The sequence below is a fragment of the Serratia quinivorans genome (genome assembly GCF_946227985.1).
Taxonomy (GTDB): Bacteria; Pseudomonadota; Gammaproteobacteria; order Enterobacterales; family Enterobacteriaceae; genus Serratia; species Serratia quinivorans_A.
In genome coordinates, this window is record NZ_CAMKGL010000001.1 from 1,719,924 (window position 1) to 1,776,055 (window position 56,132).

Here is a 56,132-nt window from a genome sequence, read left to right on the forward strand (position 1 = left end):
GATCGCCAGCGCCACCAGCCCGTACATCAGCAGCCCCTGCCCGGCGATCATATGCAGCTGCGCCAGCATAATGACAATCGCCAAGCCATTCACAAAGCCGTGGATCGCCGGTAGCGGCACCAAACGAATAAATTTACCCAGCCGGAAAACACCGATCAGGATTTGGATAACCCCGGCGAAAATCGTCGCCCATAACACATAGGCCATCCCGTGCTGCGCCGCCAGGCTCATCAGCACCACCACTATCGAACCGGCCGCGCCCGATACCATGCCCGGTTTGCCGCCAAACAGGGCGGTCACCAGACCGATAATAAAAGCCGTGTGCAGTCCAACGATCGGGGAAAGTCCGGCGACCAAAGAAAAGCCGACCGCTTCGGGGATCATGGAAACCGCCACTACAAAACCCGCCAGCACCTCGTTCTTGACGGTCGACAGCCTGAAATTGTTCAGGTTAAACATGGATTATTCACTTCTGACAGATAAAAAAACATTCCCGCAGGACGGGAAACAGAGCCGCATGGCGCGGTAAACCTCAGAAGGGGGGCAACTCAGGGTGGACTGGGCAAGAAGTGCATCCGGCGCGTTTCCCATAGGTTAATCAGAAGTGTCAGTATGTGTAAATGTGATCCAAATCTCAATCAAAAACCGGCTTCGTGCCTGCATTTGCCCGCAGCACACAGCCAGATCGAGAAAAACGGCCATTACGTGTATAATGGCGCCATTATTTCGTCCTTTATGCAGTGGGTTAAACCTAACCGGCTGATAGTTAAGATATTTAAGGTGATAACAACATGGGATTCAAATGCGGTATCGTCGGCCTGCCTAACGTAGGCAAATCCACCCTGTTCAACGCGTTGACCAAAGCGGGTATCGAAGCAGCCAACTTCCCGTTCTGCACCATTGAACCTAATACCGGTGTGGTGCCGATGCCCGATTCGCGTCTGGACCAGTTGGCCGAGATCGTCAAACCCCAACGCATCCTACCAACCACCATGGAATTCGTCGACATCGCCGGCCTGGTGAAAGGCGCGTCCAAAGGCGAAGGCCTGGGCAACCAGTTCCTGACCAACATCCGTGAAACCGAAGCTATCGGCCACGTGGTGCGCTGCTTCGAGAACGACAACATCATCCACGTGAACAACAAGGTTGACCCGGCTGACGACATCGAAGTGATCAACACCGAGCTGGCTCTGTCCGATCTGGACACCTGCGAACGTGCCATCCACCGCGTGCAGAAGAAAGCCAAAGGCGGCGACAAAGACGCAAAAGCCGAACTGGCCGCACTGGAAAAATGCCTGCCGCAGCTGGAAAATGCCGGCATGCTGCGTGCATTGGATCTGTCCGATGAAGACCGTGCAGCCATCCGCTACCTGAGCTTCCTGACGCTGAAGCCAACCATGTATATCGCCAACGTCAACGAGGACGGTTTCGAGAACAATCCATACCTGGATAAAGTGCGCGAAATTGCTGCGGGCGAAGGCTCGGTAGTGGTTGCCGTGTGTGCCGCGGTAGAATCCGACATCGCCGAGCTGGAAGACGAAGACCGCGCCGAGTTTATGGCCGAGCTGGGTCTGGAAGAGCCGGGCCTGAACCGTGTGATCCGTGCCGGTTACGAGTTGCTGAACCTGCAGACCTACTTCACCGCTGGCGTAAAAGAAGTTCGCGCCTGGACCATCCCGGTTGGCGCGACCGCACCGCAGGCCGCCGGCAAGATCCACACCGACTTCGAGAAAGGCTTTATCCGCGCACAAACCATCGCCTTTGACGACTTCATCACCTACAAGGGTGAGCAAGGCGCTAAAGAAGCCGGCAAAATGCGTTCAGAAGGTAAGGACTACATCGTCAAAGACGGCGACGTGATGAACTTCTTGTTCAACGTCTAAACCTCGGTTTCTGCACCGGACTCAAAAATCCACGCCAAGGCGTGGATTTTTTGTTTTAACGCGTGTTGTTGATTTTGCTCCACCCCAGGACAATAATTTACAGCGTATAAATAAGGAGCCTTCAATGGTCACGACACACGTTTTTATCGCTACCAGTCTGGATGGTTATATCGCGCGGCAAGATGGCGACATCGAGTGGCTTTTGCAACGCGATGACCCGAGCGAAGACCATGGTTTCGACGCCTTTATCGCTGATAAAGACATGATCGTGATGGGCCGAGGGACTTTTGAAAAAGTTCTCAGCTTTGACTCCTGGCCTTATGACCTTCCCGTCGTGGTGCTGTCCAAACAACTGGCCAATGAGCCGGTTCCCCGGCTCCTGGAAGGCAAAGTACGCTTCTCCAAGCTCGCGCCAAAGCATCTGATTGAGCAATTAGATGAACAAAAAGTTCATCGGGTCTATCTCGATGGCGGGCAATTGATACAGTCTTTTTTGCGTGAAAACCTGGTCACCGATATGGTGATCACCACGGTGCCCGTGCTACTGGGATCAGGAAAACCCTTGTTCGGTGCTATGCCCCAAGATGCAGATTTCAAATTACTGTCCAGCCGAAGCTTCCCTTCAGGCCTGGTACAATCCCACTATCTGTTGGCCCAATAACCCACCGTCGCTGACGTCCGGCTCACAACACGAGATGAGATCTCTAACGCTACGCTGAGCCTGTCGGATAACATGACGATACATTGTCACCGTCCCCGCAGCACCTTATCCACCAGCCCCCATTCCACCGCTTGGTCGGCGCTCATAAAGCGGTCGCGATCGAGCGCACGCTCAACCTCTTCATAGCTGCGTCCACAATGTTTGGCATATAGCGTGATGACGCTGTGCTTGGTGCGTTTCATCTCTTCGGCGTGGATCAGAATATCCGACGCCTGGCCCTGAAAACCGCCCAGCGGCTGATGCACATGCAAACTGGCATTGGGCAGCGCCATGCGATGCCCCGCCTCCCCGGCCATCAACAGGAAGGAACCCATCGAACGCGCGGTGCCCATACACAGGGTATGCACCGGCGCATTGATGTAATTCATGGTGTCATAGATGGCGAAACCGCTGGTGATCACCCCGCCCGGCGAGTTGATATACAGGTGGATTGGTTTCTCCGGGTTTTCGGCCTCCAGAAACAGCAACTGGGCGCACAGCACTTCGGCAACCTGATCGTTGACCTCTCCGTTCAGGAAAACGATGCGGTCACGCAGCAATCTCGAATAAATGTCGAAAGAACGTTCGCCCTGGCTGGTCTGTTCAACCACCATAGGGACGAGCAGCATCGATTCACGCATGGGTGAACTCCTGTTTTCAGATGTGGAATGGGAAAGGCTGGCCGTCAGGCGGCGCGCATCAGGTGCAATCCGCTGTCGTTCGCCGCCGTCAGCCGGGCATCGTCCAGCCGGTGGATAACGCGTAACAGGCTGCCGCCAGCGGCGGTGGGCAAAATTTGCAAGGTCACGGTGCTTTCAAGGAACGGCGGCTGATCATCACGCATCCGGTAACTGATCTCTGCGCCCGGCGTCACCGCAACCGGTTCGGCATCGGCCAATACGCGGGTTGGCAACCATTGTTCACGCAATGCCAGGATGCCAATCGCCCGCCAGACTTTTGCGGGCGGCGCATCGAGTGAATACTCCAGCACTAGCGGCTGCGGGGTAGCATCGGTCTGGTTCATTGATCCATGTCCTTTAGCAAAATATTCAGTTTATCGATGCGCTCTGGCCAGAAGGCACGGTACTTGTCCAGCCATTGAGCAATCAATGCCAGGCCCTGCGGGTCCACCTGATAATTAACGAAACGCCCTTGTCGTGCCTCACACACCAGGCCCGCCTGCCGCAACACCGCCAGATGCTGGGACATGGCCGATTGGCTAATCGGCATACCTTCACGCAGCGCACTGGCATTCATGCCGCCAGCAGCCAGTTTCTCGAAGATGGTGCGGCGGGTGGGATCCGCCAGCGCCTTGAAGATGTCATTTTCATTCATGACTAAACATTAGTCGTCACTTATCTAATGCGCAAGGTTATCGGGGAAGATTGTCAGCCAAGAGCAGGTGTGAGGATCATGGGAGTGGCACTTATCCGATTAAGCCGCCGTTTAAAATTCCTCCGCGAACGCCCAGAGCGCTTTTTACCCAGGCATACACCCCGGCTTCGCCGTTTTTGTTGAACGAAATGAACTCGGCAATGATCAGGCCTTTTTCAACCACGCCGACGCGCTGCTCACCGACGGGCCAATCCGCGAAAACTATAATCCACTGACCGCTATGCAACAGGGTGCACCGAATTCCTCCAGGAGCGCAGCTCACCTTTATATGCTGTATAACGATTTTTCCACCCGCTAATCTCGCCGTTACCCTGCCAGACCGCCCAACTGGCAGGGGTTTCGCTCGGGCTAGGATTTAATCGGGATCACCAGTACGTCAACGTTCAACTGGTTGATCGCATGCTGAGTAGAGGAAAACAGCTTGTTCCACAGATCGTGGTGGTGGCCGAAGATCACCAGATCGATGCTTTTATCCACCACCGCATTTTGCAATTGCTCGGTGAAATCACCGCGTCCAATAATCACTTCGTTGATCGGGTAATTCACGTTTTGGGTCAACGGCTCCAGCTCTTTTTTGATCTTCTCTTCAAAAGACCCACCGTCGTAACTCTTCTCCGAGAAACCAATTGCGGCGTGATAGGTATCGTAATAAATATCCACGTAAATCAGGGAAAGTTTGGCCTGCAACGCAGCGGCCAAGCGCGCGCCTTTTTCCACCAGCCGTTTGCCGTCATCACTCAGGTCGGTGGCGATAACAATATGTTGATAACACATAGCGCCTCCTGTCATTGATTCAGTAGAGACCCCAGCGTCTGCGCTAACTTCAGAGTTATAGCATTATGATTAATTTTAGTTCAGAAATGCGGCGATCGGGCGGGGATATCAGGTGAAAATAGCCCGTTGCCCTATACGGCCGTATCACGCTGACCGAATGAGGGCAAAACAGGCTAATCCAGAACGTGGTGATCAACGCACGCGTTGCACTTCAAACCAAACGTTGCACACCGACAGGATCAGCGTGTTGGCGTCTTTTTGCAGCACATTGTCTCCCGGCACGCCGTCGGTGCCCTGATCGGTAATGCCTTTGATCTGCGTATCGGCATGCTGGATCATCACCCGTTCTACCGCCGGCGTGCTGATGCCCAGCATCGGGAAGTCGATATAAGAACTGCTGCCGGAATTGTCTTCGACAAACTCCTGCGCCTCGACCGTGCTGAGGGTGGCGCCTTCATTTTTCAACTCAATGCCATTCCAGCTGAAACCGTCGGCCTTGTAGCTGATTTTTCCGCCGATCAGGCTTTTGGCCTGTTGTTCGTCCCAGCAACCGACGGTTTGCGTCGGCAAGATCTTGCTGACATGCCAGTTACCCAGCAGCGTTTTAGGGATAGGTTCCACCACCGCATCCGCCGCCCGCACTTGAGTCGCTGATACACAAGTCAAAACCACCAATGGCAGCAGCGCCTTGCGCCAGATGTTAAATTGCATTTTATTTTCCTTTGACTATTCGCGCCCCTGTCGGGCTTGCCGTCATCATAATAAGCGGGCGGAACCTGCGTCAAAACAAACTGAATGCCAGGGCACATATCGCCTGAACGACCGCCCTCCTTATACCGGTTTCTGTCATCGCCGCGCAGCCTGATGTTACTCATAGCAAATCGCTATTAATCATAGTGAATCAGTATTTTATTTTAGTCAGAGGGTTATCTACAGTCACTGCCACTATTCAGCCTGCTATAACCAGCAGGCTATTTTGACAAGGACTCTGGGAAATGACATTGAAAAAACTCGCCGCCGCGCTGGCAGTGACCGGCACCCTATTGTTGAGCGCCTGTGGGCCGACCGCGCAAGACAGCCACCACATCAAAGTCGGTATCAGTGCCGGTATCGACCAGTCTTTGTGGGCGGTAGTGCAAAAAGTTGCCAAACAAAAATACGATTTGGATGTGGAAGTGGTGACATTCACTGATTACGTACTGCCCAACGAAGCGCTGAATAACGGCGATCTGGATATCAATGCCTTCCAGCATAAGCCTTATCTGGAAAAACAGATCCAGGAGCGTGGCTACAAACTGGTGGCGGTGGGCAATACCTTCGTTTACCCGATTGCCGGTTACTCGAAAAAGATCTCTTCCCTCAGCCAACTGCCCGATGGTGCACAGGTTGCGGTGCCGAATGACCCCACCAACCTTGGCCGTTCACTGCTGTTGTTGCAAAAACAGGGGCTGATCGGGCTGAAGGACGGCGTCGGGTTGCTGCCTACTTCTTTGGATATTGTCAGCAACCCGAAGAAGTTGAAAATTGTTGAGATTGAAGCGCCACAGTTGCCGCGCGCGCTGGACGACAAACAAATCGCACTGGCAATTATCAACACCAACTACTCCAGTCAGATTGGGCTGACACCGGCCAAAGACGGGCTGTTTGTCGAGGACAAGAACTCGCCGTACGTCAATATATTCGCCAGTCGGGTGGATAACCAAAACAACGAAAACGTGAAAAACCTGGTCAAGGCCTACCAGACCGATGAGGTTGCCGCCAGCGCCGCCGAAATCTACAAGGGCGACGCGGTTAAAGGCTGGTAATTCGCACTTCACCCCGTGGCGACCGTCACGGGGTTTCGCCCTCCACTCCTCATGCCCTCGATATTTTCGCTCGTTTTTCACCCACCCAGATCACAAATCGAACACTGCCCGCTAGGTGAAAAAAGCTGCAATGTTGTATACAAGTTTGTGTAAATGTTTTCTATTTGTTTCAAAAACCTTTGGTGAAAATAATGAAAAATAGAAAAATCAAACTGTTACTGATTGCGGGGGCGATGGCCGCCGTCGCTGCACTGGCAGTAGCCGGCAAGGTGGAAAATGCCGACAAGACCTTCCTCTCTGTTGCCACCGCCTCCACCGGCGGAACCTATTACCCGATGGGCGTTGGGCTGGCCAACGTCTGGAGCAACCGCCTAAAGCAAAACGGCATCCAGGTCAGCGGGCAGTCCTCTGCCGGATCGATCGAGAATATCGACCTGCTGCAAAAGAATGAGGCGCAGCTGGCTATCCTGCAAAGCCTGATCGCCGTCGAAGCCTATGAAGGTGTACGTAATTTTGAAGGCCGTGCCTACAGCCACCTGCGTTCAATCTCCATGCTGTGGCCGAACGTGGAACACTTTGTGATGCTGGAAAATAAAGTGAAGGACGGCACGCTGAACGATATCGCCGGGACCCGTTTCTCGGTGGGGCCGCAGGCCAGCGGCACCGAACAGTCGACGCTGATCATTTTGCAGGGGGTTAACCTGAGCAAGAAATCGCTGACGGCGGAGTATCTGGGCTACGGCGATACCGTTTCGGCCATGCGCGACGGCAGGCTAGACGGGGGCGCATTGCCCGCCGGGGTCCCGGCGGCGGCGGTAACCGACATGTATGCCAGCGGCGTGCCTTCACGCATTCTCGACGTCACCGACGAACAACTGGCCAGCATCAATGCCATCGCCAATTCCTGGTTCCGCTTTGATATCAAAGCCGATACCTATCCGCGTCAAGCCAAAGCGGTGGCCACCATCGCCCAGCCCAATATTCTGGTGGCCCTCAATGGCCTTGATGAAAAGCTGGTGTATGACCTGACCAAAACCCTGTTTGAAAACCTGCCGGAGGTGCATCAGGTGCACAGCGCCGCCAAATACATTTCGCTGGAGAACGCGCTGAAAGGGATCTCGGTCCCGCTGCACGTCGGCGCCTACAAGTACTATCTGGAGGCCGGGGTCAGCGTGCCCGACTATCTGATCCCACCGGAAGCGGCGACGCTGACCGCCAATCGATAAGGAGGCCGTATGAGCACTAACAACCTGACACCGCAAGAAGCCGTCGATCTGGATAAGGAAGCCGGAGCCGGTAGTCGGCCACTGAGCGGTATCTATTTGCAGCTGGCCACCCTGTTGGCAATCGCGATTTCCGTCTATGCCATTTACGCCAACGCGCTGTCGAATACCCAGGAGTTTTACCGCAATACCACCTTCCTTAGCGGCATCCTGATCCTGGGTTTTATTTTATTCCCGGTTTCACCCCGCTACGCCACCCGTAAATTCAACCGTTGGGACTACCTGTTTATCATACTGACACTGGTCAGTTACGGGTATTTCTACGCCAGCTACCTGGACCTGCACGTGGTGCGCAAAAGCATCCCCAATACCACCGACTACGTGATGGCGGTGATCGGCATCGGCGTCTTGTTTGAAGCTGCGCGCCGCACCACCGGCTATTTCATTCCCGGACTGGCGACCTTCGCTATCATTTACGCGCTGTTCGGCCAGTACTTTATGGGCATCTTTGGCCACGGCGGCTTCTCGTTCGAGCGCTTGTTGTACCGACTGTTCATGACCAGCGAAGGGATCTTCGGCATCACTCTGTCCACGGCTTCCACCGCCATCGTGGTGTTTATTCTGTTTGGCGCTTTTCTCAGCGTCAGCGGTGCTACCGCGTTGTTTAACGATCTGGCACTGGCGATTGCTGGCCGCCGTCGCGGTGGCCCGGCGCAGGTTGCGGTAATCTCTTCGGCGCTGACCGGTTCCCTGAGCGGCAGCGCGGTGGCCAACGTCGCCACCACCGGCACCTTCACCATTCCGCTGATGAAAAGTATCGGCCTGTCGGCACGCTTTGCCGGCGCGGTCGAAGCCACCGCGTCCACCGGCGGGATGATCATGCCGCCGATTATGGGGGCGGCGGCCTTTATCATGGCCGGTTTCCTCGGTATTTCTTACACCACCATCGTGATGGCCGCCATCATCCCCGCGCTGCTGTATTACGCGGCGTTGATTATCGCCATCGACCTGGAGGCCAAAAAGCAGGGCCTGAAAGGCATCAGCAAAGAGAACATCCCTAAAGTGAAGGCGGTACTGAAAGCGCGTGGGTTGCTGTTACTGCCGCTGATCATCGTTATCGGCACCCTGCTACTGGGCAAAACGCCAATCTACGCCGGGTTCCTCGGCATTATTTCGATCATCGTCGCCAGTTGGTTAGCCCCTGATACTTCAGTACGCATGACACCGAAAAAAATCGCCACCGCGCTGAACGAAGCGGCGCGCGGCTCCATTCAGGTGACGGTGGCCTGCGCCGCCATCGGGGTGATTATCTGCGTGGTAACCATGACCGGTATCGGTTCGACGCTGGCATTCAACATTGTCGCCATGACCAACAATACCCTGTGGATGATCCTGCTGGTGGTGATGTTGGTGTGTATCGTGTTGAGCATGGGCCTGCCCTCGACCGCCCTGTACATCGTGGTGGCCGTCACCGTTTCCCCAATCCTGATCAAGGCCGGTGTGATGCCGCTGGCGGCGCACTTCTTTGTGTTCTGGTTTGGCGCCCTGTCCAACATCACCCCGCCAGTGGCACTGGCCAGTTACACCGCCGCCAGCATCGCCCGCGCCGACCCAATGCAAACCTCCTGGGATGCGGTGCGGCTTGCGCTGCCGGGCTTTATCATCCCGTTTATTCTGGTCTACAACCCGATGCTGCTGATGCAAGGTGAGGATCTCAACGCGCTGTCGGTGATCCATATGGTGATCAGCGCACTGGTAGGGATTTATGCACTGTCGATCGCCAGCGCTAATTTCTGGATGATGAAAACCCACTGGCTGGAGCGGGTACTGTTCTCCGTCGCGGCAATCCTGTTGATTAAACCGGGTCTGCTAACCGATCTGGGTGGCGCGGCGCTGATCATCACCGCCGCGTCGGTACATCTGCTGCGTTTCAGGCGGAGCACTGCGCAGGGGGCGCTGAATGGTCAATAAAGTCACGCGACAGAAGGCTTCACATCAGGTACTGGCGCAGTTGAAAGCGGGCATCAGCGACGGCACCTTCCCAGTCGGAGAAAAACTGCCGTCGGAAAACACGCTGGCGGAGGCATTTGGCGTCAGCCGGGTACCGGTGCGAGAAGCGCTCGGCATACTGGAAGTCAGCGGCATTATCTCTTCACGTCAGGGGGGCGGCCACCGGGTTGAACAACACTCGTTGCTGAGCAAGTACCCGCCGCTGGTGATGGAAATTGCCGATCCGAACGAGGTGGAAGCCCTGCTGGAAATGCGAGAGGTCATTGAGCAACAGGCAGCCCGCATGGCCGCCGAACGCCATACCATCGCAGATTTACAGGCGATTGAGCAGGCGTTTAATGATTTTAAACGCTGCACCCTCGACGACGGCTTGATTGGTCATCGGCAGGATTACCTGTTTCACCGCGCCATTATGCAGGCCTCGCACAACCCGTTTTTCGTTCAGATCCTGGATAACATGCATGAGCTGTATCTGGGCGTGCTGGTGTATTCGCTGAGCAAAAATCTGGGGCGGCAGGCCGAACGTCAGCGCGTGATCGACGAGCACCAGCGAGTGCTTCTGGCCATTAAGGCCCGTGACCCGGTGGCAGCCACTGCCGCCATGCAGAATCATCTCAGTAACGTACGCGGCAAATTGCGCCGCCTGGATAATGAGGAGTTAGGGTAACCATGCATGACGTGATCATTATCGGTGCAGGTCTGGTTGGGCTGGGCGTCGCCAATGCGCTGCAGGAGGCCAATCCGTCGCTGCGCATTCTGATACTGGAAAAAGAGAGCGGCCCGGCGGCGCACCAAAGCGGCCATAACAGCAATGTGGTGCATTCCGGCATCTACTATGCCCCCGGCAGCCTCAAGGCGCGGCTGGCCAAGCTGGGTAACCAAAGCATGTTCGCCTTCTGCCGCGAGCACAACCTCTATCACGACCAGTGCGGCAAGGTGATTGTGGCGACCCAGTTGAAGGAACTCGATTTACTGGAAAACATCTATCAGCGCGGTTTGCAAAATGGGTTGGCGGTTAGCCGGCTGTCGCAGGCACAGCTCAGGGAGCGCGAACCGCACGTCAACGGACTGGAAGCGCTGCTGGTACCGGACGCCGGTATCGTCAATTACAGCCAAGTGGCGGCAAAGCTGGCGGAAATTATTCAGCAACGCGGTGGCGAGATCCACTATGGCCAGCAGGTCGAGGGCATCAACGAAAGCAGTGGCGACGTCACCGTTCGCACGCCGCGCGCACAGTATCAGGCTAAATGGCTGGTTAACTGCGCCGGTCTGTTCAGTGACCGCATCGCTGCCCTGGCCGGTTACCAGACGGGCATGAAGATCGTGCCATTCCGTGGGGAGTATTACGTGCTGAACGACGAGAAAAACTATCTGGTGAATCACCTAATCTACCCGGTGCCCAACCCGGACTTTCCGTTCCTCGGCGTGCATTTCACCCGCATGTATAACGGCAAGCGTGACGTTGGCCCCAATGCGGTACTGGCATTCAAACGTGAAGGTTATCGCAAATGTGACTTTAGCCTGCGGGATCTGAGCGAAGTCCTCAGCTATCGGGGGTTCTGGAAAATTGCCGGTAACTATTTGGGGGAAGGATTGGCAGAAGTCCGGCGTTCCCTGTCACGACAGCGCTTTACCGAAAATGCGCGTCGGTTAATACCCGAACTGCAACCGGAAGACATTCAGCCCGGCCCGGCCGGCGTTCGTGCTCAGGCGCTGACCGCCGACGGCAAACTGGTGGACGACTTTCATTTTGTGAAGGGCCGCCGCTCGCTGCATGTTTGCAATGCGCCCTCCCCGGCGGCAACAGCCTCGCTGGAGATCGGCCGTGAGATCGTGCGACAGCATCTTGCTTCACTTTAAGTCCAAAGGCCCGTCGTAACGGGCCATTGGTGGCTATTTCGCCGCGTACTTTTGCATATTGGCCGGGGTTACCAGTTCAAACGGGATCCAGTAGTAAGGATCCAGCTTCTCGCCTTTGATCATGCGCTGCGCCACGTCAACCGAGGCTTTGCCCTGACCGACGGCATCCTGAAATACCGTCACCTGCATCTTGCCTGAAGCTAGCGCCTTCAGGCCGTCCGGCGTGGCGTCGATACCACCAACCAGCACCTTGCTGCCCTGCTTGCCGCCCTGCTGCAATGCCATGATCGCACCAATCGCCATCTCATCGTTATTGGCTGCGACGATATCGATAGACTCGCCGTTGGTGATCCAGTTCAACATCAGATCCATCCCTTCGCTGCGCGAATAGTTGGCGCTCTGCTTTTGCACCACCTTCATTTTCGGGTACTTCGCCACCACCTGCTCAACATCCTTGGTGCGTTGCAGTGCACCGGCGTCGGTCAGGTTGCCGATCATCACCGCCACGTTGCCCTGATAGTTGGCCAACCGCGCCAGTTCTTCCATCTGCAAGGTGCCGGACTGCTTCTCGTCTGAGCCGACAAACACCACGCCGGAAGGCAGTTTGCTGTCGCCCGGCGTGCGGTTCACATACACCAGAGGAATGCCCGCTTTGGTCACCATTTTGGTGATGGCAGGCGTCCCCGCCGAATTGACCGGATCGACAATAATCGCGTCCACTCCGGCGCTGATAAAGTTCTGCACCTGATCGGTCTGGCGACCTACGTCGCCGCGCGCGTCTTCAAACTGCACGCTGATACCGCGCGCCTTGGCTTCTTTGTCGATTGAATGACGAATGATGGTCAGGAAGTTCTGGTCAAAGTAGGCCATCGACACACCGATGGTTTCCGCCAGCACCGAGGTGGAACAGCCGAGCGCTGCCACCAGCACGATTCTTTTTAAATATTTCATGATGATTCCCCAGGGTAAAAAAAACCGCCGGGCAAAATGCACCGGCGGAAATTCACGGCAATCAGTGTTTTTTACGGTTGCGGTGCATGTCGATAGACACCGCGGCGACGATAATCACGCCTTTGATAATGTCCTGAATGTAGGAGTCCACACCGATAAAGGTGAAGCCGCTTTTGATAAGCCCGAGTATCACTGCGCCAATCAGCGTACCGGTAATGCGCCCAACGCCGCCCATCAGGCTGCTGCCGCCGATCACCGCCGCGGCGATGGCATCCAGTTCGTAAGACATGCCCATGCTCGACTGGCCGCTGCTGACACGCGCCGCCAATACCACACCGGCCAGCCCTGCCAGTCCCCCGGCAATGGTATAGACCGTCACCAGGTATTTATTGACGTTGATGCCGGAAACTCTGGCCGACGTCATGTTGCCGCCGATGGCGTAGATGTATTTCCCGTAGCGGGTGTGTTTCAACGCGACATGGAAGATCACCGCAATCACCAGGAAAATGATCACTGGCATCGCACCCTGGCCGATAGAGGTAAAGCCGTCAGACAGGAAGCTGACCGGGTTGCCCTGGGTGTAATACTGCGCCAGGCCACGTGCCGATACCATCATGCCCAAGGTCGCGATAAAGGGCGGGATACCGGTGCGGGTAATCAGAAAGCCGTTGATGAAACCGCAGATAATGCCCACGCCAATCCCCGCGCCGATAGGGATCGCCGCCGGCAGGTCGAGCAACGCCGGGTACATCGGCGAAATACTGTCCGAGGTTTGCGCCAGGCTGGCCGCCACCACCGCGGTTAAGGCAATCAGCGAGCCGGAGGAAAGGTCGATACCGGTGGTGATGATAACCTGGGTCACACCCACCGCGATGATGCCGATAATCGCCACCTGCAGCACAATCAGCAGCAGGCGGTTCGGGTTCATCAGGAAGGACTGATCGCGGATGTACCAGCCAAGAATTTCAAACACCAGTGCAATGCCGATCATCACGATAAAGATGCCGGTGTCTTTCGGCATTTTTCCACTCAGGCCAGCGAACAGTGGCGCTTTGCCCGCAAGCGGCTTCTCTATTTTTACATTACTCATGGGAATTCACCTTTGCGTTATTCAGAGGCCAGCGCCAGGATCTTTTCCTGATTCGCTTCTTCTTTATCCAAAATGCCGGTAATACGACCGCCGTGCATCACCATCACCCGGTCGCTCATGCCGAGGATCTCCGGTAATTCCGATGACACTAAAATAATGGCGACGCCACGGTTCGCCAGTTCGCTGATCAGGCGATAGATTTCCGCCTTCGCCCCCACATCAATGCCGCGCGTGGGCTCATCGAGGATCAGTATCTTCGGCTGGGCCAGCAGCCAGCGGGCTATAAGTACCTTTTGCTGGTTGCCGCCGCTCAGGTTATTGATGATTTGGTCCATGGTCGGGGTTTTGATATTGAGCTTTTTGATCTGCTCCATGCAGTCCTTGGCCATTTGCACGTGGCTGACGAAACCATTCTTGCCGATGTACTCCGACAGGTTGACGATGCTCATGTTCTCGACCACCGACAGCACCAAAAACAACCCGGATTTTTTGCGGTCTTCGGTCAGGAACGCCAGCCCGAGTTCAATCGCTCGAGAGGGGGAATCAACTTTGGCCGCCAGGCCCTCGATGAAGATGTTGCCGTCGTCCGCCGGGTGCATGCCGAACAGACTTTCCATCACCTCGCTGCGACCGGCCCCCACCAGCCCGGCGACGCCGAGGATCTCGCCGCGCTTAACGCTGAACGAGACATCATGAAACCAGTCGGCACGGCGTAGCCCTTCGACACGCAGCACTTCCTCGCCGATATTGTTGTTGAACTTGGGAAACATTTGGGTCAGCTCACGTCCCACCATCATGGTGATCAGTGACTGTTTGGTCAGGTTTTCGGTCTTGTCGCAGGCGATAAAGGTGCCGTCGCGGAAAATACTTACTTCATCGGTGATGGCAAAAATCTCATCCATCTTGTGGCTGATATAAATGATGCCTTTGCCCTGTTCGCGCAGTTCGCGAATGATGGCGAACAGGTGTACAACTTCACCTTCGGTCAGCGCCGAAGTGGGTTCATCCATGATCAGCACGTCCGCGTTATAGGAAACCGCCTTGGCAATCTCTACCATTTGCTGACTGGCGATGCTCAGTTCACCCACCAACGTCTCAGGTTTGAGTTTAATGTTCAGCCGTGTCAGCAATTCGCGGGTCTGTTTGTTCAGTTGCTCATGATTCACAAAGCCCAGCTTTGCCGGCTCACGCCCCAGCCAGATGTTTTCCGCCACCGTCATATAAGGCACCAGGTTAAGTTCCTGGTGAATCATGGAAATCCCCGAATGCAGCGCCTGCAGCGTGTCGCTGAAGGTCACCGGTTGGCCTTTTATTTTAATGGTGCCTTCATCGGGGTGATAAATACCGATTAAACATTTCATCAGCGTGGATTTTCCCGCGCCGTTTTCTCCCATTAACGCGTGTACGCTGCCTGGTTTGATTTTAATTGAGACTTTATCCAGCGCCTTCACGCCGGGAAACTGCTTACTGATGCCTTCAGCCTCAAGAACATAAGGATACATACCGATAACCTCCGCCGTTCGTTAATGCATCCCTGCCGGGTAAATGCGGCAGGGATATAACCGCGCTGCCTTAACGCTTATTTTCTGTTCTTGTCGGCAAATTCCTGATAGTTGGCCTTGGTGATCAGCTGATACGGGATCAGTACGTTACTTTCCACCTTCTCGCCTTTCACCAGTTGAATAGCGGTTTGCACCGCGCCCTCACCCTGCCCCTTGGCATCCTGGAACACGCTCAGCGCCAGATCGCCCTTCTTGATGTATTCCAGTGCATCCGGGGTACCGTCAACGCCGGCCACCAACACACCGCTTTTCTTCGCCTGTTTCAGTGCCAGGATCGCACCAATCGCCATTTCGTCATTGTTGGAGGCAATAGCATCAATCTGCTGGCCGGTCAGCACCCAGTCAGTGGTAACGTCAATGGCCTCTTTACGGGCAAACTTGGCGGTTTGCTTATCGAGGATTTTGATGCCGGGATACTTGGCTGCCACCTCTTCTACGCCGCGGGTACGATCGCGGGTCGCCTCACTGGATAACTCCCCCATCAGGATCATCACATTGCCCTTGCCATTCATCAGCTTGGCCAACTCCTCCATCTGCAGCTTGCCGGCCAGTTTGGAGTCAGACCCCACATAGGCCATGCCTGCGGGCAGCGTGACTTCCGGGCGACGGTTAACGAACACCAGTGGGATCTTGGCGTTTTCCGCCAGTTTGATCATCGGCTTCACGCCTTGGGTATCGACCGGATTGAGGATGATGGCGTCGACGCCCTGGCTGACAAAGTTCTCAACCTGTTGGATCTGCTGGGCAATATCCCCTTTTGCATCTTCAAACTGACCACTGACGTTGCCGTCCTGTTTCATTTTGTTCTGCATTGACTGGCGTAAGATGGTGAGAAAATTGTCATCGAAATAAGCCATGGAAACGCCGATTTTAATGTCTTTTGCCAACACGCTGGCCGGCAACATGCACATCAATACCGAGGTGACGATCAGTTTCTTCAGCTTCATGTTCTGTACCCTTTAATCGTTAGAGTGAAGAGGCCTGTTGATTTGACAGCTAATGAAAAATATTTTTTACATTCAAACAACAATCCGGTTGGTGTTATCCCTTTGATACGGCAGATTTATCGCTTTTATTCCGTATTCAGATGGTGTGTAAAACTTTGATCGATATCTCAAAAAACAACAAAAACAACACCTTGAAATAAACTCTCTGCCAGCTGATGTAGGTTGCCAGGTCATTATCAAATGTTTATTTCATAATTGAGATTATTGAAACTTTTTAACTCAAACAAGCGAAACATGCGTTTTGGAATAACCAAGTAACAAAAACATGACACGGATCTAACAAATGACGCAAAAGCCAGCATCGCGTTCGTGGCATAAGTGCGTTCGGCAAACAAAGTGCTCCCGCAACGATGAAAAATGACGCTGCACATTCTCAGCAAATGTGCGAGCGAGCACGCAGTTTGCGGATCCGCTGTTTCATCCACGGCGTTACTCGACAATACTGAATGGACGTGTATTTTCAGGAGGATCAGACATGCAGCTCAGCAGTAAGGTACGGATGAACCGGCTGTTTAATAATGGCAAATGCCTCGATGTGGCGATTGATCACGGCATCGCCAATGAGCCGGATTTTTTAATCGGCCTGGAAGACATCGAACAGGTCATTGACAGCCTGATCGTTGCCCGTCCCGATGCCATTCAGGTCAATTATGGCCAGGCGGATTTATTGCAACGCGCAACACAACGCGATAAACCGGCGCTGGTGATGCGCACCGACGTCGGTAATGCTTATAACGCCGCACGCCACCGTGAGATGTGGGCGGTGCTGCATAATCCAGAAGCACCGATCCTTGCCGCACTGCAGATGGATGCAGCGGCGGTGGTGGTTAACCTGTATCTGATCCCCGATGAACCGGGTATTTTCCGCCAGTGTGTCGAGAATATTGGTCGCCTGCGTCATGCCTGCGATCGCTACGCCATGCCGCTGATGATCGAACCGCTGGTGATGGCGCCGGCCGGCCAGGGCGCGGCCTACGGTTCGCTCGGCGACGTAGAAAAAATGGTGCCGTTAGTCCGGTTGGCGCGTGAACTGGGCGCCGACATCATCAAGGCCGACCCGACAGAACAAGTGGAAGACTTCCACCGCATTGTGGAGGCGGCACGCTGCCCAACGCTGGTTCGCGGCGGCGGCAAAGGCGAACTGGGCGCAGTACTGGAAAAATCTGCCGCCCTGATGGCACAGGGTGCATCCGGTATGGTGTATGGCCGCAATGTCTATCAACACAGCAACCCATCGAAAGTGGTCAGCGCATTAATGGCCATCATTCATCAGGGTGCCAGCGGTCAGCAAGGGCTGGAAATCTACCATCAGCCTTGATCCCCGCTTTTGTAATTAAAATAATCCCTCCCCCGGCGGCAGCATGTTATAACCTGCTGCCGGTCGCTGCCCCGCGCTCCAATCCCCGCTATTATCCTGACAGGCCCATTCGGAGAACCGCCATGCCAAAACAACGGATACCGCTGAAACTCAGCACCACGCTCACGCTGATGGTGTCTGCCATCATCGCTTCGGTGCTATTGGTGGTATATGCGCTGTTTTTTGTGCAGATGAATCACCAGGGACAAGATCAGCAACGCCAAAAAGCGATGGCGATTGCCGAAACGCTGGCGCTCTCCGGTAATGTCATTGATGGCCTGCTGCATGAAGATCACAGTGGCGCGGTCCAGCACTTTGCCGAGCAGGTACGCCAGCGGAATGAATTACTGTTTGTGGTGGTGGTAGACATGAAAGGCATCCGTTACTCGCACCCCAAGCCCTGGCTGATCGGTCAGCATTTTATCGGGGACGATTTGGAACCGGCGCTACGCGGCGAAACCAACAGCGCCATTAATCGCGGCGCATTAGCCCCTTCACTGCGGGTTTTTGCCCCGGTTTACGACAGCGAACGGCGGCAGATTGGCGTGGTGGCGCTGGGTATTGCACTCGACACCGTTCAGCGCGTGGTGGGCGAAAGCCGCTGGATCATCTACTGGACGCTGGCCTTCGCCGCGCTGGTCGGCACGCTCGGCATCTTCTTCCTGGTGAAGGCCCTGAAACGCATCATGCTCGGTTTTGAACCTTACGAAATCTCCAATCTGTTCGAGCAGCGCAACGCCATGCTGCAATCGATTAAAGAAGGCGTGATTGCGGTCGATAACCAGTCACGCATCACCATAGTTAATGATGAGGCCAAACGCCTGTTGCGCCAAAATGGGCCTTTCGAAAACCTGCTGTTGGAATCCGCCAGCAAATACTGGCCGACACAGTTGCATCTGGCAGAGGTACTGGAAAGCGGTCAACCGCTGCGTGACCAGCAGATTAGCTTTAACGGCAGCGAACTGCTGACCAATACCGTGCCGGTGATCGTTAAGGGCCAGGTGATTGGTGCTATCGCCACCTTCCGCGATAAAACCGAAATCAGCCAGTTGGTACAGCGTCTGAGCGGTATGGCGCACTACGCCGACGCGTTGCGCGTCCAGTCGCATGAGTTTATGAACAAGCTGCATGTGATCCTCGGCATGCTGCACATGAAGGCCTACCAACAGCTGGAAAACTACATCATCAACACCGCCAGCACCTATCAGGAAGAGATCGGTGCGCTGCTGAGGAAAATCCAGTCGCCGGAGGTGGCGGGCTTCTTTATCGGCAAGATCAATCGCGCCCATGAAGCCGGCATTGAGCTGACCATCGATGAAGCCAGCCTGCTACCAGAAACCGACGATGTGGAAACCACCCACGTGCTGATCAGCGTGCTGGGCAATTTGATTGAAAATGCCATTGACGCGATCGATGGCGTCGAAGGACACGAGATCAACCTGAGCTTTCATCACAATGAGAATCACTTACACTGTATAGTCAGTGACGACGGTCCCGGTATCGATCCGGCTCTCGGCGCACGTATCTTTGAACAGGGTGTTTCAACCAAAGGGCCGGGGCGCGGTATCGGGCTGGCGTTGATCCGCAGCAGTCTGGAAAAACTGGGCGGCAGCGTTGATTTCGAATCTGAACCGGGTGAGTTAACCCAATTTTTTGTACATATTCCCTATCAGGCCAAGGGCTGAACCATGATTAACGTATTGATTATCGACGACGATCCGATGGTGGCGGAGTTAAACAAATACTACCTGAGCCAGGTGAGCGGCTTTCACTGCCTGGCAACGGTCGCCACCCTGGCCCAGGCTCGCGCACTGCTGGCCGACGCCGAAGTCAGTATCGATCTGGTGCTGCTGGATATCTATATGCAGCAGGAAAACGGGCTGGACCTGCTGCCCGGCCTGCGCGAATTGGGTGAAAAAACCGACGTCATCATCATCTCTTCTGCCAGCGACGTGGATACGGTGCAACGCGCCCTGCACTACGGCGTGGTGGATTACCTGATCAAACCTTTCCAATTTGGGCGCTTCAAAGAGGCGTTGAATAACTATCAGCAGCAGTCACAAATTCTGGCGCAGCGCGAATTCTCTCAGGGGGATGTGGACAGCCTGTTACGCCGCCAACCCACCAGCACCGAAGGGAAAAAGTTGCCGAAGGGGCTGACCAGCATCACGCTGAGTACGGTGTGCGAATGGATTGAACAACAGCACGATGGGGAATTTTCGACCGATAATCTGGCTAATGCCATTGGCATTTCCCGCGTTTCCTGCCGAAAATATCTGATCTATTTGGCGGAAAGCGGCATTCTCGGCACCCGTATTCTGTATGGCACCACCGGCAGGCCGGTTTATCTTTACCAGTTAAAGCCGGACGCCATTGCCATGCTGAAAGCGTATTGCCGCTAATCAATGTCCCCGGCACATGTCCGGGGACATCGGGCCATTATTCCGTTTTTTGGATCAGGCCAAAATCACGTAGCGCCACATAGGGATCCCAATATTCGCGGGCGCTCGCTATCTGGCCATGGCTGATTGTCACAATGGCGATAAACTGCTGATTATAATCACCACCGCTTTGTTTGATTTTTCCGCTGCTGGTGTACTCAAACACAAACACACCTGGCTCTGCCGTCACGACTTTCTTCCACCCTTTCCAATCGGCGTATTTCAGCTCGCCGAGATACTCACTCATGTCGGTAAAGTAGCGAGTAATATTTTCACGCCCCTTCGAAGCCTTGGAAAAGAAGCTGAAGTCCTCTACCGGTGCATAAGGCAGTTCAAACACCCCCTGCGGCGTAAAGTATTTGGCGACGTTGGCCGGGGTTTCTGACCAACCATTCAGGCTGCGCCAGTAAAACTCCGCGACGTCGTTAACACCGTATCCCGGCAGCAGGTAATACAACCCCTGCTTTTCGATAATATGGTCATTGGCCTGTGCAGACGCAGCCGCACCCATCAGCCCCAGCAGGGCCGCTGAAAAGAGTCGTTTCATGTTATTTACCTTATGAGGGATTACATACGAATAACGGCTTTAATGGTTTCACCGGATTGTGAATCCACCATCGCCTGGTTGATATCATTCATGGCATAAAAACGGATCAGGCGATCGATAGGGAAACGCCCCTGTTGGAAGAGTTGTGCCAGCATGGGGATAAATACCGTCGGTGCCGCATCGCCCATAATGGAACCTTGCACCGCCCGGCCGCGAATCAAATGCATAATGTCGAGTGGCAAGGATTCGCCCTGCGGTACCACGCCGGTAAGCACGCATTTGCCATTTTCCGACAGCACCTTTACTGCATCGGCCATTACGCCCGCGTGCCCAGCGGCTTCAACACTGTAGTCCACGCCATACCCGTCTGTCAGTTGATGAAGCACTTCCGCGACATTTGCCGTTTTCGGATTGATCGCCACCGTGGCTCCCAGCTCTTTGGCCAGCGTCAGACGGTTCTCCTTGATATCCACGGCGACAATTTGGCCACACCCCACCACGCGGGCCGCCATCACGGCGGCCAACCCCACGGCCCCCAGACCGAAAACCACCAGTGTTGAACCCGCCGGTGCTCGCAAGGTGTTAATGACGGCACCCGCGCCTGTCATCAATCCGCAAGCTAACGGCCCGAGGTATTCCAGAGGGATTTCCCTATCGATAGGCACAACACTGCTGGCGTTAACCACCGCATATTGTGCAAAGGAGGACTGACCGAAAAAATGGCTGTGTACATCGCCACTCTCATCACGCAGGCTGACCGAACCATCTGCACGCTGAGCTTGCCAATTCAGCGGGACATGTTGGCGACAATAGGTCGGCATGCCGATACTGCACTTGTCACAGGTGCCACAGGAGGCTAACGACAACACGACATGATCTCCGGGCGCCACCTTATTGACCGCAGCCCCCACTCGCACCACCACCCCAGCACCTTCGTGGCCGAGCACCACCGGCCCAGGCATAGGTATAACGCCTTTGTGTGCCGCAATGTCGGTGTGACACAGGCCGGTGGCCACCAGTTTCACCAACACCTCATCAGCGCGAGGTTCTCCAAGCTGTAACTGCTTGAGGGTAAATCCTCTCGCCGCGTTCTCACTGACTGCTGCTGTAATTTCCATGTCATCTCCCACTGAGTCTGATGCTATTGCGTCGATGTGGGGCAGTATAAGATGCACTATTGGGCGTAAAAAGATGCCATACTCTGATTCACTGTTCTAGAATCAAGGACAATATGTGATGCAGAAAGGCATATTGAAGGATCTGAATGACCTCTATTATTTTGCGCAGGTTGCCCAGTACGGCGGATTTTCCGCCGCAAGCCGTGCGCTAGACATTCCAAAGTCAAAACTGAGCGCCCGCGTGCTGGCGCTGGAAGAGCGCCTCGGTGTGTTGCTATTCCAACGCACGACCCGGCGAGTCAAGTTAACGGAAACCGGCTCGCTGTTGTTGAAACATGCACAGATAGCAATCAGCGAGGCAGAGATAGCCCAAGAGCTGATCGACCAAAGTCGGGCAGAACCTTCTGGGCTAGTGCGCGTCAGTTGTCCCAAATTGGCGACGGATGTACTTCTTTCGCCATGCCTGCCGGCCTTTATGGCCGCCAATCCCGGTATTCAGATACAGCTGCTGGCAACTGACAGCCGCTTTGATCCTGTGGCCGACAAAATTGATGTGGCGCTGCGTCTACGACAACGTAAAGACATGAGTGAAGGCATGATTGCCCGTGAGCTGGGCCAAAGCGTGCGTGTTCTGGTTGCCACACCGCAGTATCTGGCGCAACACCCACAATTGACCGACCCACAACAGTTGAGTGAGCATGACCTGTTAACCTTGATCGACGTGGGTGAAGAGCAGACCTGGGACCTGGAAGGCCCCGGTGAGGAAAAACGTGCAGTCCGCGTTCGCCCGCGATTAATGTGCAGCGAATGGGGCATCGTGCGCAGTGCGCTTTATCAACACCAGGGCATCGCCCTACTGCCGGATATCACCTGCCATCAGGCACTGGAGCAAGGTGAACTGGTGCGCGTGTTGCCACAATGGGCCTGTGCGCCGCTGATCATGCATGCGGTATTTCCGACCCGTCGCGGTATGCTGCCTTCGGTACGCGCACTGGTAGATTTCCTGGTAATACAGGTACCGCCGCTGCTGCTAAAAGGCGCAGTTAAATAGCGCTTCGACGGCAGTTCTGATCTTGGCTACCCGCTTCAGCGATAGCGCTTAAAAGTGGGGAAATCAACCGCCCCACCCGAAGGGTAACAAGGCTTGCCATGCTGTTGTTTGTTTTTACCGCAGCGATATTCGCCATACTGGGCATTGTAGCGTTTTCGGTTTGCCCGGTCGGCGGCCACACGCTGTTGTTCCTGCGCTATTGCCGCATCATTAGCCTGTGCCAGAGCTTCAGCGCTCCATATCTTATGTTTCAGCACGCTGCGTTTCTGCTGATAGCTATCAGCGACTTTATTATCCAGCGGTGGTTCGGCGTGGTACTGAAAATCAAACGATGCCAGGGCGCTGAGGCAGTAGCACTGCGCCACACAGGCGAGAAAGATCCTTTTCATCGATACACTCCCAAAATTCAGTTACCCCGTGGATCCAATGACGTGCCCACCGCCCGTTGATCGACAGACGATGACGCTGTGGCCACCTCGCATTCCCGCTGGCGAATAGCCGACTCCAGTGCTTTGCGCTGAGCGCGTAAAGTGGCAAGTTGCGCCTGTTCCGCGCGTATTTGCTCTACATACCAGATATGTTGCAACATTCCATTTAGCCGCTGCCGATAGTCAACGGCGGCGTTATCCTTATCCACGGGGGCATGAGACGGAGTCTTGTCGACAAACGCACAGCAACAGGAAGACGCCAGCAAAGTTAGCGCTGTCGTCATTACAGAAGACAATTTCAAAAGCCTAAACTCCATTAAAGCCCATACGGCGGCTCATTCTCATTATATTAACGAGAACTCCCTTGATGATTTAATCAACGACGCGCGGGTAACAAACAGATTAATTGATAAAAACTAAACACCAATGAAAGAGAAAGCACTGAGGTTAATAATTGGTAGAAATAATATATTTAGTCAGTTAACGATCTAATGCCCTTGATTAGCCTATTGTTTCGCCGTTGTATATTCGCTTTTAAAATAAACTTAACCATTAATGGCAGTAAATAAAAAATTACTTTTTTTAGTTTATTAATTCGAATTCTACCGCAGAGCGTACCGAGAAAAACTGCATTATGTTTCAAAAAGGTGGGAAATAATTCAACTAAAAATAAACCGGATGATAGAACTAAAAAAGGCCGGGATTTCTCCCGGCCTTCTTTCTCTGCCCGACGGGTTTAGACTAACTCAACCACATCAAACTTAACTTCACCGCTGAGGTCGGCTTCGTAATCAACACCTTGCAGACCAAAACCAAACAGGCGCAGGAACTCGGCCTTATAGCCCAGGTAATCGGTCAACTCATTGATGTTGTTATCGTTGATCTGTGCCCAGATTTCACGGCAGGTGTTCTGCACGTCGTCGCGCAGTTCCCAGTCGTCCAGACGCAGACGGTGCTTCTCATCGGTATCCGGTGCCGTGCCACTGTACAGTTTGGTGGCGAACAGACGCTGGATTTGCTCGATGCAACCTTCGTGGATCCCCTGAGCCTTCATGATTTTGAAGACGATAGAGATATACAGCGGCATTACCGGAATAGCAGAAGAAGCCTGAGTCACCACCGACTTCAGCACGGCAACGTAAGCCGCGCCGCCTTTGGCCTTCAGTTTCTGATCGATGGCCAGAGCCGCGCGATCCAGATCTTCTTTTGCCTTGCCCAGCGTACCGTGCCAGTAGATTGGCCAGGTCAGATCGGTACCGATGTAGGAGTAAGCCACTGCCTGCACGTTGTCCGCCAGCACGCCGGCCTCTTCCAGTGCGTCCATCCACAGCTGCCAGTCCTGGCCGCCCATCACTTTGACGGTATCAGCAATTTCTTGCTCGTTGGCCGGTTCAACCACGGCTTCAACCAGCACGTCTTTGTTGGTATCGAGCGCCACGGATTTGTACGGTTCGCCGATAGGTTTCAGCGCGGAGCGCACTACTTCACCGGTTTCCGGCATTTTACGCACCGGCGAAGCCAGCGAGTAAACCACCATGTCGATCTGGCCCAGATCCTGTTTAATCAGGTCGATAACCGTTTGGCGGCATTCGTTGGAGAACGCGTCGCCGTTAACGCTTTTCGCGTACAGGCCTTCTTCTTTAGCTGCCTTGTCAAAACCAGCAGAGTTGTACCAGCCGGCAGAACCGGTTTTGGCTTCGCTGCCCGGCTTTTCAAAAAATACGCCGATGGTGGCTGCACCGCTGCCGAATGCGGCATTGATACGTGACGCCAGGCCGTAACCGGTGGAAGCACCGATCACCAGCACTTTTTTCGGGCCGTTTTTCAGTTCGCCACGTGACTTAACGTAGGCAATTTGCTCACGGACATTGGCTTCACAACCTGCCGGATGAGCGGTAGTGCAGATAAAACCACGAATTTTAGGTTTGATAATCATAGTAATTTTTTCTTGGTAGCTAAAAACCGAAGGACAATATACCTGATTTTCACAATATACTTAAGCTGGGTGCGTGGCAGAATCGCAACAAGTGCAGTGAACAGACCAGTTGTGCTGGTTATATCCCCCCTTAAAGGAAGACCGCAACATGAGTTTTATCGCCAAATTACACGCCGACGAAGTGGATATTGATCTCAACCTGGTGACTTCCATGCTCGCCAGCCAGTTTCCGCAGTGGGCGGCTTTGGCGATAACGCCGGTCGCTATTGCCGGCACCGATAACGTGATGCTGCGGCTGGGCGATGAGCTCTATATTCGTCTGCCGCGCACGCCGTCAGCGGCGGCTGCGCTTGAACGGGAAAACCGTTACCCGCCGTTGCTATCCCGTTATCTGCCGGTCCCAGTTCCCGTTCCGCTAGAACAGGGGCGGCCCCAATCAGGCTACCCTTTCAACTGGTGCGTAGGCCGTTGGATCCATGGGACAATGCCGGTTTGCGGCGAAGGCAGCCACGGGCTGGCGCAACAGTTAGGGGAATTTGTCCACGCGTTGCATGCCATCCCTGTTGCCGATCCTGAGTTGCAAAAGAGCCTGACCTCCTATCGCGGCGGCCCGCTTAGCGACAGAGACGCCCTCACGCGCAGCGCGATAGCGCAATGCGGTGACTATCTCGATACGGATATTCTTCTGTACGTGTGGGAAACCGTTAGCCAGAGACAGGAGAACAGCGCTGGCCCATGCTGGATCCACACCGATATCCAACCGGGCAACCTGCTGATCAACGAAGGTAAGTTGGCGGCGGTGATCGACTGGGGCGGTATGGCGATTGGCGATCCGGCGGTAGATTTGATTGTCGCGTGGAATTTATTGAGCCAGGACAACCGCGAGGATTTTAAACGCGCCGTGGATACCGATAAAGCCACCTGGCTGCGTGGCCGCGCTTGGGCATTATCGATTGGCGTGATTGCGTATGCGTATTACGTTGAAAAAGATCCTGCGTTGGCGCGGACTTCGCGCTATCAGATTGAGCAGGTTGCGGCAGAGATGGGGTTAACGCTTTGAGATTATCAGGCCAGGACATACATTCCTGGCCTATCAAACGGCTATCAGGCTTTGTTCTTTTCCAACTGCTCTATCAGCGTATAACGCAGTGAAGAAGCGTCGGCCGGCGGGTTTTCCACCTCCGTCACCTGCACTTTCAGGCGGTAGTTGTAGCCCGGTTCAAAAGTAAAACCTTCAATCCCGGTATAGAACAATCCCCACGGCTCTTGCGCGGAATGACGCACCTGCATGCACTTCATGGGGGCAACGCCCGTACAATTTACCAGCGCGCTGTTCACCAGCAACACTTCCGTATGGTTTCCGTCTTTATTCACCGGTTGACTCACTGTCGCTCCCTCTTGGCTGCAGCCGGCCAGACCGGCCAGGACAACAAATAATAACGCTTTGATTTTCAATGTAATGCACCATTAAGCCTTTAGGTGCGGTGATAGTAACAAAGCTACGGCTGTCGGGGCCAGCGGCGTGTTCCGAAATTTTAATAGCGCGAGTACAGCCGCCATTTGCCAACCACAACTTCTGAGTCTAACTTTATGAAATCAATAATCCTAAAGGGGTTTTCCATGCGTTCACTTCCTTATATTTTCATCGCGAGTTCGATGGCTTTTTTGTCAGGCTGTGCCAGCCAGCCGCAGGTGACCAGTGATTATGATCACAGCGCCAACTTCACCCAGTATCACACCTACGGCTTTGCCACAGAAACTGCTGGGCAATACCAGACGCTGACGGGCAAGTACATTCAATCGGCGATTAAACAACAGTTGGAACAACGTGGTTATAAAGCCAGCGCGACACCAGATCTGTTGGTGTACAGCAGCGCGATGAAACAAGACAAGGTGCAGGTGAATGACGCTCCGGTGCCGGTCGGCCGCAGAGGTTATGCCGGCTGGGGTGGTTATAATCAAACCGTTTGGAGCTATACCGAAGGTACCCTGACGGTCGACCTGGTGGACAGCAAGAAGAAACAGCTGGTCTGGCGTGGAACCGCCAGTAATACGCTGAACTCAGAGGGTACACCGGCCAGCCAGGCCCAGATCCAACAGGCGGTGACCGCGCTGTTTGCCACTTATACCTTTAAAGCTGGCCCGGCAAGCAACTGATTTTTAATTGGTAATTAAGAGTACCCAAGTGTCGGGTGCTCTTAATACCGCCTCGTATCCCGTCAAGGGGTTTTCGCCCTCCCTCAAAAGCCAACGTTTACACCGCCGGGCATAACTATTTTTCTCTCGAAGCAAAGCGGCAGTCTCCCGCAAGACACCTCAGAATGAAAACCAGGCAATTTTCCCAAATCAGCATCCTGTATAGAAACCTTCGCTCCAGTTGATATATTGGGCGGCAACTAAATGGACAAGTAAAAGTTATGGATACGGTTGAGGAATTGGGTGGGACGTATTTCTATGCTGGAAGGTATAGCCTGAGTGCCAGTGAACTATTTTTCATGATCTTCTGCGAAGAAACGGCCACTCAGTTAGGTATTGAGGATATAGCCGCCGTAGTGTTTATCCATGCGGGAAGAAATATTTCACCAACACGAGGGAAATTTAGAACGGCGATACCTGATACTTCCTTGGCTTCCCGACAAGCTAGAAAGGTGTTTGGAAATAGAATGTTTCCACTCGGGTTGAAAATGCCGTCGGTAATCGGAGGCTATCCTCCTTCAACCCTAAGACTGCGCATGGTAAGGAAGATGGGTACATTTGTAGGCCGTGCGGTCCCTGTTCTTGGGTGGGTCATCCTTGCAAAAGACATAACAGAGATTTCATTCAGATCTACGGTTAAGTACAACAGAATAGCGCGAGGTGCCGACAAGTTATGGTAGATAAAATTGAAGCGCGCATTTTTGAACTGGTGGAACCTTATAACGGACGCTCCTGGCTAACGTTTAAGAAGCAGATTCTTACTGGTGATAGTTCGTTGAATCACACCATGGGAATGGATGAGCAGGAAGCCATGGAACTTTTGGATGAAATTTTCACAGAATTTCACCTTGAGCATGATGCCTTGGACTTCACTACCTACTTTCCCGGCAGTAAGACACAATCAAAACCTCTCACTATCAATATGCTGATTGCATCCGCCAAGGCTGGCTGCTGGCTGTATTAGGCCGGCACTCGCCGGCCATCTTCATCAATATGCCTTCCACGCAGAGAACACCAGTGGATCACCAAAAGCGTAACGCCGGTGTTCAACCGTCGAGTTATACGGCATATACACCTGGCGACAAGCGCCAGCATCCGACCCAGTTCTATACACCTTCAGCGCCCCCGCCACTGCCTCAGGATAATTCAGCGCCAACGTGGCATTGCTGGTCACGTTCTGGAAGTATTCACCGGGCTCGGTAATGGCGTTCAAATCCGTATTGGCAGGCAGTGTCTTATCGGCAACAGGCACAGCACCGGTATCTTCCGCCGTGAGAGTGTCTTGGGTGGCCAACACCCCTAACCCCAGATTTTTCTGCGATTCGGCTTGTGCTATTTCGCCTGCTTTGGCGATCTCGGAAAGATTCTTTTTGATGGACAGAAAATCAGATACCACAGGAGCGGCGGTAACTTTTACAACTCTACTGGCACTTTACCCCGAAATATCCCCGGTAACACTGATTGTCGCCGTTCCTTCGCCAGCTGAGATAAGCTGGTCATCCGCAGTCACACACGCTAACCCCGTTACACCCACGCGTGCCCAAAGTGGTGGTTAAGCGTGAGCGGCTGGAGTTAGTGCAATACACCTCCATACGAGAAACTGCAAATGCGATGCCACCGTGGTTTTCTTTGGCGATGGATCTACGAGGGGGAAAGAGTACGTGATGCTGTAAAAGTCCGAATATCAAAATCCGTGGAAATTTCGTGTATTTTCGTGGAGATTGACATTTTTATGTTGTAAATCAACAGCATAAAAAAAGACCGAATACGATTCCTTTAATGGCAAATACAGTATTTTTTCATTTAAAATCAGAGTGATATCTTTGAATTAGATTAAAAATCACCTTGTTTTAACTTCTTTATCTAGCCTTTAACTTCATATAGTTATCAATATTCTCGGATCAGTTCGGGAGAAGTTCGCGTTTGATTTGAGGCAACTTCATCAAAAAATCGATGACCGGTCGCCATTAATTTTTCTACCTCCGCTAAGCAAAGCAGCACACTGATGCCTGATGTTAGCTCCCATTCCAGTTATAGCGATCCACATAACGATAACGAAGCCCTTTTCTATTATCGAAAAGTGTGTCAATCACGACGTTGCGCCGCGTAACCTTGCCATGATACCTGCCAGCCTCAATCCGCTCGTCAAATACCAACCCAGCTTGATATATCACGGTACCCGATCTACTTTCGCTAACATACGCTGGTAGTGTTAAAGAACCCCTTCCCCTATATATCAAATCCTCCTCCGGAAGAAACGCGAACAGGTTGCCATCTATCATCCTCAAATTCCCCCGACTGTTTACTTCACAGAGAAAATTTCTGGCTCGGGGCGATCTGGTGTGTAATCCATTAATCCAATCCTTGGTTATTCCCTGCGGCCCCAAGTCATAGCGCCCAAGCGCAGGGGCAATAGGCTCATCGTTTAAGTAGTTAGTCGCCCGATACTCCAATTCACCACCCATTTTCAGTACCTATTCCGTTTCAGTGAAGTACAGAGCATGACAACGGCGGAACTGGGAAGGGAAGTTGGGTAGTCACAGAAAACGAAACACGCTATGGTCCAGCACGGCAGCCAGTGGCGAACCATGTGATCTGCGTCACGCGCAGAAAAGTACGATGGTTGTTATAGAACATAATTTGATCAATCGCCAATGTATACCCTTACTGACAGGGGCACATTCGTTCTAATATATAATCTCAATTACCGCCGTTCTTTGCTGGTAATGGCGGTCTTTTTTGGTTGACAGTTTGTGTCCGCGACCACGAGCCATTTCAGGTACAATTTCTGCTATTAAGTCACCATAAACCCGTATGTGACAAGGTTTCGACCGCGATCCATTTCTCGACCGGTTACCAGCGAACGCACAGGGCAATGATATCGACGGGATAGCACAGACGCTTGAAGGTATTTCGGGTCAAGGGCATGGTCAGGCAACATCATAAAAAAACAGCATGTTACCTGACGACAGCTTAGTGCGACAGAGCCGAAAAAAGTGTGCAGCAAGGCGACGGCGAAATTACTTAACCGGCAGCGCCATCACTTGTTGGGTGGTCATGATTTCGGCGAAAACGTCAGCTACACCGGCCAGTGCAGAGCGTTGCAACGTAGCGTGATCTACCTTTTTATTATTCCAGGTGTCAAGGTCACGGGTTGCCGTGGCATCTTCAGGGATGATCACGTCAAAGCCCAGTGGCACAGCGTCACGCGCCGTTGAAGAGACGCACATGTGAGTCATCAGACCGGTCACGATGATCTTTTTGATGCTCAGATCTTTCAGCTGTTTTTCCAGATCCGTACCGACGAAGGAGCTCGGTGTCGCCTTGGTGATCACTTTGTCGCCAGCAGCAGGTTGCAGATCTTTATGGAATTCTGAGAACGTCGTGCCTTTGGCGAACAGCGGACTGTCAGCCGGACCTTCATGACGAACGAAAAACACAGGCATCTTATTGTCATTCGCAAATTTCACCAACTCCTGGGCTTTCTTCAGCGCTTTCATGCCATCCGGAATAGGCATTTTTCCGGTAAAGTATTCGTTTTGGAAATCTATAACAATCAGAGCCGTTTCTCCTGTCTGTAATGAGGTTGTTGCCGGGGCACTGCTCATCGTGCGGATAGTCGGTGCTGAGTGAGTTTGTGCATTTGCAGTATTCATAGTCATTGCTGTCGTCGCCATTGAAAGCGCCAGAGCGCTGTAAGCCAGTAGTTTTTTCACTGTAGTATCTCCATGAGATCATGCAGATCCCGTTCCGTTGGGGTGAATCACAAACAGATTTCCGCATGGGTAACCCTGTCTGCGTTGGCGACCATTCTGCGCGTTTCTTATGTATCGCCACAGACAGCTCAGTAACCAAAAGCGGTATTTTTGCGCCAAAATGGTATTTTTGATCTCTTACTCGATAATTATCTGCGAACAACAAGGAGTGTTATGTCCGTCATTAACGTTTGTATTGTGGTTTTTCAAGACATCATCCCGTTTCACCTGTCGGTGCCCTGCGCAGTATTCGAGAAAGCGCTGAATGCGCAGGGCGAAGCGGCCTATAGTCTGAAAATCTGTGCGACTGAAGCTGGGCCGTTGCGCACCAATGCCGGTTTTTCCATCCTCGCCGAGCACGGGCTTGGCGCACTTGAGTCCTGTAATATGGTGATAGTGCCAAGCTGGAGCACACCGCAGCAGGCACCTTCCGCTAAACTTATCTCAGCCCTGCAACGCGCCCATTCGCGGGGCGTGCGGATTGTCGGATTATGTATGGGGGCCTTTGTATTGGCTGCGGCAGGCCTGCTGGATAACCGCCGGGCTACCACTCACTGGCACTGGATGCCGGATTTTGTACGGCTGTATCCGTCCATCTCGGTAGACCGGAATGTGCTGTATGTGGACGACGGCGACATCGTGACTTCTGCTGGTACGGCTGCCAGTATCGACTGTTGCCTGCATCTGGTGCGTCAGCACTGCGGCGCCGATGCCGCGAACGCCGTGGCGCGAATGCTGGTGGTGCCTCCGCACCGGCAGGGGGGGCAGGCGCAATACATTGAGCGACCTGTCTATAACACCGCAAGCGGCGACCGTTTTATGGAAGCGCTCAGTTGGGCCTCCGAAAATCTGCAAATCGAACTCAGCCTAGATGTGATTTGTGAAAAAGCTTGCATGAGCCGCCGAAGTTTTACCCGCCGCTTCCAGCAAACCACCGGCACCACCGTGACGCAGTGGCTGTTGAATCAGCGGCTGGCCGTGGCGCAACGCTTTTTAGAAAAGACCGATCAGCCCGTGGAACTGGTGGCGCAGAAATCTGGTTTCAGTTCGGCGTTGTCGATGCGCAGGCATTTCCAGCAGCAGTTCAAAACATCTCCCTCACTTTATCGGCGTGAGTTTCGGGGCAGCTGCGGTTGATGAACTAACAATTTGTTTTTATTATCTTCCCCGTCAGACAGGCAAATTCAGCATAATTCACTAGATGTAGTAGCCTACATTTGAAATGGTTGTGTCGCATTAACTGCGTGATATCAGCCAACGTTGCGCTACCTGTTTTTCAGACGGTCAACAGATATAACGGGGATGAGCGCCTTTCCAGCCTCCATGTTGCACCGCCCCTTGCCGTATTACATAGACAGCCACAGCAAAACCCACTGAGACAGCCAAAACACACTGACCTTTCCTCAGCCATTGACACTCACTATCTCCCTTTGTGATTTTCCGTTTGCTTGCAAAAGCACGGCGCGGGATAAGTTTATGCCGTAGACGCTCCTTCGCCACCCAATAGTGACCAAGGCCAACAATACTGTCCGTCCCACAGGCGTTCACTATAAGGGCTTTGGTTGCCGCCCAATGGCGGCGTTCGGTGAATTCACAGGGCATATGCTCCGAGTCGCTACCTATTCATATTCAATGATAGTAATCACTCAAATTTTAAGGAAAATTATTATGACTTCATTAAAAAGCAACTCGTTATCGAAAGCGCAGTTAGCTGAATTAAAGAAAAAAGGGAAAGTGGTTCTGGATAATGGTTTTACAGGTTATGTCGTTCAAAAAATAACCGCATTTGAATCTAGAAAAGCGAACGTTAATATGGGTTCAGCTGTTTTGAGCTTTACGTTTACTTATTATAATAATTTAGACTCTATGTGGCCATCAACAACAGATACTTTTGGTTTTCTGACGCATACTGCGGACCCTAATTCTGAAGTAGTTAATGGTGCGATTATAACCATGCTGACTGGGGCTAACGCATGGCTGAGAGAAGATCACGCAAATATTGTAGTAGTTATCATGGATGGAAACGGGATAATTGATGGCATTCAATATATTGTTCACAATTGATTAACATTGTGAATTCAGTCACATTAGCTTAGACAAGTTAGCAAAAGTTGCGCAGCCTGTTTTTCAGGCTGCCAACAGATAAAACGGGGACAAGCGCCTTTCCGGTCTCCATGCGGCCCCACCACATCACCGCATTACATAGACAACCACAGCCACAGCAAAACCAAATGAGACCGCCAAAACACACTGACCTTTCCTCAGTCATTGACACTCACTATCTCCCTTTGTGATTTTCCGTTTGCTTGCATAAGCACGGCGGGGCACTACTGAAAGGATCGGCGGTGCTGCGCCAACAATGGTGACCTTCAGCTTTACCAGCTAACGGGCGTTAGCACTGAACATGGGCTGAAGGTTGCCACCCAAACAATTTAACGGAATTATTATGAAAAAATCATTACTAGCAGCAACGTTATTACTATTATCAGGTGGAGCAATTGCATCCACAGCAAGTTGGGAAGGATTTTATACTGGTGCAAATATTGGCTATGGCTGGGGCCACAGTCAAGACCATAGTAATAGTGATGCTGTCAAGCAAGATATTAAAGGAATCGCCAGTGGTATTCAACTCGGTCACAATTGGCAATTTGAAAACAATATTGTTTTAGGAGTTGAAGGCGGATTATCTTTAAATGATATTAAGAAAGATTGGAAAGATCGAGATAATAATCAATACAGTCCATACTATGGAAAAAACTCAATAAAGCAATCAGGTTCATTTAATGTTAAAATTGGTTATGCTATTGAACAGTTTTTGCCTTATTTCACGGCAGGGGTAACCATTGCTAAAGAAGAGTATTCTCTTGGATGTGATAAGTCATTAGTAAGCGCAACCAATGGTTGTAAAATTTCAGAATACAACACAAACGCATCTAACATAGCTGCTGGGGCTAATGTAGGTGCAGGCATTATGTATAAATTCAATGATAACCTCTCTGGTGGCATTGAATATCTCTATACTAACTTAGGTTCTAACTCGGTTTATTTATCCGACCCTAATTATCCATCAGTAGGCGAGCGCAATTTCAAAACGGACTTTAGCACAACAACAGTAAAATTAAATTATCACTTCTAATCTACTTCAGGTCTCAAGATGCCAATCACAAGCATCGCAGGGATTATAGTCACCTTAGTTGCCGGTGCCATAATGGCAGTATTGGCTATTCGCATATCATCCAGAAAAGCACCGCGTTATAAGCAAAGTAATTACGATTAAGCCCGGCATTGCCGGGTTTTTGCTTTAGGCTGGAAACTCCGGTCACTCTCTCTCGCCACACGAATCAACACGACTCAGTGGCACGCTGTAGCGTTCCAAAACTTCGAATTAAACTTTACACTAACACAGTTACACCCTGAAACCACCTTCCCATTGACGCGCTAAATCCCCCGTCCATACATTCGCCTTGCTCCTCTCATTAGGGAGTAACGGCACAGCATCGGTGCTATCTGGGTGATGCTGCGCCACCTATCAATGGTGGGAGTCAGCAATATTTTCGTAGGATGTGTTAGCGCGCAGTTCTACGTGAGCTGAGTCCCACCACCCAATCAATGGTAATGCTCAGCAACACTATCGCAGGTGTTCCAGTATCACTCACGGGCTGAGCGTTACCACCAAGCAATGGCAGCTCCGGTAGCAGGGAAGCGCAGAGATGGGCTGGGGCTGCCGCCATTTTTCAGGGACGCATCAATGGCTTTTGAACTCATTACATTCCTTTGGTTAATGGCATCATCCATCGCCATACTGTTCATTCTTCTCATGCTGCTCACCCTCAATCTTAACGATCACGATGATGACGAAGAGTAGCCCCTATAAAATCTGACCTACTCCAGCTTATCCGGCCATTCAATCCCCTCTGCACCGGTATCAACGCGACTCAGCAGTACGCTGTAGAGCTCCCAGGCTTCGAGCTGGGCTTTCTCTTCATCCGTAGCCATGTCGTATTTGATGGCGCGTTCCAGTCGTTCGATAACCTCATCGGCTTCATCCTGAAGCTGTTTCAGTTTTTCCGCCGCCGCCGCTACTTCCGCCGCGCGCTGGGCGTCTTTGTCTGTCACCCACTGGGTACCGTCCCATTTGTCATACGGTGTTTGTGGGGCCAGTAGCGTCCAGCCGGTGATAATCAGTCCCAGGTAATCAACCGTCCGGGATTCGCCGGTATCGGTGCTGTAGGCCAGTTGCCCGCGATAGTCATCAACAATCTCCCAGGCGGTGCCGTCTTCGGTGCGGCGAATGGCTTTGTTGTCTTCAGTCGGCAGCGTTGGCTTGTCGGTGTAAGAGCCAGCGGCGATACCTACGCCCAGTTGGCAATACTGCCAGTAGCAGGAGGTAAATTCACGGGTGGCACTGTAGGCGCACTGGTACGTCAGTATCCAGCCAGCCGTTGTCGCCCAGCCTTCAGGACCTAAAACGGCATGTTCAAAATCAAGGGTGTATTTTGGTTGGGTCATTATGCTGCTCTCACGATGTAGTTAATGGCTGCGTTGACGGGGCGGGTTTCGCGCTGCTGCTCGGTTTCCTGTTTAACGCGATAATTTCCGCTGTTGTCCGTCCCTGTGGTTGCCGTATGTCCGGTATCACGCCCGGCGTAGTTTCCCCAGTCGCCGCCGCCAATGGCTGAAGCCGGAGCCTGCCCCGGCTGGATGGACAACAGATCACGGTTAGGGTCATAACCCTTGCCATTGTCTTTGGCGCGCAGGAATACACCACGCAGGTCGGGTACCTGGCCGTTGGGGAATACCCGCGCCAACAAGGGGCAAAAGCTCGGGCTGAACCCGGAACCGTTACACATCAACCAGCCAGCCGGTGGGGTCTCGCCTGGCCATGCGTGGATAATGCCCGGCGGTATATCGATGTCGAGTACGGCAACTGTGCCCGCTTTACTGCTGATAGCACCGGATTGCGGGTTAAAGTCCCAGATACATTCAAAATTGTTATCACCACGTACGTGTATGGTGGGATGAGCAAATTCATTAGTGCCCGGCATCAGGTAACCGTAGGTGACTGCCGTAGGGTAGCCATTATCTTTGCGGGTTGATGTGCCTTTGGCGATGGGAACAAAGATACCGCCAGCATTCACCGGCCACTGCCAGTTAGGCTGGAAGAATGGAGCCTGGGTACTTAGCTGATCAGCATACCCGCCTGCGCCTACTGGCATCGCATTTGGAGTGGTGGCAAAGTTTGGGGCAATGACCTGTCCACTAAATGCACCGCCTTTTGATGAGACATAACCGAACCAACCGCCGAACGTGCCGTTGACGTCAGTCGCAACGAACAACTTATTTCCTGTTCCATGGGCGATGAACAGGTAGTGAATAAACTTGTCATTCCCAGGCGTTGCGCTCAAATCAGCACTGTTGGTTGTTACATAAAGAGTCCCGTACGGGTATGGCGTCCATGTGCTGTTTTCCACACTCCAGACGCCTGGAGATGTGGGTTTATTGGCGCCAGTCAGTACGCGGGAAATGCCCATCCTGGCGGCGAAGTTGTTGCGTACGTCGGCGGCATTAATATCTGCCGCTGTGGGTTTGTGGGCTTCTGAATAGAATTCCTGCCAACCGGTCCATACCGTTCCATTGAATGAACGACGTGCTACACGGTTGGCAGTGCTGGCACTTTGACCATAACCGATTGCCTCCTGAGTGATGCGGTACCCTGCAGTTCCTGTACCGGACTGCCACGTCGAGACATAAATAAACATCGCCCCAATGTCACCATTAAACGGTCCGTTCTTCACATTACTTACTATATAAAGCCCATAGGTCTGAAGGGTATTAAGGTCTACTCCTGTAGCTGCTGGCAGCGAGGGAGCCAGGCCGTAGTTCCCAAAAGGAATCAGACGTCCAGGGGTGGTGTCGCTCTGGCTTGTCTGGACATCAGCATCAGCAGCGGTGCCCAGCTTTACGTCCCCGCTAGCATCTGGCTTGTGAGTGTTGACTGAGCGGACAAGGCCCTCGCTGATTGATGCCAGGTTGGTGTTCACAAGCACCCAGGCATTGAACGTACTATTCCACTCCACCTCGACCAAGCCGGTTGCCAAGATTTCCCCGCCCTTCAACGCCGTATGCACGTTAGAATAAATCGGTGCTGCAGCCAGGCCGTTGGGTGAGAACGTTGAGGTCCCGCTGTTCGCGCTGTTCGCCTTGAACGTCAACTTCAGCCCATCAACCAACCCAGTTACCGGCGGGCAATACTCGGCCATGTACACATTGGCCTGGCCGTGGTCTGGCGCGTAGTTCATGACACCGGACTGAATACCGACAACCAGCCCGTCAGTTGGCAGGAAAGAAGCACTGGCCGCAAGGGCAATGTCAGCAGCAGTAACGCTGGTTTGTCCTGATTTCACTGTCACCACATACGCCGCCACATGCCCGGTATCGACACCCGGCGTGGTCTGGGTGCCCGTCGTTGCGGCCACACCTGCTTTAATGCTAACGCTGCACACCCCTGCACGGACCGTTCCCTGTGCACTGCCCGAGTTGTTTGGGCCGTGCCAGGCCTGCGTCGGATTAGAGGCGTTGTAGTACGGCAACACCGTACTCTCTGTGTCTACATCCTGATAGGCCACCTGCACCAGGTAGTTAACACTGAACCCGGCTGTGTTCGGCGCAGTAAGCGGCAATGTGACGCCGTCCGCCAAAATACCCTGTTTCAGGATGCTGTGGGTGTCCGCATCCAGCGACGAATACGTCGTACCGTCAACATTCTGCAGGCTGTAAATTTCGCCTGCCGCGACGGTGACATGCAGGGATGCCGGTTGTGCCGGACGGCATTCCAGCCCATGCAGGTACGTTGATGTCCCCATAATGGCGCTGGCAAGTTTTGCCACCCCAACCATCGCAAATCGGTTGGTTTGCAACAGGTCATCTTCCAGCGGTATCGCGCCGGGATAAACAATTTTTCTGTCCAAGGTGTATCTCCAAAGCAAACGAAAACGACCAGGTGCAATACCTGGTCGTCGGTGTTAAAAAATGAATCAGGGGGTTGTTACAGAATGCGCACCCAGACGCGGGTGCCGCACATTTTTACGCTGTCGATGGCAGCATAAATATCCGCATCGCTGAGATAACCATCAGCCATGCTTTTTGATGCGTAAGCCCCCCAGCTCGACATGCTATAGCCTGCGGTGCTAATGCCATACCCCGCGATATCCGCGACGCCATCCCCAACACTGCGATAAACGGTCACAAAAGCCTCATACGGCATTGCCAAAGAACCGTAGCTACCCGCCACGCCGTAGCCGATCATGGGTCCACCATAAGCACCGATATCAACCGGGTTTGCCGGTTCAATGATAAGTGGGCTCTTTCCCGTCAGTTCTCTGACAACCAGCACAATAGCTTTACGGGTCGCCTTCTCACGGAACAGATTGACCTTGATCCAGGCGCGGTACGAATCATCAGTCTGTCCCGGACGACGTGGCAAATCATTGCCGAAAAAGTCATAGGCAATCATGTCCAGCCAGCCGTCCGTGGCGGTATTAATACGGGTCTGAAGTTTTGCATACGCGATCAGTGCGAACATTTGCGCGTTGACGTGAGCGAAACCCCGCAACAACGCATCAATCACCCCTGAGTTATCGCCAAACCACGACTGCGGCAGTAATCGCTTGAGTCTCCTGAATTGGTCTTTTTTATCTCCAGTTGCCATTTATGCCACCTGTATCGTGCCAGCCTTGATGGTTTGCTTGCCATCAACGACAATATCCAGTCCTCCGCCATTGAGCAGAATACCGGCCACATTGGTAATGGCAGGAGAAACGTCATAGGCCACCCCAGGCAAACTGGTATATGGCAGACTGGCCCCCAATCCAAGCCCGTTGATGTAATTGGTCACCGCATCCTTAACCTTGCTGGCCAGGTCGGCGCGATCATAGCCCGGCGCTGTCGTGATGCTCATCGCCACATCAGCGGTGGTGACGGTCGGCGCGTAGACCGCAAAAACAACCGTGAATCCCCGCACGGCATCGATGGCGTTATACAGCGACGACAGCAGCGTCTCGGTGGGATGTCCTGACCCATCGTCCACCACCACAAAAAAGAACCCCAGACGCTCGCTGCCGTCGTAGTTCTGATTCTCGAACAGCTGATACGTCACTCCTTCTTTGAAAGACGAGGTCGCGTAGCCGATCGCCCCCTTGGTGGCCTTGGACAGCGAGGCGATATAGTCGATAAAGCGCGCCCTGAGTTCCGGGTCACTTTCTGAATCACTTCCATTGGTGAAGCTCGCCTCGTTGCTGACCGTATCAACACCCGGCATGGCACTGCCCAAGGTATTGATGGCCCCAATCACCGCATTACCGTCTTCACCGGCTACCCGCGCCTGTACCGGCACCTGAATGGATTGGATACCCGGAGCCAGGACATAGCCGTTCAGGTCAGCGCTGTAGTTTACGTCCGTTGCATCCACCTGCACGCTGTACTGCTGCGAACCCTCGCTGTTTTGTACGGTACTGCCCACATAAACGACCGCCTGGCTGGTTGACGTGTAACGAGAGAAGCGCACCCATCCCGTTGCATAAGTGGCTCCGATGCGCGTCACGCCGTAATCCTCCACCCAGGAATCCAGGTCAGGACCGGATGACGTTGCCGCCCGGGTCAACGCCAGCAGGTTCAGTACCAGGCTTTGCAACCACATCGCCACCGCGCTGTAGGCTTCGACCACAGCGCGCAATATACTGCCGATGGTGGTATCCACCAGATTTGAGCTGCCGCCCTGTATCGCCGTCACCTGCTCGGACACCAGCGTGTTAAAGTCTTTTGTTTCCATGCTCATCGACTCACATCAAAAGAAAGGAAAACCGGCTCCAGCGTCTGGGCATCGGTGTAGCGAATAGCCACAGCGATGCCGTTCGTTATGGCCCTGACGGTGATAACCGGCGCGGGGGATTTCGCGACTGCCGCCTCCAGCGCTATTTGCCCGCGGATAAGGGCGGTGATTTCGGGAATGTTCGCCAGCTCACCCACCCGCTTCGGCAGTCCTGCGCCATAATCACCGTGAAAAATGTAATCACCGGCATCCCCGGGCGTGCGCGGGTTGGTCAACAAGCGGCGCAGCACGCGCTGCTGCCCCCGTAGCGTATCAGACACCCCTTGAAGGTCTCCGCCAGAGGACACCCCGATATCCCCACCGATGTAATGGTCCAGATCCAGCAGTTTCATTCTGGCCCCTCCGATTTCACCGTGTCACCGCCTGCTTTAATACCCTTCACCTCATGGTCGTGTATTTCCACCTGAATACCTTTCACGGTTGCCCCCTCTTTCACCGTCAGCGGCCCAATCAGCAACGCCTTGGCATCCGCTCCTTCAGCAACGGTTTGCGATATCGGTCCATTCAGACCTATCTCACCGTTCAGGTCGATGGCTTGCGCTGTCGTCGTTTGCGTACCTTTCACTTCCGTCGTGGCGTTACCTTCCACCGTCAGGTGGTAATCGCCTTTGACGGTCTCGCGCAGATCACCGGCGGTCACCAGTTCCACGCCCCCGTCGTTGTGAAATTTCAGCAGCGAACCCGACCGATGAACCAGCCAAAACTCGCCACTCGGACAGGGGAGCGGCTTATCCTCGTCATTGTAAAAACGCCAGCCGACCGAACCGGCAGCGGCCGCCCCCTCCTGATAATCGATTTCCACCAGGTCGCCGATAGACGGCGGGCAGAACAGGCCCCAGCCGTTACCTACCCAGGGTGATTTCAACGACAGCCACCCCGTCAGAGTGTTGTCCGGTTGCAACATCACCCGGATGGCATAAGCGTCAGGATCATAGCTGGTCACTACCCCCTGTCGCGTGGTGGCCGTCGTCTGCGCCGCCTGCTGAGACGCCGCACGCAGAGTGTTGAGCAGGCTGTTCATCATGAGGTGACCTCCAGGTCGGGGCTGGTGTTTTTGGCAGTGATGTTCATGCGGTATCCCTCATCGACACTCAGTGTTCGGGTGATGGTTTCTGGGTAATACACCTGGTCAAAATCGGTATTTGTCCCCAGTACTGATATCGTCTGGGAAATCGACAGCAGGTTATCCGCTGGCATGCTTGCCGTCAGTTTCATCTCATGGCTGACAATATGCTGATAGAGCTGCTGCGCGCGTTGCTGAGCTGCGTCCTGTGACAGCCCGGGAACGGTATAGCGATAACGCTGCGTCTGTGCTGCGGACTGTCCGGGGCGCGTGGTTTTGCCCTGCTTAGGCCAGAAGGCACTAAAGCCCTTCTTGGCCTTGCTGTTCCAGCTTCTCACCTCAACCGATATCCCTTTGGCAATGGTCAGGTTCCGGCTGAACTGCAAATCAATGATATTTGCCCAGGCATAACCCTGATGTTGGCTTGGTGGCGTCCACTGGATGCGGTAATGATCCGGAGACGGTGCTGCCCGCTGGGTGAAGTACAGCGTATAACCTTTGACGTACAGGTCGAAACCCTCCACGTTCGCCAGGTAGCTAAGCAGGTCCCATTCACTTTGCTGCTGGGTGGTGTCCACGAAATCACTTTTATAGAAACTCCCGGCCATGCGGGTAGTGGGGGTGACCACGGATTTCAGCCCGTGGCGTTCAGCCAGCGTCTGCGCTATCTGGCTGGAGGTCTTGTTGGCGAAATGCTCGCTGGTCTTGGTATCGATAAATAAAGCCGTGTTATCCCGCCCGACCAACTCCAGCGTCCCGGCTGGCAGGTCCAGCGTGATATCGTCCACCCGCCCGAGTATCAGGCTGTCCAGCTCTGCCGGGGTGTAATGTTGCGGGTCCTTGGGGAACCCCGTCAGCACTTCAATGTCCATGAGCCGCTGACCGGCAAACCACTGCGCGTTGCGCTGGGACGGCAACAGGTCCAGCACGAACACCACCCGAAATGTATCGGCACTGCGGTGTGCGTTGTTCTCCACCTCCAGCGACTGCCAGCCGGTGATGATGTCCCCGCCGACTTTCACCACCCCGCGCGGGGACCGCACTGAGCCCAGGGAGGACAGGTCATTGATATCAGCCACGCAGCACCCCGTCCGTTGTTCCCACTTTGGGGATGTTCAAATCCGCGACACCGGAGACTTCCGGGTCGGTTAAGCCGTTGGCCTGGGCAATCGACGCCCACCCCATCGCATCGCCGTAGGTCTGCGCGGCCAGCGTATACAGGTCACCGCCGGCCAGCGTCACCACCTTACCGCTGGTCGCTATCTGCCCCAGGTTGAGCGACAACTGCCCCAACGTCTTGTTCAGCGCCACCAGGGATACCGTCTGCGTCACCGCCGTGCTCTGGTTGGCAAAGTTCTGCACATTGCGCGTCAGCGTATTGTTCGGCAGCACGCCGCCCAGCGTGGTCAGTTGCTGTATCGACAACGTTGCCGACGACAATAAGTTGTTGGCACACATCTGCACGCCGTGTATCTGGTAGAGCACGCCCTTCACCTCGCTGGTCACCGCCGTGGAAAAGTCATTGATGGTGTTGACGGTGTCCACTAGCCCGTTAAAGGCATCCGACAGTTCGGGAATGCCCAGGCTGTCTACCAATGCCTGGCACGCCGACATATCGTCAAACACCAGTTGGTCAAGGCTGGGTGTCGCTATCACTTCAACCGGTGTCGTCAGGTCCTGCACCACCTCCAGCGTTATCTGGTAGGCAATGCGGTACGGCATCAGGAAATCGAACGCCAGGCTTTTTATCACCGCCTGGACGCTGAGTTCGGACCAGGTTACCGTTACAGGCACGCCGGACTTGCGAACCCCGTCCAGGTACAGCGCCCGGCTGAGTCCGTTGTTGCCGACAAAAAAGCTGCTCCAGGTGAGCGGCGTGGGATTGGGGCCCAGGGCGTCGATGTGTTTAACGCCCCCAACAAGTCGGTGAACCACTAGCGCCTGTTCACCGCCAAACGGCAAATGCTCTGGCAGCTCAAAGCGCGCAAAGGTAAATCTCTCCCCCGTCACTGAATGGGTGAGAGTTAAACGGGTAAAAGACATGGTGATTATCTCCCGAGCGCAACGGTGGGCGGTGCCATCGTCGGATCAAAGGTGCTTTGGGTTGAGCGTGCTGAACGTTGGGCTTCTTTCGCCTGGATCTTGGTGACTGTTTTGGCTATCGGCCAGCCATCCAGGTGAGTATGGGTCGTGACGTGAAGAGGTTGGCCTGTATTCGGTCTGATATAGGGGCTCCCCCCCATAGCTGCAGCATACTGCTGGCCGTAGCTATCCTTGTCTTTCGATTTGTTGCTCTGTCGCTCCATTTCGGCTTTGAACTGATCGTGGTAACTCCCTTTCCCAACATCTGCGTTGGGTGCCACGCTGTTTGCCGCCGCGTGTTTTTCACTGGTTTTCTCGGCATTAGGAATACCCGCATCAGTCATCAGACCGCGTAATGCATCGGCCTTATTATCCAGCACATTACCGAGATGATAATCGTCCCCAAAGGTCAATGGCTTGATATTGACACCCGGCAATGCGTTCATCATGGAGATGATGTAATTGAACAGCGATTGAAACCCTGAAACGACAAGCTCGGAAAAATGTTGCATGGCGAGTTTCAACCTGGCCCAGACTTCGCTCATGATTTGTGCGAACTCATTCCCCATCTGATTGACCGTCTTCTTCACATCCTTATTGTGTCGATACAGGTACGCACCAGCCACCACCGCACCCGTGATCGCCCAAACCACCGGACCGCCAAGAATTTCAGCAAGGCCGCCAAGAGAACCCATAATACCGGTGATCATTGCAGGTAACCCAATCAACCCAGCCGCAGAAACAACCGAACCCAGCAGCAATATACCGCCGGATAACAATGTGATCCCCGCCAGCGCAGTAACCGAGTACATCGCAATTTTGGCCGCCCAGGGATGCTTCTCCGTGAAATCACTTATCACATCCATCAGGTGAGCAAATTCCAGCGTCATATTCGTTACCGTCGGCAAGAGCTGCATACCCAGCACAGCCTTTAAATTGGTCCAGCTGGATGTTAACGCGATACCGGCACCATCAGGCGAGTTCAGGTAATTATCGTAAGCCTGATTGAAGTCCATGGCATTTCTGAATACATGTGAATCCTTTTCAAGCTTTGCCCTGTTTTTAATTTGCGCAGCTAAGAAGTCACCTGTTTTTCTATTGAAGTTGGCAGAAATAATCTGCGCCACCTGATCATCACTTAACCCTTGTCCGTATTTATTCCGGATTTTTTCCTCCAGAACAGAAACAAACTTATCCGGGTCATGCATAAACAGCGTGGCGAATGAGGCCTTCAGGCCGCCGCTGAGGATTTTCTCCGCCCCCAGACTTTGCATGTAGATTTTTTTATCTTCGGGACTCAGTCCCTTCATGGCATTTTTTATCGACTGAATTCTTTCCTTGCTTACCCCTTCATCCCCCAGGCCCAGCGTTGCCAGAAACCCTTTCGCCTTCTGGTCCATATGACCGCCGACCAGCGAACTGAACGAGGTCATCAGCATGGTGCCGACACGATCGCCAGATTTGAACATCGTCATCAATGCGGCCAGATTGCCATACAAATAGCGGTCAGACAGGAAGGAATACGCCATACCGCCGGTTTGTGACGCCAGCAGGAAATCTTGCGCCCGTACCCTGTTCTTGGTGGCCAGCGTGACCTGCGATGCCATCGCCAGTTCTTTTTTGAACTCTGCCGGGTTGGTCAGCACATCACCGCCACGGTGCTCCAGCGCCTTCGCCATCGCATTAACCGCGCCGTCTGCGGCGTGTTCACCCAGTGCCATTTTCAGCGTGGTTTCGTATTTGGTGAACTCGGGTGCTGTTGCGATGGCGTGGTTCAGGTCACCAAAGGCGGTGTGCAAGTCCTGGATCAGTCGAATGTTGCCAGCGATCGTGGAGCCGAGTACCTGGTGGGACAACGTGGCAGCCGTGCCGTTAACCTGAGCCATTTGCGCCGCTGAGAGATTCAGGGTTTTGAAGTCAGCCTGTGCCATCATGAGGTCTTTTGCCGACTTCAGTGTCGCGTCAATGCCTTTGGTCAACATCAGACCAACGCCGACCAGCGCCCCCCCGGCCAGGGTCATTTTGCCGATGCTCTCCAGCCGCTTCTGAAACGCCTCAGCATCACGGTTGGCGGTGGCAAACTTGCCAGATATCGCCATCAACCCCTTGGTGATATTTTCGGTTAGCGTGAGCCTGACGGCGACTTTATAGGCTTCGATGTCCATCGCATTCTCCACATTTTGGCGATAAAAAAACCCAGCATTGAGGCTGGGCATGTTGATGAACGCGTTATTTATGCGAAACGTAGCAGTTTATTTTCGGGTGTTTTCTTCAATGCGAACCAGGAGCAAAAGTGCACACGACAAAATAAACAAAACAAAGAAGCCCATGGCAACACCAGCGGCATAATAAGGTGCACTACCCGAGGTGGTATCTGTTGCAGTAAGTGAAAAAATTCCAGCTACTAAAGCCGATAACAGTAATAATGAAGAAAGGAATACAGAAAAATACTTCACGATCCATACATAGCCTATAGACAATCGATTAATTAGACTCTGTCCTTTGACGTAATCACTTCGTTTTATTCTGCTCGCTTCCATACGCCACTCATCACTCGCTTGATATTCAGCATCTTCGCGGGAAAAACCCCTTGCCATAATCACCTGCATCCTATGCTGGATGAAAGTGTCCTTGTCACTCAGAGACATTTTATTCCCCTCACAATGAAGTAAAAATCCAGTGAGAGCATACGGATGTATTGAAGGGTGCATCAAATAGGACTTAACGATCGATGCAGCGAGAACGATCGTTAAAACAGATCAATCCCGCGACAGAACGCCGAAAGGCCTGCTCCGTCAGTACTCTTTGTCGTAGCCCAGCGATGAATGGATATGCACGCCATCCACAAAGCCCGATACCGCCGCCTTACCCAGAATGCGCTTGATGAACTTTTCGTTGCGCTCCACTGCGGGTCCCAGTACCGGGCGCGGTGGCATTTTGGCCGTGCCAAACTCGTGGTACACCAGCTTGTCGTCCGTTGAGCCGATAACCGCCTCCAGCCCCTTAACCTCGTGCGAAAAGCTCCCCTGCATGTCGCCGGTGCGCAATAATGGCGCATCCAGTGGATAGCCCAGCCGCGCCTTTTCGTCCTCCGTGGCAGGGGCCAGCGGGTCCCACGCAGGAAAGGGGCCGATAGCGTCCTGGTAATGGCCGACTTCCTCTCTGGCCGTGTCCTCGATACGTTGCGCCACCACCTCGATCCCTTCATGCAGTTTTTTGTGCACCGCAACCTCCAGGGCGGCAAAATGCAGGGCTGCACCAAGCAGCCCATTCAGCTCTTTCATTTGCGTTCCTTCCAGCTCATGGTGTGGAGATCGAACTCACCGCCCTCCAGCTCGCCAAAAATAACCGCCAGTCCCTGGCGTTTTGCTGCGCCCATGGAGAAGGCCACATCAAACGGCACATTATTTTTGGTCAGCCAACAGGCCTCCCGGATGGCGGGGTCCGTTATGATTTTTTTATTTCAAGGAGGCTCTCTTCTGCCGCCTGCTGCCCAATGAAGTGCTCGGCCACTGCCCTGGCGCTGGCGAGATTGCCCTCCTCACCCAACCGCTTGTAAAGCGCGCGCAGCTCGCCATCGGTACCTGGCGTCACGACGACATCACCATCAATGGACGCCACATATTTCAGGTGGGCGACCTCGGAGAGATACAGCATGTTGATGCCATCGGCTCCGGCTCCCGCCGCCTTGAGGAAATCAAGGCCCGACAGCGGGTCCGGCTTTTTCAGCACAATCACCCGACCCAGCACGTCGGTCACCGTCACTTCTCGGTTGCCCGCCTGAATCAACTTCTCACTCGGGGTCATCGTCGGGTTGAGTGTCACTTTGGCACCTGCCACATCTAAGGTTTTCTGTTCGTTCATATCGTTGTTCCTGGCTTAAGCCTGTTGGACACGGCGGCTGGCCGTGAAAGAGATTTTTTGTGATACCGATTTGTCCCCGGCGCGTTCGCCGGCATCGTCAAACTTCAGCATCACGCGTTCGTAACGGTACTGCGATACACTGCCGTCGGGTTCGGTGATGGTTTCCTGTATCGTGACCGGCGGCTCCTCTTGCCCGGCGTAGTAGTTCGCTTCCAGTTCGGCGAAATACTGGTCCAGAGACGCCCCACGACGCTCCAGGACAAAATTGCCCTGCCAGCCTTTGAAAAAGCGCAGGTTGTCGGTATTGCCCGTGATGTCGGTGATTTCCTGCTCTTTGGTTTTCTGGTTGGCGGTAAACGAAATCACCTTGCCCAGATTGAGGTGGGTACCGGATGCCAATGTCACAACAACGGTCGTGTCGCGCCCGATGGAATAGCCCTGTTGGCTCATGAATGAACTCCTTATAAAAAGCCTGCTCAACGGCAGGCTCAGGGATTAACTGGCGCTGGATGACACCACGTTGACATTGACCGACTGGCCGCCTTCCACGTTGATCAACAACTTGGTGATGATCGACAGGTACGTCACCCGGACATCAATTTGTTCATACCCCAGCGCCACGCGCTCTTTGGGGTTGTTGGAATTGTCCAGCTTCACCGTGAAGGCGTCTTTGGTCGGGTTGTTCACATCGCCAATCATGCCCTGCTGCTGCATGTTAGCCAGGAATGACGAGACCGTTGACCGTGCCTGACTGCGCTGAGCAGGCGATTGCAGCCGACCAATGTAGATCCCCATCCCCTTGTCCAGGGTGTAGGCGATGTAGTTGGTCAGCGCGGTGTAGTTGTCGCCGTTTATCATCGGGTTGCTGGCGGTGTTGCAGCCAATGCGCCCGCCGAACTGGTTGCCCGCCGGTATCGGGTTGGTAATGACATCAATCCCCGCCTCAGCCAGTTGCTGCAGTTCTGCGTAAGAATATTGCATGCTCTGCGCTGATTTTTGGGTGGCGATGATGCCATATAGAGGTTTGTTCAACGTGGATTGCTCCGGCGACAGCGCCGCACGTCGACCGGCCAGGAACCCCTGTGGAGAGATAAAGCGTTTCACACCGTTGATCGTATCGTTGAACAAACACCAGTCCCCCAGCAACAACTTGAACCCGTAGTTGTCGATCCCAGCGGTGTTTTTGGCGCCGATGGCGTCGGTGATGGTCTCTCCGGACGGGCCCACACCAAACAGATACACCCCCTCATCCAACGCAAAGGCCACCTGGTCAATCCACGTTGCACTGTCATCACAATCCACCAGGAAAGCGGTTTTAACGCCGGTACCACGCAGGGCGTACATCCCCTTCCGGGGCGTGACATCCACACCGAGTAACGTGGTGCCGCTGACGCCGGTTGCTCCGTCGGTTCCACCCTTCAGCACAGTGGTTCCAGCGGTCGGCGCTGCCGTTCCTGCACCGGCTGTCGCCACCACCAGCCCGGACGCACCCCGCATCGGACCGGTCCCGCTGTTGATGGTTTCGGCGATAGCCCCCCACAATGCATTACCGGTGAGGCCTTTTCCGAGATTGTCGTAGACCTCAGGAAGGAGACCGGGCAGAGAAACCGTGAGACGCCAGGTCCCCGGTCGACTGCCCGCCGCAATGGCGACAGAGATGCTGTTGCCGGTTGAGCCGGTATGCTTTGCTGTCAATGTCAGGCAGTTCGTTTCAATGAGTTCGGTTGCGGCCACGTCCGTACCGTCGGTCACGCGCACACAGCGAAAGTCATTCGCCCCATTGAGTACCGAGGCCCACACCGCAGTCCCCAGGTCATGCTTTCGCGCCTTGATGTTGCCGAATGCCTGCACACAGGCGGTTAAATCACCGATGGTCACCGGTGCATTGACTGGTCCCCAAGATGCCGTCCCCACAATACCGAGGATATTGGTCGGCACGCCGTTGATGTAATTCTCAGAGGGCGGCACTATCTGGACATAAACATCCGGTACGCTCAGCGCCGTGGTGTTCATGTCACCTTCTTGTATAACAGGCATAGATTGCCTCCAGAAAAGAATAAGGCCGCCAGAAGGCAGCCTGCAGATGAAAAATCGAGGTCGAGGGTTACTGTTTCGGTTTGCCAGCGGCTTTAGCCACAGCGATAGGTTCGGACGCTGTCGGCATATCCGGTAGAGCAATCACGAAATGCACCTGCTCCGATGCTTGAATTCGCTTGACCGCCTCAGGATCGGTAATCAAGTCACCGACACCAAATTCAGCAAACGCCTGTATCACTCTTACGCTCATGGATTGCCCCTCGGAATACTACTTTGTATGCGACCCAGCACCGGGCTGTCGGGATCAGATGCGGCGGACACAACCAGATAATCGGCCTTGATTTGCTTAATGGCCCATGCGCTTTGTGTTTGATAAACGCCATAGTTGACGGCGTAGAAGAAGTCCCGGCGATACACACCGATTTTTTGATTGTCGTCGTCCTGCAGTGAGGAGATGTAAGCAATGGTCGCCTGTGAACCATCACCCAGCGTAATGCGACTGACGGCTGACAACTCCGGGTCAATGGCATTCGCCAGCGGGTCGCGCCTGTCGAAGCAACTCGCCCACACCGTCACCTGGTATTGCCGCGTCTCCCGTCGAACTTCACGGGTTATGCTACCTCGAACACCATCATTAACGCTCTCTTCCCACTCACCTTCACCGCTAAGCACCGATGTCACCTTACTACCGGGGCGCGGAAAAACAGAGATATGCACCGCCCCCGCCAGCAGATCCTCTTTAAGTTGACCCGGGGTTGGCCAGCCCTGATACACCTTCACCGGATGATCCGGTGACAGCGAGCGGCACACTTCCGCCACCAACTGCACCAACGCATTCCCTACAACGGTAATATCGGCCATCAGGCATGCACCTCTATCGCCTGTATCCGCCAGCCGGTATCGGACAATTCCGCACCGCTGACCGAAAACATATTGCCCAGGTCATCCACCAGCACATCGCCTGGGTGGAACACGATCGGTACAGACACCGGCAGCATGATTTGCCAGCCTAACTGCTCCGGCGTACCAGCCTTGAGGGCCGTCGCATTGCGAAGTTTTCCCTTGCCGAACAGCACTGATGCGGGCCAACCAACGGCAGGAAGACCGCCGTGTGGGCTGGTTCCCAGCACATCTACCGACTCATCCGCCGACTGACACAACCCGCTGTACGACAACACGCTGACGTTATCCACATCGCTCTCCGGCACTGGAAAGACTGGCCGAGTCATCCGCACCGTGCGGTTGCACTCAACACAGATGATCGGCAGCAGTTGTTGCTGAGCAGCAATAAAGTACGTGCTGTTCGCCCCTACAAGGTAATCACCCGGCTGTGTTTGACGGCCGTCAAGGTCGCCATACCACAGCGGATCGCCGGGATGGTTCGCCTTCAGGTATTTGTTATCGGTGTTGTTGAATGCTGCATTAAGCCGGGTGACTTTTTGCGTGAACGGATCGGCAGCCATAACCGGTCGCATCACGTCATACAGCAACCCCAGGCGTAACGCGGCTTTCCCTCTTCCGGCATAAATTTTTGCGTGGATTTTGACTGCATCCATCGCTACCCCCTAACTATTTGGCTTCCACCGCGCCCGAGATTCGGACCAGGAACAATCCCAATAAACGCACACATCTCACGTCGCCACAGGTTATAGAGCCGCATCCTGTCGCTCACTTCCTGCTTGTTATGCACCCAAACCGCCGCCACATCCGTATCCAGATTTTCCCCAGATGTCGGTATGGCAGACTCAAGTGTGGTGAGCGTCGTCAGGTAATTAATCAGCGTGCTCTCTTCCTCCGGGCGTAAATGCGTCAACCGGTGCTGAAGCGTTTGCCATGTGCCCGGAGATACCCAGCCATAGGCAAAGTCCCGGCTATCATCCGCAACCGTGTCCCCCAACATCGGATAGCCCGCATAACGCCGCACATCAGATAACTGCTGTTCGGTAAGCATTATTCCGTCTCACGCCAACCGCCAGAGTAATAGTTTTTTACCTCATCCGGATGGACATTCGCCGTATGAGGTTGCGGATAAACAGCGGGATCACGCTCCATTTTTACCAGTGGCGGCGTTTCCGGCGTTTCCGGCGTTTCCGGCGTTTCCGGCGTTTCCGGCGTTTCCGGCGTTTCCGGCGTTTCCGGCGTTTCCGGCGTTTCCGGCGTTTCCGGCAGGCTATCTTGAGGATTGATTCTTGGTCTGGCCATACTCAGTCTCCTGTTTGACCGCCGTATCACGGCGGCGCTTACCATTAACCCAGCAAAATTGCCGTATGTTCAGGCTTGATGTTCTGCACGCCCCATGCGGCAGCAACTTCATAGCGAACACGCTTGTATTGCTTGTACATGGAGACTTCAAAACTCATCCCCGTACGCGGATCGGTAATCATCACGTGATCATCGGCCATATCGCCTTCCTCCGGCAGCGCGGGGGCCCGTGTCGCCACCACAATCGCAGATCGACTGAAAGCAAAGTTGGCGGTATAAGATGACAACAGCGATACCGCACTACCGGTTGCCATCGCCTCGCGCAACCCTGGCGCACCGATGGCAACAACACCACCGACCAAGTCAGCTGCCACCACGTACTGGAAATTACCGAGGGTGATCACATCACCAGCAAGAATGGTGCCCGTGCCAGTATCAACAGGGATAAGGAACGTACCGGCAGTCAATGCACCATTGGTCAGGTAACCCGCGCCCGTTCCTGGCTCGTGAATGGCGACACCGGCAGACTCACGCAAACTAAAACCATGCAGTTCAATCAGCGTCCCTTGCGCACGTACCGCCGTTGTTCCTGCCTCGTTAGCCTTTGTCAGTTGCGCTAACGTACGCAGACTGGCACCTGCAGTCGTGTCAATAACACACTGCAAATCACTGGTCGGTGCGCCGTTATCTTTCAGGATTTTGAGCACTTGCGCGGTATCGCCCAGATTCGAGGCAAACGGCGTCACACCAGGCGCGCCAGATGCCCGGGAAGCCTTGAATGCCTGGAGGCCAATGTCCACCTCAATCTCGTTCACCAATGTACGCATAGCCTGGGTGATCTGATCGCGACGGATGTTGGCATAACCGACACCAGTACTGACCCCTTTCTGCTCTTCACCGGTCCAACGGAAGGGTACAGCGCGGGACTTGCTGATGGTGAACGGCGTATTGCCAATGGTCTGATCACCATCGTCCGGTGGTAACTGCCCCGGAGAGGTATCTTCCGCTTTAGCAGCCGGGGTGATCGGAATGCGGATAGCCTGATTGAGCGACGCACGCTCAGCAGACGCGTCCAGCGTGACGGATGGAACAAACCCCGCCATTTCACGGGAAACAACATCCATAGACGCATACAGGTCTGGGATAAGGTGATTTAAGCTGTTAGCCATCTATTGATATCCTATTAATCAGTAATTTGTCCGCCAGCTGTCACATGCTCCATCTGTTGTGCAGGAGGCAATGCGTCAAACTTGGCGCGTGAAAGGTTTTTACTGCCCTTATGGGCTGGCCCTGCACCTTGGACACCGCTACCAGAAGCATCAGAGCCTTTGAGGATTTGATCGCGGTAGGGATAGCTATCCACCAGAATCTCCAGCGCTTCATCAAATCCGGCGACTTCGCCTGGGTTGCTACGGCTAAATAGCTTGTTACCCGTTTTGTCGTAAGCAACAACTTTCCCGTCCTCCAATTTGAAGTTGCTGCCAAAGCGAGCCTCAACCAGGTCCGCAGGGATCGCCATCTTGTCGGTGATGTACTGAGAGCGTGAGAAGCTGCCGCCAACCTTTTCAACTACCAGAGCAACATTGAGAGAGTCGCGCTCAGCAACAATTGGCGCGTACTTATCTTCAACCGCTTTGATCGCCTCCAATTTGACCTTTTCGACTTCACCGGCATCCACCAGCTTTTTCGCATCAAGGTTTTTGACTGTCTCCATGGCTTTAATCGCCTCGGACGGGTCGGTAATACCGGAAAATGCCTTCAAACTGGTTTCAGCCGTCTCAGCACGTTCACGGTGTGATTTTGCTTCGCCGTTGAGACGTGAAATCGTAGTAACCGTGCCCGCAACATCAAACGCAATATCCTTGCCCTCGTCATTGACGTAGACCGGCTTACCATCGGAGACCACTACGTGGCCGTTTTCATCAAGTTTCAGTTTCATGGTTAATTACCTTACAAGTGAGCCATCCGGCCCGGTGCGCCGACCCTGCATCCGCAGAATAGGCAAATAAAAAACCCACACGATGGTGGGCTGGTGAGAGGTTAAGCATTAAGCTCGGTTGTTCCCGGCTTCGGAGGTTGAGAGGCAAGACGTTTTAACTCCTCCTCCCACTTAACCTCACTGCTTATCATGCCGCGACGCTGTATCTCCCTAAATAGGGTTTCATTAGACAGCGAACCGGCGATATTCATTTCCATCAGGAGTTCCGCGGAAGCTTCCGCCAACGTGGCCGCACCGAAATCACGGAAAATGGTGATATGACCGCATGATTTCTCGCTAACCCATTCCGCCAATAGCGCGATGGCCTGACTAGCAGCGTCCTGTAAATCCCCGACGATACGCTGTAAGGCGCAAGTCCCGGATTCATCGTCCGCCATGGTTTGCGCCACCGTGGTGCGTCCGGGTTTGATGACCAGCAGCTCCGCACCGATCTGGCGCATCTTGTCCTCCAGGTCGAGAATGTCTAGCCGCCCGGCTTCAATAGCCTTACCGGTGTGTTCAACGTACTTCAGGTCTCCATCCTGATTTTCGGTAGTGATCGCTGACGCAGCTCCAACAGTTAGCGGAGCATCACCAAGATTTCGACCGAACAGAATAGGTACCCGTGCAACGTGCAAGATCGTCTGCTGATCGCTTTTGGTCTGCCAGTGCTCTACATTCATATAGGCGAGTTCAGCCAGTGGTGGTGTAGCCTGCATAAACGCCACCTTATTACCGTAGACCGGTACAAAGGGGATTTTTTTCAGACTGGTTTTACCCTCATCCACCAAGACCCATTTTTTCTCACCGGTAGTCTCATCCTTTCGTTCCTGGTAAATACGCCAGAGCCCGATATCCAGTACCCTGACCTGCTCTACCGTCTGCTCTGCGAACTCATTTCCCGGCACCTCCTTCTGCACATGCTCCACAAACCGCAGGTGGGTAATGGTCTCCCGCCCATTAATCCGCTTTGATTTATAGTCCAGCAGCATGGTCGGGCTGATTTTGACGAAATAGGGACGTAACCCTGCAGCCTTCTCCTGCGCCAAATTCATCTTTCCACTAACGTGCGGATAATCCACCAGAATGCCACTCAGTCCGTAAGCAATAGCTTCCTCGCATACGTTCGCCAGAAAACTGTGCAGGTTGGTACCTTCAAGATCTATATCGTCGAACATTGTCGTTACGCGCTCAGGGATATCATCCCCCCACGTGATCGGCCTGGAAAAAGGTTTTCCACTCAGTACCTCAACAGTGCGAGAAAAGGCTGGAAACAGCGTTGCAGTGGCAAGACGGCTTTTATAATAAGCACCGTCCTCGTTGGGCCATTGGGGTAACCAATCCTTGCCGGCTTCGCGCATAGAGGCCGTTCCGCCCAACAGTGCAGTAATCATCGGCCAGCAGCCAGCCATCGCATCTATACGAGGCGATCGCTTACGAACATCATTACTCATAGAGAATTTCCACTTAAGCAGACAGTGGCCGCACGGTGGTTTTGCGGCTGACAATTGGGAACAGATGAACGATGGGGTACGAACCCGCATCATTGCCGTGGTCAAAGCCGCCCTTTTTATCCGGTTCGCCCTTCTCGTCGTAGACCTGACGCTCCAGACACTGGGTGAACTTTGGACATTCATGGGTGTTAACCAGCAGGCGACGCTCGCCGTAGGTGTTGCACAGCATGGCGTTCGTGGCATTTACGCGGTCTTTCACCACTGGGTTGCTGGCATTGACCTTGACCACAAACCCCGCTTTTTTCAGCAGCGCTATATCGGACTCACTGGCGTTACTGGATTTACGGTTATCCCCAGACGCATCGGGATAAACAGTGATGGTGTGTTCTGGATAACACTGCTGAATTTTTCCAATCATGGCAGGGGTATCAAACACATCCATAAACTCATATACCGCCCGCGGCAGGCCATTGCGCATCACATACACCACAGCAGCCATTTTGCTCACGTTGAAGTCCATGCCGATGTGCAGCACATCACCACGCTGCACTTTGTCGTCGGTATGGTTCTGCCGACGGTCAAAGCAGTAGTAAACAACCCCCTGATAATTCTCGAAACTGGCTTCGTACTCCTGACGATAGGTACGGGGATCCATTCTGCGGCGGGCGGCTTCAAGCTCCTCAATGGGTACGTTGCCGCCGTCCACTGACGTATATAACCAACTGCGGTGATCTGGCTCCCGGCCGTCCTGTCCAGCAAGCCAAGTGTCGTAGCAATGGTTGAAACCTTTAGGGGTGCCAATACGCAATGCGTGGCCACCGATGTATTGAATGTCATCAATCACATAACGGCAGGTCGACAGCATAGGGCGGATAACCTCCTCCCAGGCTTGATAGGGGCAGTCAGCCCACTCATCTACCAGCACAAAAAACAGCCCGGAACCGCGCAAGTCATCATAATTGTTCAACCCCACGCAGCGGATAATGTGCCCGCTGTTCAGGGTGATCGACAGTTCCGTTTCGTTGGGCTTGCTGGCGCGCCAGTGTGGAGGAATGGCTTGTTTCAGCCGTCGCCAGAAAACACGCTTCGCTTGTTTTAGCGTAGGGGCGCAATACCAGATTTCATCCTCAACGCTGACATTCCAGCGATCAGCCAGGCGGGCGGCGCGGCGCATTTCTGCTTTACCCAAGAACGTTTTACCGAACCGCCGACCACACACTGCATCTCTAAATCGTGCAGAAAGCTGCCAGCCCCAGGCGTAGATATTTGCCTGCTTTGGGGTGAGCGCTACCGCGCCGTCAGAGGATCGGCTTATCGGGGATAGGTTCATCGGGATTTAACGCCTGCAGTTGATAATCATCTTCCAGGCCTTCACGCTTACCTGCCTGATTCAGCTCTTTGCGAAGCTGCTCGTTTTCCATCTCTTTGCGTTCAGCGTCCAATTCCTGACCGCGCTTCGCTGCAGGACTGTCGAAG

61 protein-coding genes and 1 pseudogene (2 of these 62 cut by a window edge) are annotated in these 56,132 nt (G+C 53.7%); 18 read left to right on the plus strand and 44 right to left on the minus strand.

Features of this window, described 5'->3' with window-relative positions; genetic code table 11:
- Positions 1–459 carry the start of a SulP family inorganic anion transporter gene (locus OCH02_RS08090; RefSeq protein ID WP_261430706.1) on the minus strand. It extends 1,071 nt beyond the left edge of the window, so only the first 459 of its 1,530 coding nucleotides appear in the window; it begins with the start codon at positions 457–459; its stop codon lies off the left edge, out of view.
- A 332-nt stretch (positions 460–791) separates the two neighbouring features.
- Here OCH02_RS08090 and ychF point away from each other — a divergent pair, with 332 nt between their 5' ends.
- Together ychF and OCH02_RS08100 are read left to right on the plus strand one after the other, a co-directional pair.
- Positions 792–1,883, plus strand: coding sequence for a redox-regulated ATPase YchF (gene ychF / locus OCH02_RS08095; protein WP_261122583.1), 1,092 nt, complete (start codon positions 792–794; stop codon positions 1,881–1,883).
- Between the two features lie 124 nt (positions 1,884–2,007).
- Positions 2,008–2,544: a dihydrofolate reductase family protein gene (locus tag OCH02_RS08100; protein ID WP_261430707.1), complete on the plus strand. Its 537-nt coding sequence runs from the start codon at positions 2,008–2,010 to the stop codon at positions 2,542–2,544.
- Positions 2,545–2,630: 86 nt separating this feature from the next.
- Here OCH02_RS08100 and OCH02_RS08105 read toward each other — a convergent pair whose 3' ends face one another.
- The 6 genes and pseudogenes from OCH02_RS08105 to OCH02_RS08130 form a co-directional block, all read right to left on the minus strand.
- Positions 2,631–3,224: an ATP-dependent Clp protease proteolytic subunit gene (locus OCH02_RS08105; protein WP_261430708.1), complete on the minus strand. Its 594-nt coding sequence runs from the start codon at positions 3,222–3,224 to the stop codon at positions 2,631–2,633.
- 44 nt (positions 3,225–3,268) lie between these two features.
- On the minus strand, positions 3,269–3,607 hold the full coding sequence (locus OCH02_RS08110) for an SRPBCC domain-containing protein (RefSeq protein WP_261430709.1): 339 nt from the start codon (positions 3,605–3,607) through the stop codon (positions 3,269–3,271).
- Positions 3,604–3,918 carry an ArsR/SmtB family transcription factor gene (locus tag OCH02_RS08115; protein WP_261430710.1) on the minus strand — a complete coding sequence of 105 codons (315 nt, stop codon included), beginning with the start codon at positions 3,916–3,918 and terminating at the stop codon, positions 3,604–3,606. The genes OCH02_RS08110 and OCH02_RS08115 overlap by 4 nt, the downstream gene beginning before the upstream one ends.
- A 124-nt stretch (positions 3,919–4,042) precedes the next feature.
- Positions 4,043–4,126, minus strand: a pseudogene (locus OCH02_RS08120) (hypothetical protein); the annotation flags it as partial.
- 200 nt (positions 4,127–4,326) lie between these two features.
- Positions 4,327–4,752 carry a universal stress protein gene (locus tag OCH02_RS08125; RefSeq protein WP_261430711.1) on the minus strand — a complete coding sequence of 142 codons (426 nt, stop codon included), beginning with the start codon at positions 4,750–4,752 and terminating at the stop codon, positions 4,327–4,329.
- 192 nt (positions 4,753–4,944) lie between these two features.
- Complete coding sequence (locus OCH02_RS08130) at positions 4,945–5,463, minus strand: hypothetical protein (RefSeq protein ID WP_261430712.1); 519 nt, start codon at positions 5,461–5,463, stop codon at positions 4,945–4,947.
- Positions 5,464–5,747: 284 nt separating this feature from the next.
- On the opposite strand from OCH02_RS08130, the gene metQ reads away from it, so the two are divergent.
- The 5 genes from metQ to lhgO all read left to right on the plus strand — a co-directional run bounded on the left by metQ (position 5,748) and on the right by lhgO (position 11,650).
- The gene (gene metQ / locus OCH02_RS08135) at positions 5,748–6,557 is read left to right on the plus strand and encodes a methionine ABC transporter substrate-binding lipoprotein MetQ (RefSeq protein WP_261430713.1); all 810 of its coding nucleotides are present in this window, start codon (positions 5,748–5,750) and stop codon (positions 6,555–6,557) included.
- Between the two features lie 191 nt (positions 6,558–6,748).
- Positions 6,749–7,783, plus strand: a complete 1,035-nt coding sequence (locus tag OCH02_RS08140) for a TAXI family TRAP transporter solute-binding subunit (RefSeq protein ID WP_261430715.1) — start codon at positions 6,749–6,751, stop codon at positions 7,781–7,783.
- Positions 7,784–7,792: 9 nt separating this feature from the next.
- Positions 7,793–9,751 carry a TRAP transporter permease gene (locus OCH02_RS08145; protein ID WP_261430716.1) on the plus strand — a complete coding sequence of 653 codons (1,959 nt, stop codon included), beginning with the start codon at positions 7,793–7,795 and terminating at the stop codon, positions 9,749–9,751.
- Positions 9,741–10,457 (plus strand): FadR/GntR family transcriptional regulator, encoded by a 717-nt coding sequence (locus tag OCH02_RS08150; RefSeq protein ID WP_261430717.1) that lies wholly within the window; start codon positions 9,741–9,743, stop codon positions 10,455–10,457. The genes OCH02_RS08145 and OCH02_RS08150 overlap by 11 nt, the downstream gene beginning before the upstream one ends.
- Before the next feature lie 2 nt (positions 10,458–10,459).
- Positions 10,460–11,650, plus strand: a complete 1,191-nt coding sequence (gene lhgO / locus OCH02_RS08155) for an L-2-hydroxyglutarate oxidase (protein ID WP_261430718.1) — start codon at positions 10,460–10,462, stop codon at positions 11,648–11,650.
- 33 nt (positions 11,651–11,683) lie between these two features.
- On the opposite strand, the gene OCH02_RS08160 is transcribed toward lhgO, so the two are convergent.
- From OCH02_RS08160 to OCH02_RS08175, 4 genes are all read right to left on the minus strand, one after another.
- Positions 11,684–12,601, minus strand: a complete 918-nt coding sequence (locus OCH02_RS08160; RefSeq protein ID WP_261430719.1) for a sugar ABC transporter substrate-binding protein — start codon at positions 12,599–12,601, stop codon at positions 11,684–11,686.
- A 61-nt stretch (positions 12,602–12,662) separates the two neighbouring features.
- Positions 12,663–13,691, minus strand: a complete 1,029-nt coding sequence (locus tag OCH02_RS08165) for an ABC transporter permease (protein ID WP_261088782.1) — start codon at positions 13,689–13,691, stop codon at positions 12,663–12,665.
- Between the two features lie 17 nt (positions 13,692–13,708).
- Positions 13,709–15,193, minus strand: a complete 1,485-nt coding sequence (locus OCH02_RS08170; protein ID WP_261430720.1) for a sugar ABC transporter ATP-binding protein — start codon at positions 15,191–15,193, stop codon at positions 13,709–13,711.
- A 77-nt stretch (positions 15,194–15,270) separates the two neighbouring features.
- Positions 15,271–16,200, minus strand: coding sequence for a sugar ABC transporter substrate-binding protein (locus OCH02_RS08175; RefSeq protein WP_261430721.1), 930 nt, complete (start codon positions 16,198–16,200; stop codon positions 15,271–15,273).
- Positions 16,201–16,735: 535 nt separating this feature from the next.
- Between OCH02_RS08175 and OCH02_RS08180 the strand changes: the two genes are divergently transcribed.
- The 3 genes from OCH02_RS08180 (at position 16,736) to dcuR (ending at position 20,019) form a co-directional block, all read left to right on the plus strand.
- Entirely contained in the window at positions 16,736–17,578 is an 843-nt protein-coding gene (locus OCH02_RS08180; protein ID WP_261430722.1) for a class I fructose-bisphosphate aldolase, read from the plus strand.
- 122 nt (positions 17,579–17,700) lie between these two features.
- On the plus strand, positions 17,701–19,302 hold the full coding sequence (locus tag OCH02_RS08185; protein ID WP_261430723.1) for a sensor histidine kinase: 1,602 nt from the start codon (positions 17,701–17,703) through the stop codon (positions 19,300–19,302).
- A 3-nt stretch (positions 19,303–19,305) separates the two neighbouring features.
- Entirely contained in the window at positions 19,306–20,019 is a 714-nt protein-coding gene (dcuR, locus tag OCH02_RS08190; RefSeq protein WP_261430724.1) for a two-component system response regulator DcuR, read from the plus strand.
- A 37-nt stretch (positions 20,020–20,056) separates the two neighbouring features.
- Here the strand turns inward: dcuR and OCH02_RS08195 are convergent, their stop codons facing one another.
- On the minus strand, positions 20,057–20,605 hold the full coding sequence (locus OCH02_RS08195; protein ID WP_261430725.1) for a nuclear transport factor 2 family protein: 549 nt from the start codon (positions 20,603–20,605) through the stop codon (positions 20,057–20,059).
- 20 nt (positions 20,606–20,625) lie between these two features.
- On the minus strand, positions 20,626–21,723 hold the full coding sequence (locus OCH02_RS08200; protein WP_261430726.1) for an NAD(P)-dependent alcohol dehydrogenase: 1,098 nt from the start codon (positions 21,721–21,723) through the stop codon (positions 20,626–20,628).
- Positions 21,724–21,841: 118 nt separating this feature from the next.
- Here OCH02_RS08200 and OCH02_RS08205 point away from each other — a divergent pair, with 118 nt between their 5' ends.
- A complete protein-coding gene (locus OCH02_RS08205; protein ID WP_261430727.1) occupies positions 21,842–22,774 on the plus strand; it encodes a LysR family transcriptional regulator in 933 nt (310 codons plus the stop codon).
- A 35-nt stretch (positions 22,775–22,809) separates the two neighbouring features.
- Here the strand turns inward: OCH02_RS08205 and OCH02_RS08210 are convergent, their stop codons facing one another.
- The 3 genes from OCH02_RS08210 to fabV form a co-directional block, all read right to left on the minus strand.
- Complete coding sequence (locus tag OCH02_RS08210) at positions 22,810–23,163, minus strand: hypothetical protein (RefSeq protein WP_261430728.1); 354 nt, start codon at positions 23,161–23,163, stop codon at positions 22,810–22,812.
- Between the two features lie 17 nt (positions 23,164–23,180).
- Entirely contained in the window at positions 23,181–23,504 is a 324-nt protein-coding gene (locus OCH02_RS08215) for a hypothetical protein (RefSeq protein WP_261430729.1), read from the minus strand.
- A gap of 434 nt (positions 23,505–23,938) precedes the next feature.
- Positions 23,939–25,138 carry an enoyl-ACP reductase FabV gene (gene fabV, locus OCH02_RS08220; protein ID WP_012006373.1) on the minus strand — a complete coding sequence of 400 codons (1,200 nt, stop codon included), beginning with the start codon at positions 25,136–25,138 and terminating at the stop codon, positions 23,939–23,941.
- A 148-nt stretch (positions 25,139–25,286) separates the two neighbouring features.
- On the opposite strand from fabV, the gene OCH02_RS08225 reads away from it, so the two are divergent.
- The gene (locus OCH02_RS08225; RefSeq protein ID WP_261430730.1) at positions 25,287–26,198 is read left to right on the plus strand and encodes an aminoglycoside phosphotransferase family protein; all 912 of its coding nucleotides are present in this window, start codon (positions 25,287–25,289) and stop codon (positions 26,196–26,198) included.
- 44 nt (positions 26,199–26,242) lie between these two features.
- Here OCH02_RS08225 and OCH02_RS08230 read toward each other — a convergent pair whose 3' ends face one another.
- Positions 26,243–26,593, minus strand: a complete 351-nt coding sequence (locus tag OCH02_RS08230) for a DUF4377 domain-containing protein (protein ID WP_261430731.1) — start codon at positions 26,591–26,593, stop codon at positions 26,243–26,245.
- 165 nt (positions 26,594–26,758) lie between these two features.
- Between OCH02_RS08230 and OCH02_RS08235 the strand changes: the two genes are divergently transcribed.
- The 3 genes from OCH02_RS08235 to OCH02_RS08245 all read left to right on the plus strand — a co-directional run bounded on the left by OCH02_RS08235 (position 26,759) and on the right by OCH02_RS08245 (position 28,298).
- On the plus strand, positions 26,759–27,295 hold the full coding sequence (locus OCH02_RS08235) for a DUF4136 domain-containing protein (protein ID WP_261430732.1): 537 nt from the start codon (positions 26,759–26,761) through the stop codon (positions 27,293–27,295).
- Positions 27,296–27,555: 260 nt separating this feature from the next.
- Entirely contained in the window at positions 27,556–28,014 is a 459-nt protein-coding gene (locus tag OCH02_RS08240) for an STM2901 family protein (protein ID WP_261430733.1), read from the plus strand.
- Positions 28,008–28,298 (plus strand): DUF1493 family protein, encoded by a 291-nt coding sequence (locus OCH02_RS08245; RefSeq protein WP_261430735.1) that lies wholly within the window; start codon positions 28,008–28,010, stop codon positions 28,296–28,298. Before OCH02_RS08240 ends, OCH02_RS08245 begins: the two co-directional genes overlap by 7 nt.
- 24 nt (positions 28,299–28,322) lie before the next feature.
- Here OCH02_RS08245 and OCH02_RS08250 read toward each other — a convergent pair whose 3' ends face one another.
- Positions 28,323–28,730: a pyocin knob domain-containing protein gene (locus tag OCH02_RS08250; RefSeq protein ID WP_261430737.1), complete on the minus strand. Its 408-nt coding sequence runs from the start codon at positions 28,728–28,730 to the stop codon at positions 28,323–28,325.
- Between the two features lie 1,624 nt (positions 28,731–30,354).
- Positions 30,355–31,050, minus strand: coding sequence for a cysteine hydrolase family protein (locus OCH02_RS08255; protein ID WP_261430738.1), 696 nt, complete (start codon positions 31,048–31,050; stop codon positions 30,355–30,357).
- Positions 31,051–31,263: 213 nt separating this feature from the next.
- Here OCH02_RS08255 and OCH02_RS08260 point away from each other — a divergent pair, with 213 nt between their 5' ends.
- The 3 genes from OCH02_RS08260 to OCH02_RS08270 all read left to right on the plus strand — a co-directional run bounded on the left by OCH02_RS08260 (position 31,264) and on the right by OCH02_RS08270 (position 34,225).
- On the plus strand, positions 31,264–32,226 hold the full coding sequence (locus tag OCH02_RS08260; protein WP_198642296.1) for a GlxA family transcriptional regulator: 963 nt from the start codon (positions 31,264–31,266) through the stop codon (positions 32,224–32,226).
- Positions 32,227–32,757: 531 nt separating this feature from the next.
- A complete protein-coding gene (locus tag OCH02_RS08265; protein ID WP_198642295.1) occupies positions 32,758–33,153 on the plus strand; it encodes a hypothetical protein in 396 nt (131 codons plus the stop codon).
- Positions 33,154–33,535: 382 nt separating this feature from the next.
- Positions 33,536–34,225, plus strand: coding sequence for an outer membrane protein (locus tag OCH02_RS08270; protein WP_198642810.1), 690 nt, complete (start codon positions 33,536–33,538; stop codon positions 34,223–34,225).
- A 530-nt stretch (positions 34,226–34,755) separates the two neighbouring features.
- Here OCH02_RS08270 and OCH02_RS08275 read toward each other — a convergent pair.
- The 25 genes from OCH02_RS08275 to OCH02_RS08395 all read right to left on the minus strand — a co-directional run.
- Positions 34,756–34,908 carry a hypothetical protein gene (locus OCH02_RS08275; protein ID WP_261430739.1) on the minus strand — a complete coding sequence of 51 codons (153 nt, stop codon included), beginning with the start codon at positions 34,906–34,908 and terminating at the stop codon, positions 34,756–34,758.
- A gap of 63 nt (positions 34,909–34,971) precedes the next feature.
- Entirely contained in the window at positions 34,972–35,598 is a 627-nt protein-coding gene (locus tag OCH02_RS08280; protein ID WP_261430740.1) for a tail fiber assembly protein, read from the minus strand.
- Positions 35,598–38,057 carry a tail fiber protein gene (locus OCH02_RS08285; protein WP_261430741.1) on the minus strand — a complete coding sequence of 820 codons (2,460 nt, stop codon included), beginning with the start codon at positions 38,055–38,057 and terminating at the stop codon, positions 35,598–35,600. The genes OCH02_RS08280 and OCH02_RS08285 overlap by 1 nt, the downstream gene beginning before the upstream one ends.
- A gap of 77 nt (positions 38,058–38,134) precedes the next feature.
- Positions 38,135–38,797, minus strand: a complete 663-nt coding sequence (locus OCH02_RS08290; protein ID WP_261430742.1) for a hypothetical protein — start codon at positions 38,795–38,797, stop codon at positions 38,135–38,137.
- Positions 38,798–39,922, minus strand: a complete 1,125-nt coding sequence (locus OCH02_RS08295) for a baseplate J/gp47 family protein (protein WP_261430744.1) — start codon at positions 39,920–39,922, stop codon at positions 38,798–38,800. It lies immediately after the preceding gene.
- A complete protein-coding gene (locus tag OCH02_RS08300; protein ID WP_232811214.1) occupies positions 39,919–40,308 on the minus strand; it encodes a phage tail protein in 390 nt (129 codons plus the stop codon). Before OCH02_RS08300 ends, OCH02_RS08295 begins: the two co-directional genes overlap by 4 nt.
- A complete protein-coding gene (locus tag OCH02_RS08305) occupies positions 40,305–41,000 on the minus strand; it encodes a phage baseplate assembly protein V (RefSeq protein WP_261430745.1) in 696 nt (231 codons plus the stop codon). The genes OCH02_RS08300 and OCH02_RS08305 overlap by 4 nt, the downstream gene beginning before the upstream one ends.
- Complete coding sequence (locus tag OCH02_RS08310; RefSeq protein WP_261430747.1) at positions 40,997–42,118, minus strand: type IV secretion protein Rhs; 1,122 nt, start codon at positions 42,116–42,118, stop codon at positions 40,997–40,999. Before OCH02_RS08310 ends, OCH02_RS08305 begins: the two co-directional genes overlap by 4 nt.
- Positions 42,111–43,082 (minus strand): hypothetical protein, encoded by a 972-nt coding sequence (locus tag OCH02_RS08315; RefSeq protein ID WP_261430748.1) that lies wholly within the window; start codon positions 43,080–43,082, stop codon positions 42,111–42,113. Before OCH02_RS08315 ends, OCH02_RS08310 begins: the two co-directional genes overlap by 8 nt.
- 5 nt (positions 43,083–43,087) lie before the next feature.
- The gene (locus OCH02_RS08320) at positions 43,088–45,286 is read right to left on the minus strand and encodes a hypothetical protein (protein ID WP_261430750.1); all 2,199 of its coding nucleotides are present in this window, start codon (positions 45,284–45,286) and stop codon (positions 43,088–43,090) included.
- Between the two features lie 87 nt (positions 45,287–45,373).
- Positions 45,374–45,769, minus strand: coding sequence for a hypothetical protein (locus OCH02_RS08325; RefSeq protein WP_198642656.1), 396 nt, complete (start codon positions 45,767–45,769; stop codon positions 45,374–45,376).
- A 147-nt stretch (positions 45,770–45,916) separates the two neighbouring features.
- The gene (locus OCH02_RS08330) at positions 45,917–46,405 is read right to left on the minus strand and encodes a hypothetical protein (protein ID WP_261430751.1); all 489 of its coding nucleotides are present in this window, start codon (positions 46,403–46,405) and stop codon (positions 45,917–45,919) included.
- A 163-nt stretch (positions 46,406–46,568) separates the two neighbouring features.
- On the minus strand, positions 46,569–46,985 hold the full coding sequence (locus tag OCH02_RS08335) for a hypothetical protein (protein ID WP_261430752.1): 417 nt from the start codon (positions 46,983–46,985) through the stop codon (positions 46,569–46,571).
- Positions 46,986–47,000: 15 nt separating this feature from the next.
- Positions 47,001–47,435: a hypothetical protein gene (locus tag OCH02_RS08340; protein WP_198642653.1), complete on the minus strand. Its 435-nt coding sequence runs from the start codon at positions 47,433–47,435 to the stop codon at positions 47,001–47,003.
- Positions 47,436–47,480: 45 nt separating this feature from the next.
- Complete coding sequence (locus OCH02_RS08345; RefSeq protein ID WP_261430753.1) at positions 47,481–49,022, minus strand: phage tail protein; 1,542 nt, start codon at positions 49,020–49,022, stop codon at positions 47,481–47,483.
- Positions 49,023–49,089: 67 nt separating this feature from the next.
- Positions 49,090–49,272: a hypothetical protein gene (locus OCH02_RS08350; protein ID WP_198642651.1), complete on the minus strand. Its 183-nt coding sequence runs from the start codon at positions 49,270–49,272 to the stop codon at positions 49,090–49,092.
- Complete coding sequence (locus tag OCH02_RS08355; RefSeq protein ID WP_198642650.1) at positions 49,269–49,883, minus strand: hypothetical protein; 615 nt, start codon at positions 49,881–49,883, stop codon at positions 49,269–49,271. The genes OCH02_RS08350 and OCH02_RS08355 overlap by 4 nt, the downstream gene beginning before the upstream one ends.
- A complete protein-coding gene (locus tag OCH02_RS08360) occupies positions 49,883–50,578 on the minus strand; it encodes a hypothetical protein (protein ID WP_261430754.1) in 696 nt (231 codons plus the stop codon). Before OCH02_RS08360 ends, OCH02_RS08355 begins: the two co-directional genes overlap by 1 nt.
- A gap of 2 nt (positions 50,579–50,580) precedes the next feature.
- Positions 50,581–50,973: a hypothetical protein gene (locus tag OCH02_RS08365; protein ID WP_198642648.1), complete on the minus strand. Its 393-nt coding sequence runs from the start codon at positions 50,971–50,973 to the stop codon at positions 50,581–50,583.
- On the minus strand, positions 50,973–51,224 hold the full coding sequence (locus OCH02_RS08370; protein WP_261430755.1) for a hypothetical protein: 252 nt from the start codon (positions 51,222–51,224) through the stop codon (positions 50,973–50,975). The genes OCH02_RS08365 and OCH02_RS08370 overlap by 1 nt, the downstream gene beginning before the upstream one ends.
- 44 nt (positions 51,225–51,268) lie before the next feature.
- On the minus strand, positions 51,269–52,393 hold the full coding sequence (locus OCH02_RS08375; RefSeq protein WP_198642646.1) for a P22 phage major capsid protein family protein: 1,125 nt from the start codon (positions 52,391–52,393) through the stop codon (positions 51,269–51,271).
- Between the two features lie 14 nt (positions 52,394–52,407).
- Positions 52,408–53,163 (minus strand): DUF6651 domain-containing protein, encoded by a 756-nt coding sequence (locus tag OCH02_RS08380; RefSeq protein WP_261430756.1) that lies wholly within the window; start codon positions 53,161–53,163, stop codon positions 52,408–52,410.
- Positions 53,164–53,264: 101 nt separating this feature from the next.
- Complete coding sequence (locus OCH02_RS08385) at positions 53,265–54,656, minus strand: DUF4055 domain-containing protein (RefSeq protein WP_232811211.1); 1,392 nt, start codon at positions 54,654–54,656, stop codon at positions 53,265–53,267.
- A gap of 13 nt (positions 54,657–54,669) precedes the next feature.
- Complete coding sequence (locus OCH02_RS08390; RefSeq protein ID WP_198642644.1) at positions 54,670–55,986, minus strand: terminase large subunit domain-containing protein; 1,317 nt, start codon at positions 55,984–55,986, stop codon at positions 54,670–54,672.
- Positions 55,955–56,132, minus strand: the 3' end of a protein-coding gene (locus OCH02_RS08395) for a terminase small subunit (protein WP_198642643.1). The gene runs 824 nt beyond the window's last position; 178 of the gene's 1,002 nt are visible here — the last part of the coding sequence; the start codon falls outside the window, past its right edge — the gene reads right to left on this strand; it ends in the stop codon at positions 55,955–55,957. The genes OCH02_RS08390 and OCH02_RS08395 overlap by 32 nt, the downstream gene beginning before the upstream one ends.

Excerpts from the sequence above, each read along its gene's own strand:
- ychF (WP_261122583.1), top strand. The coding sequence starts at position 792 with ATGGGATTCAAATGCGGTATCGTCGGCCTGCCTAACGTAGGCAAATCC.
- OCH02_RS08100 (WP_261430707.1), top strand. The coding sequence starts at position 2,008 with ATGGTCACGACACACGTTTTTATCGCTACCAGTCTGGATGGTTATATC.
- OCH02_RS08105 (WP_261430708.1), bottom strand. The coding sequence starts at position 3,224 with ATGCGTGAATCGATGCTGCTCGTCCCTATGGTGGTTGAACAGACCAGC.
- OCH02_RS08110 (WP_261430709.1), bottom strand. The coding sequence starts at position 3,607 with ATGAACCAGACCGATGCTACCCCGCAGCCGCTAGTGCTGGAGTATTCA.
- OCH02_RS08115 (WP_261430710.1), bottom strand. The coding sequence starts at position 3,918 with ATGAATGAAAATGACATCTTCAAGGCGCTGGCGGATCCCACCCGCCGC.
- OCH02_RS08125 (WP_261430711.1), bottom strand. The coding sequence starts at position 4,752 with ATGTGTTATCAACATATTGTTATCGCCACCGACCTGAGTGATGACGGC.
- OCH02_RS08130 (WP_261430712.1), bottom strand. The coding sequence starts at position 5,463 with ATGCAATTTAACATCTGGCGCAAGGCGCTGCTGCCATTGGTGGTTTTG.
- metQ (WP_261430713.1), top strand. The coding sequence starts at position 5,748 with ATGACATTGAAAAAACTCGCCGCCGCGCTGGCAGTGACCGGCACCCTA.
- OCH02_RS08140 (WP_261430715.1), top strand. The coding sequence starts at position 6,749 with ATGAAAAATAGAAAAATCAAACTGTTACTGATTGCGGGGGCGATGGCC.
- OCH02_RS08145 (WP_261430716.1), top strand. The coding sequence starts at position 7,793 with ATGAGCACTAACAACCTGACACCGCAAGAAGCCGTCGATCTGGATAAG.
- OCH02_RS08150 (WP_261430717.1), top strand. The coding sequence starts at position 9,741 with ATGGTCAATAAAGTCACGCGACAGAAGGCTTCACATCAGGTACTGGCG.
- lhgO (WP_261430718.1), top strand. The coding sequence starts at position 10,460 with ATGCATGACGTGATCATTATCGGTGCAGGTCTGGTTGGGCTGGGCGTC.
- OCH02_RS08160 (WP_261430719.1), bottom strand. The coding sequence starts at position 12,601 with ATGAAATATTTAAAAAGAATCGTGCTGGTGGCAGCGCTCGGCTGTTCC.
- OCH02_RS08165 (WP_261088782.1), bottom strand. The coding sequence starts at position 13,691 with ATGAGTAATGTAAAAATAGAGAAGCCGCTTGCGGGCAAAGCGCCACTG.
- OCH02_RS08170 (WP_261430720.1), bottom strand. The coding sequence starts at position 15,193 with ATGTATCCTTATGTTCTTGAGGCTGAAGGCATCAGTAAGCAGTTTCCC.
- OCH02_RS08175 (WP_261430721.1), bottom strand. The coding sequence starts at position 16,200 with ATGAAGCTGAAGAAACTGATCGTCACCTCGGTATTGATGTGCATGTTG.
- OCH02_RS08180 (WP_261430722.1), top strand. The coding sequence starts at position 16,736 with ATGCAGCTCAGCAGTAAGGTACGGATGAACCGGCTGTTTAATAATGGC.
- OCH02_RS08185 (WP_261430723.1), top strand. The coding sequence starts at position 17,701 with ATGCCAAAACAACGGATACCGCTGAAACTCAGCACCACGCTCACGCTG.
- dcuR (WP_261430724.1), top strand. The coding sequence starts at position 19,306 with ATGATTAACGTATTGATTATCGACGACGATCCGATGGTGGCGGAGTTA.
- OCH02_RS08195 (WP_261430725.1), bottom strand. The coding sequence starts at position 20,605 with ATGAAACGACTCTTTTCAGCGGCCCTGCTGGGGCTGATGGGTGCGGCT.
- OCH02_RS08200 (WP_261430726.1), bottom strand. The coding sequence starts at position 21,723 with ATGGAAATTACAGCAGCAGTCAGTGAGAACGCGGCGAGAGGATTTACC.
- OCH02_RS08205 (WP_261430727.1), top strand. The coding sequence starts at position 21,842 with ATGCAGAAAGGCATATTGAAGGATCTGAATGACCTCTATTATTTTGCG.
- OCH02_RS08210 (WP_261430728.1), bottom strand. The coding sequence starts at position 23,163 with ATGAAAAGGATCTTTCTCGCCTGTGTGGCGCAGTGCTACTGCCTCAGC.
- fabV (WP_012006373.1), bottom strand. The coding sequence starts at position 25,138 with ATGATTATCAAACCTAAAATTCGTGGTTTTATCTGCACTACCGCTCAT.
- OCH02_RS08225 (WP_261430730.1), top strand. The coding sequence starts at position 25,287 with ATGAGTTTTATCGCCAAATTACACGCCGACGAAGTGGATATTGATCTC.
- OCH02_RS08235 (WP_261430732.1), top strand. The coding sequence starts at position 26,759 with ATGCGTTCACTTCCTTATATTTTCATCGCGAGTTCGATGGCTTTTTTG.
- OCH02_RS08240 (WP_261430733.1), top strand. The coding sequence starts at position 27,556 with ATGGATACGGTTGAGGAATTGGGTGGGACGTATTTCTATGCTGGAAGG.
- OCH02_RS08245 (WP_261430735.1), top strand. The coding sequence starts at position 28,008 with ATGGTAGATAAAATTGAAGCGCGCATTTTTGAACTGGTGGAACCTTAT.
- OCH02_RS08260 (WP_198642296.1), top strand. The coding sequence starts at position 31,264 with ATGTCCGTCATTAACGTTTGTATTGTGGTTTTTCAAGACATCATCCCG.
- OCH02_RS08265 (WP_198642295.1), top strand. The coding sequence starts at position 32,758 with ATGACTTCATTAAAAAGCAACTCGTTATCGAAAGCGCAGTTAGCTGAA.
- OCH02_RS08270 (WP_198642810.1), top strand. The coding sequence starts at position 33,536 with ATGAAAAAATCATTACTAGCAGCAACGTTATTACTATTATCAGGTGGA.
- OCH02_RS08275 (WP_261430739.1), bottom strand. The coding sequence starts at position 34,908 with ATGAGAAGAATGAACAGTATGGCGATGGATGATGCCATTAACCAAAGG.
- OCH02_RS08280 (WP_261430740.1), bottom strand. The coding sequence starts at position 35,598 with ATGACCCAACCAAAATACACCCTTGATTTTGAACATGCCGTTTTAGGT.
- OCH02_RS08290 (WP_261430742.1), bottom strand. The coding sequence starts at position 38,797 with ATGGCAACTGGAGATAAAAAAGACCAATTCAGGAGACTCAAGCGATTA.
- OCH02_RS08295 (WP_261430744.1), bottom strand. The coding sequence starts at position 39,922 with ATGAGCATGGAAACAAAAGACTTTAACACGCTGGTGTCCGAGCAGGTG.
- OCH02_RS08300 (WP_232811214.1), bottom strand. The coding sequence starts at position 40,308 with ATGAAACTGCTGGATCTGGACCATTACATCGGTGGGGATATCGGGGTG.
- OCH02_RS08305 (WP_261430745.1), bottom strand. The coding sequence starts at position 41,000 with ATGATGAACAGCCTGCTCAACACTCTGCGTGCGGCGTCTCAGCAGGCG.
- OCH02_RS08315 (WP_261430748.1), bottom strand. The coding sequence starts at position 43,082 with ATGTCTTTTACCCGTTTAACTCTCACCCATTCAGTGACGGGGGAGAGA.
- OCH02_RS08320 (WP_261430750.1), bottom strand. The coding sequence starts at position 45,286 with ATGGACATCGAAGCCTATAAAGTCGCCGTCAGGCTCACGCTAACCGAA.
- OCH02_RS08325 (WP_198642656.1), bottom strand. The coding sequence starts at position 45,769 with ATGTCTCTGAGTGACAAGGACACTTTCATCCAGCATAGGATGCAGGTG.
- OCH02_RS08330 (WP_261430751.1), bottom strand. The coding sequence starts at position 46,405 with ATGAAAGAGCTGAATGGGCTGCTTGGTGCAGCCCTGCATTTTGCCGCC.
- OCH02_RS08335 (WP_261430752.1), bottom strand. The coding sequence starts at position 46,985 with ATGAACGAACAGAAAACCTTAGATGTGGCAGGTGCCAAAGTGACACTC.
- OCH02_RS08340 (WP_198642653.1), bottom strand. The coding sequence starts at position 47,435 with ATGAGCCAACAGGGCTATTCCATCGGGCGCGACACGACCGTTGTTGTG.
- OCH02_RS08345 (WP_261430753.1), bottom strand. The coding sequence starts at position 49,022 with ATGCCTGTTATACAAGAAGGTGACATGAACACCACGGCGCTGAGCGTA.
- OCH02_RS08350 (WP_198642651.1), bottom strand. The coding sequence starts at position 49,272 with ATGAGCGTAAGAGTGATACAGGCGTTTGCTGAATTTGGTGTCGGTGAC.
- OCH02_RS08355 (WP_198642650.1), bottom strand. The coding sequence starts at position 49,883 with ATGGCCGATATTACCGTTGTAGGGAATGCGTTGGTGCAGTTGGTGGCG.
- OCH02_RS08360 (WP_261430754.1), bottom strand. The coding sequence starts at position 50,578 with ATGGATGCAGTCAAAATCCACGCAAAAATTTATGCCGGAAGAGGGAAA.
- OCH02_RS08365 (WP_198642648.1), bottom strand. The coding sequence starts at position 50,973 with ATGCTTACCGAACAGCAGTTATCTGATGTGCGGCGTTATGCGGGCTAT.
- OCH02_RS08370 (WP_261430755.1), bottom strand. The coding sequence starts at position 51,224 with ATGGCCAGACCAAGAATCAATCCTCAAGATAGCCTGCCGGAAACGCCG.
- OCH02_RS08375 (WP_198642646.1), bottom strand. The coding sequence starts at position 52,393 with ATGGCTAACAGCTTAAATCACCTTATCCCAGACCTGTATGCGTCTATG.
- OCH02_RS08380 (WP_261430756.1), bottom strand. The coding sequence starts at position 53,163 with ATGAAACTGAAACTTGATGAAAACGGCCACGTAGTGGTCTCCGATGGT.
- OCH02_RS08385 (WP_232811211.1), bottom strand. The coding sequence starts at position 54,656 with ATGAGTAATGATGTTCGTAAGCGATCGCCTCGTATAGATGCGATGGCT.
- OCH02_RS08390 (WP_198642644.1), bottom strand. The coding sequence starts at position 55,986 with ATGAACCTATCCCCGATAAGCCGATCCTCTGACGGCGCGGTAGCGCTC.